The sequence below is a fragment of the Symbiobacterium terraclitae genome (assembly GCF_017874315.1).
GTDB classification, from domain to species: domain Bacteria; phylum Bacillota; class Sulfobacillia; order Symbiobacteriales; family Symbiobacteriaceae; genus Symbiobacterium; species Symbiobacterium terraclitae.
Genome location: NZ_JAGGLG010000001.1, coordinates 112,020 through 167,947, shown reverse-complemented (window position 1 = coordinate 167,947; position 55,928 = coordinate 112,020). Strand labels below are relative to the sequence as shown.

Below are 55,928 nucleotides of genomic sequence, written 5' to 3'. Positions count from 1 at the left end.
TGGCGGGGACCTTGAGCTTGTTCATGTCGGCGATGAGCGCCTCGTATGTGGAGATCAGCTCTCGCAGCGGCTTGCGCAGGAGCACCGGGTTCTGGTTGGGGTTCTGACCGAGGGCCTGCGCCTGCTCGGCCTTCTCCTGGAGCTTGTGCTTGTCGTAGATGCGCTTCAGGTCCATTGCGTACTTCCGAACCTTGAACCACGGGGTCTGGATGAGGATAAAGAAGCCGACGCCGAGGCCGGCCAGCACGATGAGAAGCCATTGCCACCAGGTAAACACTGCGATTGTTCACTCCTCCAGGGAATATCCCCACCGTCACATTGTGGCATGACTCGCACGCGGAGGCAAGCGTTTCCGTTGACGGATTTCTGCGGGTGTGAGCGCCCCCAGGCCCTGGCCGTGCGGGGCGCCAGGGGAGGATGATGCACCGGTGGGGGCGAATCTGCCGGGGAGTCACTGCACTTGAGGAGGGTTTGCGATCGCGACGTTCATACTCGTCAGGCACGGCACCGCCCGCTACGACCTCGCGGAGGCGCGCCGGCTCCGGGGCGGCATGCGCGACTGGGTTCCCCTTTCGCCGCGGGGCGTCACCGAGGCCGGGGCAGCCGCCGACCGCCTGCGCCACGCTCCGGCCCGCCTGGTGCTCTCCTCGCCCCTGACGCGGGCGCTGCAGACCGCCGCCGTCATCAGCCGGGCCCTCGACCTGCCCCTCGCCGTGGAGTTCGACCTGCACGAGTGGCTTCCGGACCTGACTCAGGCCTACGATTCCAGTGCCGTCGCGCTGGCCGCCGCGGCGGAAATGGCCCGCTGCGGCGGCGAGTGGCCGGAGGGTCAGCCGCGCGGCTGGGAGCCGCTGTCGCAGGTGCGCCGGCGGGTTCTGGACGTGCTGCACCGGTACTCGGACCAGGATCACACCATCGTCGTCTGCCACGGCACCGTCATCGAGGCGCTGACGGGGCGGTCCGTGGCCTGCGGGGAGCACACCGTTTACCAATTGCCTTCGTCAGACCTGTAGTCGGATTCAACAACACGGCAAGGAAGCGACGGCCCCGCCCTGCCGCTTACAGGATGTCTCTCTGTTCGGTGTGCGACGTGCGCGGCCCGGACCAGGCGTCTGCGCCACCGTGCTACCGGATGATCGCCACCATGAAGTACAGGTACACCAGAATGGCAAAACCTAGGGCAGACAGAACCGACCGACCAAGCGAAGCCCTCATCCGGCCCCGTCAAGGAGAAGACGCCATGACAGATTCGCCCGTGCACCTGCCCACCCAGGCCGCCGAGTTCAGCGGCCCGGCCCGGCAGGCCGTCGCCATCTACTGCCCCGGCTGGACGGAGTCCCTGCTCGCGCTCCTGGCCGACCGGCCCACCGCCTACGAGGCCGCCTGGCGCTTCGCACCCGAGCAGCGGGCGCACGTGCTCGAGGTGGTCTACGAGGGCGCAGCCCCCCTGCGGATCGCCCTCGTGGACGGCGTGCACAACCAGCTCATCGCCGCCCTGGTGCGGGGCCGGACCCTGGTGCTCTCCCCCTTTCCCCTCTACCGGGAGCCGGGGTGGGAGGGCGAGCTCTTCGCGCCCGAGACCTCGCTGGTGCTGCCGACCCTCCCGAGCCTGCTGGATGCGGGGGACCGGGGCTGACCTCAGCCCCGGTCCCTGCATGATGGTTAGTCTCCGCTCACGCTGCCGCCGTCTGCGGCGGCCCCTCCCCCTTCGGCCGCCGCACCGGACGTCTCCGCCGGCAGGTTCAGGACGATTGCGCTGACCAGCACGAGCACGATGCCCGCGACCTGGGCGAGGCTCAGGGACTCGTGCAACACCCAGAACCCGAGCAGGGCGGCGATGACGGGTTCGATGGTCGAGATGATGCTCGCCCGGCTGGCCTCCACCCGCTGCAGCCCGGCCAGGTAGAGGCCGTAGGCACCCAGCGTCGTCACGAGGGCCAGGTAGAGCAGCCCGGGAATCCCCTGCGGGGAGCGGACCACGGTGACGGCGGCCTCCCGCCCGTACAGCAGGAGCAGGGGCAGGGCGCCGGCCGCCAGCGCGTAGACCTGCACGGTCCAGGTCTTGTACCGCTTCAGAGCGTGCTTGCCGAAGACCGAGTACATCCCGTAGGTGAACCCGGACCCCAGCCCGGTGAGCAGGCCCAGGGCCTGGCCCCTGAAGGTGTCGGGCTCGTACGCCCGGGCCACCAGGGCGCAGCCGACCAGGGTGAGCACCAGCGCCGTCACCTTGGTCCGGGTGAGCGGCTCACCCAGCGTCAGATAGGACGCGACGGCGACGAAGGCGGGCGCCGTGTACATCAGCACCGCCGCGGCAGCCACCGAGAGGCGCTGGATCGTGGCAAAGTACAGCAGGTTGAACGCGGCCACACTCACCAGCCCGTAGAGGGCGAACAGGGGCACATCCCTGAGGTGAACGCGCAGCAGCGCCGGCCGGATCGTGCCCAGCAGCGCGAGAAGCAGCACCGTGGCCAGCGTCGCCCGCACCGTGACGATGACCTCGGTGGAGAGTCCGCTCTCGTACAGCGACTTCACGACGATTCCGAGGGTCCCCCACAGTGAGGCGCCGGCGATGACCAGCAGATCGCCCAGCAGCCTCCGACCATGAACCGGGCTCATCCCATCCCCCGTCCCCTGTTGCCCCGCTCTCCTGGCCCCACTCCCGGTCGCCGGGCGCAACGCACTTATCGGATGTATTGGACGTTTCAGGGCTGGCGGGTGTTCCGGCGGGTTTTGCTCCGGGAAAGGAAAAGGACCGGGGGCGATGCCGGCCCCGGTCCCTCATCAGTGCACCGTGTCGATGTTGAGCTTGCGCCCGTCCCGCCCCGCGTCGGGGTTCCGCTTCGGCGCCCGGACCTCCAGCAGGCCGTGGCGGAAGGTGGCCGTCGCCTGGTCGCTGTCCACCGGCACCGGGAAGCCGACCGTGCGGCTGAAGGTGCCGTAGAAGCGCTCGGTGCGGTAGGTGCCGCCCTGCCGCCCCGTCTCCTCGGCCTTCCGCTCGCCCCGGATCGTCACGCCCTGGTCGGTGATCCGCACGTCCACCTCTTCCGGATCGATGCCGGCCAGCTCGCAGCGCACCACCACGTCGCCGCCCTGCTCCACGACCTCGACAGGGAAGGCGTTCAGCGCACCCCCGAAGGTCATCCCCGTTCCGAACACGGGGTCCGTGAAGAGGCGGTCCAGGGGCGACCGCACGCGCTCCAGCTCGCGAAAGGGATTCCACGGAATGAGGTCCACCTTACTCCCTCCTCTGCGCCTTGCTCGTGGGCGCCGCCCCGGCAACCGCGGCGCCTCGCAGAGTCTCAGTATGTCCAACCGCCCGGCCGTCGATGACGTGCCGGCCCACCGCGGGTGCCCGGGCGCAAGCAGTGCGCCCTGCCCGGCGCGCCCGTCTGCGGTGGAAGTCCGCGCCTGCGGGTGCACGTGGGCGACAGACCAGCGGAGGAAATCGGCGGAACCCGCCGAATCCTCTGCAATATCAAAGGAGGTTGACGACATGATCGCCGAGGCACAAGCCTGTTCCGACCAGCTTGCTTTCGCGCTCCGGTCCGTGAAGAACGCCATCCGCGGGCTCACTCCCCAGCAGCTGGAGTTCGTCCCGCCCGGCCTGGCCAACAGCGCGGCGACCCTGGTGCTGCACATGGCGGCCACGGAGGTCACCATCGGGGAACTGCTGTCCGGCCGCCGTGCCCCCGAGGACCTGCGCAAGGCCGTCCTGCTGGACCGGTACACCCCTGCCCCCGGCGGCCGGCCGATCGCCGCCGCCGACCCGGGCGAGAGCGCCGACGCCCTGACGGAGAAGCTCGACCGGGCCAGGGCCTTCCTGACGGAGGTGCTGGAGGGGCTCACGGCGGCTGACCTTGAGCGCACCCTGACCATCGGGGACCGCCCGACCTCCGTGCCCTTCTTCCTGAAGCTGCTGCCCTTCCACATGGCATCGCACTGCGGCCAGATCATGATCATCAAGCGTTTTCTCAAGCCGGAGTCGTAGCCCGCGCTGCCTGCGGCCTTTGCCCTTCCGCAGGCCTGCGGGTGCGGGGCACGGGGGAGCGGTGAACCGCCGCAGGGTCTCAGGCCGGCCGATTGGGAACGTTCGGCTTCTTCCCGGCCGCCTTCGTCCACGAACTCGGCCACGCCCTCGCGGGCTTCGCGCGCAGCAACCGCGGGGCGACGATCCGGTACGGAAACCCTTCCAGCCGGTGGAGGGCGGTCCTGCCCCTGGGCCCACTGCGGATCGAGGTGAACGGGGGGCTCGGCCTCTTCGGCGGCCCCTGGCCTCGGCCCTGCCCCTGCTGGCCCTGTGGCCCGGGAACCCGGCGGATTGTGGACGATGGTGATGCCCCTCGTTCCCACGCGCTGTCAAAGGGGATCTCCCAGCGACGGCCTGCAGATCATCATGCACACCCGGGACCTGCTGCGCCCGAAACACCCTCGCAATGCGAAGCCCCCGGCGCTCGTCCGGGGGCTTCTGCGCGCGATTCGGCCAGGATCTCGGGCGGGAACGGGATCGGCTGCGCCCACGGCTCGAAGTGCAGCGACCCGTGCAGCCGGAACACCGTGCCCAGCGGGTCCTCCGCCCGCAGGGCCAGGTCGGCCCGCTTCAGCAGGCCGGTTCCCCGCTCCGCCCAGAAGGTCGCCGAAAATCCCGCATCTGCGAGCGTGGCGGCCGCCTCTCCCAGCCATGCCCTCACCGCCGCCTCGTCCAGGGAGACGGTGGTCACGTCGTACACGACGCCGTCCACGACCTCCTCGCCCCGGCTTACCTGCGCGCTCGCGAGGGCCTCGGCGCCAAAGGGCAGCAGCCCGACGCGCAGCGATGCACCGAGTCCGTCCTCCGGGAGCATCGGCACCTGGACCGGCGCCTCCGGGGGCTGCGGTTCCCAGGACCCGTCCCGTCCGAGGACCCAGGTCCGGCCCCGGACGGTCGCCACGCCCGTCTGCGCCCCAAGCCCGAGGCCATCGGCACGCATGCGGACGAGGACCAGGAAGTCCTCGCCGTCCCGGAAGGCGTCGAACTGGGCCGAGCCGCTCAACTCGGCCCCCAGGACCTCCATCGTCACGGTGAAGTCGCCGAAGGCGCGGCCGCCCACCAGCCAGGCCGGCTCACCCAGCGCGGCCAGGACGGCCGGGTTCACCACAGCCTCCGCAGGCAGCCACGGCGCAGACACCGCCACGGTCCGGCTCTCGCCGTCCCAGCCCACCTCGGCGCCCAGCTGCTCGGCGACGAACCGCAGAGGGATCAGCACCCGCCCGCCCACGTTCACCGCCGGCGCGTCCAGCACCACCGCGGCGCCGTCCACCACGGCCTCATCCCTGCCCACCGTCAGCTGGATGACCTTCGGCCCGCTGAGCGTGACGGTGCCGGTATCGCCGTCCCAGGCGACCGCGAAGCCCAAGGGTTCGGCCAGGAATCGGATGGGCACCAGCGTCCGCCCGTCCTGGATCATGGGCGGCACGTCCGGGCGGATCTCGACGCCGTTGATGACGAGCCGCACGGGCGCATCGGCCAGCGCCGGGAGCGGCAGGGAAAGAAGCCACAGGAGGAGCAGCGGAAGCGCGAAACGACGCATGCAGATACCCCTCTCCAGCCGGAGTACTGTGCCCGGGGCACACAGATAAGGAATATTCGCCGCATGCGCCGCATTCCCCCGGGTTGATGCAGGGGTTTTCTGCCGTCGCCGGTTGGTGCTCAGGGGAGAAGACCCGGCGGACGACTGACGCCCCGGGGCATCGCCCCGGGGCGTGATCGTGTCAGTCCTGGATGGATGGCGCGGGCTCACCGGGGAAGGGCAGCGGCTCCTTCCAGGGTTCGATCTCAAGCGTCCCGTACAGGGTGTGCGTCCGCCCCTGCTCGTCCACCACCCACACGAACATGTCCTGCTGGATGGGCAGGCCGCTCTCCTTATCCAGGAGCAGGGTGATGCTCACCTCGTTCTCGGGATGCTCGGGAAGGCTCGCGCCGGACAGGTAGGTGACGGCGGCATGTCCGCCTTCCATCTCGAGCACGTAGACCGCCCTGCCGTCCAGGACGTCCTCGTACATCCGCATGCGTTCCATCCGGAAGGTCCATCCGGGCAGGTTGAGGAAGGCGGCGGGGAGGTCAAACGGTCCGACGCCGCCCAGCGCCCCGTCGGACTGCTCCCACGACCCGTCGGCCCCCAGGATCCGGACGGATCCGCTGCGAACGGCCACTCCGCTCTGCACAGGCGTACCGAGCAGATTCCCCTGCGTGCGGGCTACCCGCTCGCCATCCTTGGTGTACAGTTCTGCGTCCAGCAGGGCTCCGCCCCAGGTCGTCTCGCTGTCGATCGAGGCGTAGACCTGCCCGGTGGCCTTGAAGCTGCTCCCCCTGAACTTCTCAAGCAGTTCGTGCGGGAACGGAAGGGGTTTCGCGTCCGCGTGGGGCGGCGCGGGGACCACCGGAGTCGGAGCAGCGGCGGTGATCTCATCCGGGAAGGGGATCGGCCCCTCCAGGGGGTGGAAGTAGAGATCGCCTTCAGCGGTGACGGCCATCGCCGGTTCGCTCGTCTTCAGCGAGACTTCGGTGGCGACCCGGCGCAGGGTCTGTGTCTCCCGTTCAACCCAGTAGTGACCGGTCGCAGCGACCTCATCGAACCCGCCCCCGGCGGCGGCACCAGGGGCCATCAGGGAAGCGGAGCCCATCGTGTCCAGGAGGCTTCCGAACAGCGCTCCCAGGGCGCCTTGGTGCAGCGTGATGTGCAGGACGTCGTACGCCACGCCGTCCACGGTCTCCTGCGACACGCTGATCTGCGCCTGCCTCAGCAGTTCCGCGGCCGCGGGGTCGAGGGCGCCGGCGGTGGCCAGCACGTCCAGCGCTTCGAGCACGTCACCGGAACCCCCTTGCGGGCCCAGGGGCAGCCAGGTCCCGTTCGCGTTGAACCAGGCCTCGTTCTCGTACCGTGCGATTCCCGCGTTGATCGGCTGGCCGAGGAGATTGGCCCGGTAATGGAGAAGCGCGTTCTCTCCCTGGGCATACGCCTCCATCTCGATGCGAACCCAGACGCCGAAGCCGCCGGCATCGGCCGCGATCCGCATCTCGCCCACGAACTTCCCTTCCTGGATCTCGTTGATCTTCCGGAGCAAGGCGAGGGCGGCCTCGTCCACCTGTGTTCCGGCAGTCTCTGCGGACCCGGCCTCGCTCGCCTCCGCGGGGGCGGCTTCGGCGGGGCCCGCACCGACGGGTTCGACCTCAACCGCCAGGGAGGGGATCGGGATCAGCAGCAACAGAATGGATAAGAGCCCTGCTAGGAACCTTCGCATACACACACCCTCCTTCGGTTACTGCTGTGCGAGTGCACATCAATTCCAGGGGTTTGCCATTCATGCGATAAACCCTTCAAGAAGTACACCAATTAAGCGGGATGGGGTGCTCGCACGATCCGAAACAGGGCCCCCGCTGCCTCGGGGTCGGCGGCCAAAAGGAAAGCCGTGGTCCGGCATGTGTACATCCCGGACCACGGCTTCGGCGCACCGCCAGGCTACCTGCTCTCCTTCGCCTTCGCCTGCAGCTGGTACAGCACGTTCAGCGCCTCGATGGGGGTGAGCGCCATCACGTTCAGGCCCAGCAGCTCCTCCACAACCGGGTCCTTCTTCGGCTCGAAGAAGGTGAGCTGCACGGGCGGCTGCCGCCGGAGCTTCTGCGCCGCGGCCTCCCGCCTGGACTTGCGCTCCCCCTCCTGCTGCTCCAGCGTGGCCAGGATCTCCCGGGCCCGCTCCACCACAGTGGACGGCAGGCCGGCCAGGCGGCCCACCTGGATGCCGTAGGAGCGGTCTGCCCCGCCCCGCACCAGCTTGCGGAGGAAGATGATCTCCTCGCCCTTCTCCATCACCGCCACCGAGTAATTCTTCACGCCCGGCAGCAGGCCCTCGAGCTCGCAGAGCTCGTGGTAGTGGGTGGCGAAGAGCGTCCGGCAGCCGATGTGCTGGTGGATGTGCTCGGTGATCGCCCAGGCGATCGAGAGGCCGTCAAAGGTGGCCGTGCCGCGGCCCACCTCGTCCAGCACCACCAGCGAGCGCTCCGTGGCGGCGTGCAGGATGTTGGCCACCTCGGTCATCTCCACCATGAAGGTGGACTGCCCCGTGGCCAGGTCGTCCGAGGCGCCGACGCGGGTGAAGACCCGGTCCACCAGCCCGATGTGCGCCGCCTCGGCCGGGACGAAGGAGCCCGCCTGGGCCAGGATCACCGCCAGCGCCGCCTGCCGCATCACCGTCGACTTGCCGCCCATGTTCGGCCCGGTGATCAGGAGCAGCCGGTTCTCGGCCGTGTCCACCAGCAGGTCGTTGGGCACGAAGGTGCCCTCGGGCATCACCCGCTCCAGCACCGGGTGGCGGGCACCCCGCAGCTCCAGCACGGTGGACCTGTCCATCAGCGGCTGGCAGTAGCCGTAGAGCGAGGCCACCTCGGCGAAGGACGCCAGGGCGTCCAGCTCGGCCACGGCCCGGGCTGAGCGCTGGATCCGGGTGATCTCGGCGGCCACCTGCTGCCGGATCTCCAGGAAGAGCTCGTACTCGAGGCTCATCAGCCGCTCGCCGGCGTGGAGCACCTTCTCCTCCAGCTCCTTCAGCTCGGGCGTGATGAACCGCTCCTCGTTGGCCAGGGTCTGCTTGCGGATGTAGTCGGCCGGCACCAGGGCGAGGTTGGCCCGGGTCACCGAGAGGTAGTAGCCGAAGACCTTGTTGTAGCCGATCTTGAGCGACTTGATCCCCGTCCGTTCCCGCTCCCGCGCCTCCACCTGGGCGATCCAGGCCTTGCCGTCCCGGGCGATGCGCCGCAGCTCGTCGACCTCGGGGTGGAAGCCGTCCTTCAGCAGGCCGCCCTCCGTCAGCGCCACCGGCGGCTCGTCGGCGATGGCCTGCTCGATCAGGTCGCGCACGTCGTCCAGCATGTCCAACCGGTCCCGCAGCTCCACGAGGCGAGGCGCCGTGACCTCCTCCATCACCACCCGGATAGAGGGAAGGGCGACCAGCGAGGCCTTGAGCGCCACCAGGTCGCGGGCGTTGGCGGTACCCACGGCCACGCGGCCGGCCAGCCGCTCCAGGTCGTGGACGTCCTGCAGCATTGCCCGCAGGTCGGCGCGCAGCACGGGTTTGTTGACCAGCTCCGCCACCGCCGCGTGGCGCGCCTGAATCTGCGCGAGGTCCAGGAGGGGCCGCTCCAGCCAGCCCTTCAGCATGCGGGCGCCCATGGCGGTCACGGTCCGGTCCACGACCCAGAGCAGGGTGCCGCGGCGCCCGCCGTCCCGGAGCGAGCGGGTCAGCTCCAGGTTCCGCCGGGTGGCGGGATCCAGTACCATGTAGTCGCCCGGGTAGTAGACGGCGAGCCCGCTCACGTGGCTCAGGCTCGACCGGTGCATCTCCGCGAGGTAGGCCAGTGCCGCTCCGGCCGCCCGGGTAGCCAGCTCCAGGTGCTCGCAGCCGAACCCCGCCAGGCTGCTGGTGCCGAAGTGCTGGGTCAGCCGCCGGTAGGCGGCCTGGTGGTTGAAGTGGCGCCCGTCGAACGGGGAGACGGCGATGCCGGCGTTCTTCAGGGGCCCGGTCACCGACGGCTCGGAGGCCAGCCCCGGCTCCAGGATGACCTCCCGGGGCTCCAGCCGGCCGATCTCCTCCAGCAGCTGCCGGAGGCTGTCCGCCCCGTTCAGCTGGGCTGCCGCGAACTCGCCGGTGGAGAGGTCCACCACCGCCAGGCCGAAGCCGGCCTTGGACCAGGCCACCGCGGCCAGGAAGTTGTTGGCCTTCTCGGGCAGGAGCCGCGGCTCCACCAGCGTGCCGGGCGTGACCACACGGGTGACGTCCCGCTTCACCAGGCCCCGGGCCAGCTTCGGGTCCTCCAGCTGGTCGCAGATGGCCACCTTGTAGCCCTTGTCGATCAGCCGGGCGATGTAGCCCTCGGCCGCGTGGTACGGGATGCCGGCCATGGGAACCCGGCCCAGCCCCTTGCCGGCGTCGCGTCCGGTGAGGACCAGCTCCAGCTCCCGGGCCACCAGTTCGGCGTCTTCCATGAACGTTTCGTAGAAGTCGCCCAGCCGGTAGAACAGGATGCAGTCCGGGTACTGCTCCTTGATCTGCAGGTACTGGGCGAACATGGGTGTTGCCTGCGCTGCGTCCACTTCGCCGCACATCCTCCTCGTCCGCACGGGTTGACCCCGTCCGGGTCGCACAATCGTTCCGGCTAGTTTTCGGCAGCCGGGGTGCCTGTACCTGCCTTTGCAAGTCGGGAGGGGGGCGAGTGCCCCCCTCCCGACATCCTCTATCCACTAGCCCCCGCAGCCGCAGCCGCCGCCTCCCGAGCCGCAGGCGCCGCCCTTCACCTTCGGCGCCTCCCGGCCGGTGATCGGGAACGTGACCACGGCGTTCACCCGGTCCATGAAGGCGTCGAGGGCCACCCGGGCGTTCCAGTAGGCCTGGATCGCCTCGTGGGCGTTGAACCGCTCCTCGACGGCCAGGAACCGCTCGATCAGCCGCTGCTGCTCCTCGGGCGGGGCATTCCGGGAGAACTTCACCGCCCGCTTGGCTTCCTCGTACTCGCGTATCAGGGCCACGGCCTCCGGGTCAGCGAGGACGGCATCCTCCGTGCGCCGGAACTCCTGGACCTCCGGCGTCCCGGCGATGGCCTCGGCCAGCTCCCGGGCCAGCACCCACACGTTCTGGCGTGTCGCAACCGACACGGCGATCCCTCCGGTTATGCAGTTTAACCCAGGGTGACCGGGCTGGCCACCCGCTCGCCCTCCAGGGTCCAGGTACCGGCGCTGGTGATGCGCACGGGCACGATCTGGCCCCGGAGCGACTCGTCACCCGGGAAGGTGACCAGGATGTTGCCCCGGGTCCGGCCGAAGACCACGTCGGGCTTGCCCTTGTCGGGCCCCTCGACCAGGACGTCGTAGACCCGGCCGACCCGGGCCTCGTTCTTGGCGCGGCCGATGCGGTTCTGCAGGTCGATCAGCCGCTGCAGCCGCTCCTTCTTCTCGGGCACGCTGAGCCGGTCCTCCATCTCGGCGGCCGGGGTGCCGGCCCGCTCCGAGTACATGAACATGAAGGCCGCGTCGAACTGGACCTCCTCCACGAGGCTGAGGGTCTCCTGGAACTCTTCCTCGGTCTCGCCGGGGAAGCCCACGATGATATCGGTGGTGATGACCGCATCGGGGATCAGCTCCCGCACCCACTGGACCAGGCGCAGGTACTGCTTCCGGTTGTACGACCGCTTCATCCGCCGCAGCACCGAGTCGGAGCCCGACTGCACCGGCAGGTGGAACCACTCGCAGACCTTCTCGGCGCGGGCGATCTGCTCCACCATCTTGCGGGTGAAGTCCTTGGGGTGGTTCGTGGTGAAGCGGATGCGCTCAATGCCGGGGCTGTTCTTGTCGATCAGCTCGACCAGGTCGCCGAAGTCGAAGGCGTCCTCGCCGTGGCGGCCGTAGAGGTCCTTGCCGTAGGCGTTGACGTTCTGCCCCAGCAGGGTGATCTCCTTGAAGCCCTGCCGGGCCAGCTCCTGTACCTCGGCCAGGATCACCTCGCGCGGCCGGCTCCGCTCGGCACCGCGGGTGGTGGGCACAATGCAGTACGTGCAGTGCTTGTCGCAGCCGTACATGATGGTGACCCAGGCCTTCAGGTCGCCCTCCCGTGCGGCAGGCAGAATGTCGGGGAAGTCGTCGCCCATCGACTCCCACACGTCCACCACGGTCTCCCGTTCCGCTCGGGCCCGCTCCACCAGCTCGGGCAGCCGGTGGATGTTGTGGGTGCCGAAGATCAGGTCGAGGTACGGGAAGATCCGCTTGATGCGCTCCACCTGCCCCTCCACCTGCGGCACGCACCCGCAGACGCCGATGATCATGCCCGGGTTGGTGTACTTCAGCGGCTTCAACTGGCCGATGCGGCCGAAGGCGTGCTCCACCGCCGACTCGCGCACGGCGCAGGTGTTGAACAGCAGCAGGTCGGCGTCGTTCGGCCCCTGCGCCCGCACGTAGCCCATCTGGCCGAGGATGCCGTACATGATCTCGGTGTCGTGCTCGTTCATCTGGCAGCCGAAGGTCTCGATGTGGACCCGCGGCTCGGGCTTGCCGTGGATGCGCCGGGCGGCGTCGGGGTCGATGGCCATGCGGCCGACGCCCCCGGGCTCCAGGTGGTCGAAGCCGCCCGGCGTCAGGTCCTCCTCGGCGCCGATGCCGGGGGTCACCATCGGCAGCTCCTCCAGCGTGCCGTCCTTCATCATCTGTTCGACGCGGTCGAGAATATGGTTAAGGTCGTCTGCCCTATGGTCCTTCTGCGCCATGTATGGTCTCCCCCTTTGGGGCGGTGATCGACGGAATGTGCATCTAGTGTAGTGTACCACAAGTCTGCTCCCGCTCAAAAGGGAAACCCCCGCGCAGGTTAACGGGCCCGCGACCGAAGGCCTGCCCTACTCGAGATGCGTCGCCAGCAACCGCAGGGAAGTGATCCGCCCGTCAGAGACCGTGGCCGAGAGTTCCACCAGGCACTCCCCGTACGACCACACCAGCTCGCCATCGGGCCGTTCGGCGGGTCTGCCGTGGTCAGACCCCGTTCCGGGTACTGCCAGTCGGTCCTGTGGCCGTCGACGGCCTGGTCGGCCGGCGTCCCGAGGCGGCCGAGCGCCCAATCGAGGTTCCCGCTCCAGAGACCCGCCTCGCCGGCGAGGGTCAGCTGTGCACACTCCACGGGGCGCACGGCCGTGCCCCAGGACTCCTTCGACTCCAACTCGAAGCGGCTGCCCGTCCACAGCGCCTTGTTGCAGTCGCTGGTGTGACCGAGATCGTTCAGCGCGCAAAGGACGAAGTGCGGACGGGTCAGGGACGCATGGAATCCCACATAGGGCGGCGGACTCGCCGGCAAGTCTGAGACCTGGCTGGCTCTCAGCCCGCCACCGGCTTCCTCCGCCACGAACAGCCCCGGAAGCACCTCCCGGTCCCCCGTGCCCGCGAAGGCGCCGGCGAGCGGGCGCCACTCATCCCCATCCAGCTCCCACACCCAGACGCTGACGGAGTTGCGGGCGACGACGCTCTCCAACAAGGCCACCAGAAGTCGGCGGCCGTCATCGGTTGCGAAGACGCGGTGGCCCCTGTAGAGGCCCGAATCCATGGGATCCAGCGACTGGCTCCGCACCGCGCCATGCTCGTCCTGCCACTGTATCCAGTAATGGCTCGGGCGAATTATCCCCGCGGCCCTGCGGACGGGCACCGAACCCCTGTCGATGAGGGGTTCGGACCAGTGCCGGCCCGCGCTCCATCGTATCCCCCTCGACCTTCACTCGCATCGTCAACCCGGCATGCCCGGCTTTTCCGCAAATTCCTTCACTTCGACCATCAGGCCGGGTTTCCTGCACAGGGGGAAACGCGCCTGGGCGACTGAGCGAGGGTCTCCTCCTCTTTTGGGGAAGGCTGTCACCTGGAGTACCGCGCAGGCGGCACGTATCGTCCAGAAGAGCAGGGAGGGAATCCACCATGGGAGAGGAAAGGTACCAGTTGGCCACCTTTGCAGGCGGCTGCTTTTGGTGCATGGTCAGCCCCTTCGAGGAGCAGCCCGGGATCCACAAGGTGGTTTCAGGATATACCGGGGGCCACAAGGCAAACCCCACCTACGAGGAGGTCTGCGCCGGTACCACCGGCCACTTCGAGGCGGTGCAGATCACCTTCGACCCCGCCGTGTTCCCCTACGAGCGGCTGCTCGACATCTTCTGGCAACAGATCGACCCCACCGACCCCGGGGGCCAGTTCCACGACCGGGGCGACTCCTACCGTACGGCCATCTTCTACCACAACGAGGAGCAGCGCCGCCTGGCGGAGGCCTCCAAAGCCGCGCTTGAGGCCAGCGGGCGGTTCGACAGGCCGATTGCGACCCTGATCCTGCCCGCCGGCCCCTTCTACCCGGCCGAGGAGTATCACCAGAACTACCACAAGAAGAACCCGGTCCACTACCAGCGCTACCGCATCGCCTCGGGCCGCGACGCGTTCATCCGGAAGCACTGGCGCGACCGAGACCGGGATGCGGAGTTGCGCCGGCGGCTGACGCCCATCCAGTACGAGGTCACGCAGAACGGCGCCACCGAGCCCCCCTTCACCGGGGAGTACTGGAACCACACGGCGGAGGGCATCTACGTGGACGTGGTCTCGGGCGAACCGCTCTTCAGCTCCAAGGACAAGTTCGACGCCGGCTGCGGCTGGCCCAGCTTCACCCGGCCGCTGTTGCCCGAGAACATTAGGGAGCTGCCGGACTTCAGCCACGGCATGATCCGCACCGAGGTGCGCAGCCGGGGTGCGGACTCGCACCTGGGCCACGTCTTCCCCGACGGCCCGGCGCCGACCGGACTGCGCTACTGCATCAACTCCGCCGCCCTCCGCTTCATCCCCAAGGAGGACCTGGAGAAGGAGGGCTACGGCGAACTCCGGAAGCTGTTCGACTAGCGGGAGGCCGGAGCGGCCGCCTGAAGCTCGGGCACCGGCAGCGCCTCGCCCCGCGCCCTGAGGTTCAGGGCCACGTGGGCGGCAAACTCGTGCACCAGCGTGGCGGCCAAGAGGGCCGTGATTTGCGCCGGGTCGTGGCTGGGCAGCACCTCCACCACGTCGAAGCCGACGTAGTTCAGCCCGGTGAGGCTGCGCACCAGCTCCAGCGTCTCGTGCGACGTGTAGCCGCCCACCTCCGGCGTGCCGGTGCCGGGGGCGAAGGCGGGATCGACGAAGTCGATGTCGAAGGAGAGGAAGCAGGGGCTCTGCCCGATGCGCTCCTTCACCTCGGCCACGACCGCCGCCATGCCCCGCTGGCGCAGCTCCCGCATGGTGATCACGTTGTAGCCCAGGTCCAAGCTGGCGGAGATGTCGCCCGGGTGGTTCAGGGTGCCGCGGATCCCGATCTGGAAGACCTTCGCGGGATCCACCAGCCCTTCCTCCGCTGCGCGGATGAAGGGCGAGCCGTGCCAGTACTTCTCACCGTAGTAGGTGTCCCAGGTGTCGGTGTGGCTGTCCATGTGGATGAGGGCCAGCGGGCCGTGCACCCGGTGCGCGGCGCGCAGCGTGGCCAGGGTGACCGAGTGGTCGCCGCCGAGCCCGATGGGGACGATGCCGCGCCGGAGCAGGTCCTCCACGGCCGCGGCGATGATCGCGTAGCTGCGGTGGATGGAGTGCGGGATCACCGACAGATCGCCGATGTCGATGCCGTGGGTCTCCTCGAAGGGGAACACGCCCTGCACGGGGTTGTAGGGGAAGAGCAGCATCGAGGCCTGCCGGATCGCCTGCGGCCCGAACCGGGCGCCTACCCGGAACGAGGCGGCGGTGTCGAAGGGCATGCCCAGGATGGCGAGGCGCGCGCCCTCCCGCGACGAAGGGAGGCGCATGAAGCTGCCCGTGGTGCAGAACTCGGGCTTCACGTCCGGCGAAAGCGGATACTGCACGGCGATCTACTCCTCTTATTGCGCGCGTGGATGCAGGGGATCCATCACGCGTAATCTGCCCCGCCGCAGCGCGGCGCGGCGGCTTCCGCAGCCGCCAAGTCCGGGCAGCGCACCCGGGGCGGCGCACCTGCTCTGGAAGCGGCTCTAAGCATACTCCTGCAGCGTGGAATATACAATACTGCATTTGACGGAGGGGGGCGTCGACGGTGACAGCAACCGGTCGCTGGGACGTGGTCGTCGTCGGGGCAGGGATGGCCGGCCTCGCCACCGCCCTCTGGGCCCGCCGCCTGGGCCTCGAACCGGTCGTCCTGGAGCGGGAGAACCGGGCCGGCGGCCAGCTGAACGCCATCGGCGGGCGGGTCTTCGATTACCCGGGGCTCGACCTGCCCAACGGCGACGCCCTCACGGCGCGGCTCCTGCGCCAGGCGGAGGAGGCGGGCGTGGCGCTCCACCTGGACCGGCCGGTCAGCGCCGTCTCCGCCTCCGACCGCACGTGCGAGACCCCGGCCGGCCCCGTCTCCGGCCGCGCCCTGGTCCTGGCCACCGGGCTCCGGGCCCGGAGGCTGAACGTGGCGGGCGAGGAGGCGCTGCACCGGGGCGGCTGGGTCCGCCGCCCGTCCCACGACCTGCCCTGGTTCCGCGGGCGGCGGGTGGCGGTGATCGGTGGCGGCGACCGGGCGCTCGAGAACGCCGGGATGCTGCTGCCGGTGGCGGACCGGGTCTACCTGCTGACCCGGGGGGCGGTCCGAGCCCGACCGGATCTGGCGGCCCCGGTCCTGGCGCACCCGAAGCTGGTCCACCGGGCGGGGGCGACGGTGGTGCGCTTCCGGGTCGGCCCCGGGTCCGTGCTGGTGGACGTGGCCGAGGCGGGCGGCCAGCGGGAGCTGGAGGTCGACGCCGTCTGCATCTACATCGGCAACGCGCCGAACAGCGAGCTGGTCGCGGGGCAGGTGGAGCTGGACGCCGAGGGCCACATCGTCACCGACCGCTACGGGGAGACCTCGGTGCCCGGGGTCTTCGCCGTGGGCGACGTCTGCACGCCGCCGCCCTACCAGAGCCTTGCGACCGCCGGCGGGCAGGCGATGGTGGTGGCGAAGCGCATCGCCCTGAGCTTGAGCTGAGCGCATACAGGCTGCACCCCCGTCTCGAATGCGAGGCGGGGGTCTTCGCCTATCGGCTGCGCTGCGCGGCCGCCGATCGATCGGCCGCCGTCGTCGGCCCACCGCGCACGCCAGGCCGCTCGGATGACGGTCGTCGGCCCGCCGCCGTGCACGTCAGACCGGTCCAACCCCGCTCGTCTGCCCGCTCCCGCGCACGTCAGGCCGGTCGGACGCCGCTTGTCGGCCCGCCGCGCATCACACTGGCACCAGCCGCCGCCCCAGCGCTCGGTTCTCAGACCTAGACAGCGAGAAACCCGAGCAGCACTTCGGTGAACCGTAGAGTAGCGACGGCGGCGCATGTGCGCTTGCGGGGTGTATGCTATACTTGCGCCAAGCCCCCGTAGAACACCGAAGGAGGTATCCTTCTTGAAGCGCCGCACAGCCGGCCTCCTCGCCGCCTGCCTCGCAGTTCTGCTCACGGCCTGCAGTGCGAAGCCTGCGCCGGACCCGGTCAAGACGGAGCCGCCACCTGGACGGCCGGTTGAGATCATCGTCTCCGTCGCGGCTTCCCTCACCCATGCCATGAACGAGATCCAGCCCGCGTTCGAGGCCGAACACCCGTCTGTCAAGCTGCGCTTCAACTTCGGCTCCTCCGGCGCCCTGCAGCAGCAGATCGAGCAGGGCGCGCCGGCGGACCTGTTCATCTCGGCCTCCCCCGGCCCGATGGAGAGCCTGGTCGAAAAGGGCTTCGTCGAAGAGTCCGCTGTTACCAACCTCGGGACGAACAGGGTGGTCCTCATTCGCGGCAAGACGGCCGACGAGACGGTGAAGACCTGGGAGGATCTCCGTTCGGATCGGGCGGCGCGGATCGCCGTCGGCGACCCGGCCCACGTGCCGGCCGGCCAGTACGGCAGGGCCGTGCTGGAGAACCTGGGGCTCTGGGGCGCGGTCCAGCCGCGGCTCGTGCTCGGCGAGGACGTGCGCCAGGTCCTCAGCTTCGTCGAGTCGGGCGAAGTCCAGGCGGGAATCGTCTACAGCACCGACGCGGCCGCGTCCCGGGACGTCGTCGTCCTCGCTGAGGCTCCCGAGGGGAGCCATGAGCCGGTGGTCTACCCGATGGCCGTGCTGAAGGAGTCGCAGCACAGCGCCGAGGCCCGGGCGTTCGCCGACTTCCTCCTCTCCCCGGCGGGAATGGCGATCCTGAAGAAGCACGGCTTCGGGCCGGCTGGCTGACATGCTGCCGATGTGGACGAACATCCTGATCTCGCTGCGCATCTCGCTCATGGCCACGGGCCTGGTCATGGCGGCGGGACTGCCGCTGGCGTGGGCGCTGTCCCGACCCCATTGGCGGGGCAGGCGCGCCCTGGACATCGCCGTCAACCTGCCCCTGGCGCTGCCGCCGACGGTGCTGGGGTACTACCTGCTCCTCCTCATCGGCCGCACCGGGCCGGTGGGCCGCCTGACGCGGGCGCTGTGGGGCTCGACGCTGATCTTCACGCAGACCGCCGCCGTGCTCGCCTCCGCCGTCGTCTGCCTGCCGCTCTTCGTCCAGGCGGCGCGCAACGCGCTCGAGGACGTGCCGGAGGAGGTCGCCGAGGCGGCGCAGGTCGACGGCGCCGGCCGGTGGGAGCTGTTCCGCCACATCTACGCACCCATGGCCTGGCCCGGCATCTGGACGGGCGTCCTGCTGGCCTACGCCCGCTCGCTGGGCGAGTTCGGCGCCACGCTCATGGTGGCAGGCAACATCCCGGGCAAGACCCAGACCATGGCCCTCGCCATCTACTCGGCTGTGCAGTCGGGCCAGCAGTCCACCGCCCATCTCCTGGCCCTGCTGCTCACGGGGGTGGCCGGCCTCTCGATGTGGCTCGGCCTTCGGTTCCGGAAGCCGGGATCCGGCGGGTCGGCCATTCACGCGCACAGGGGGAGACCGCAGTGAAGACCGAGAGCCGCCTTCGCAACAACCTCAGAGAGGTCCGCACCCGCCTCGGCATGAGCCAGCAGGACGTGGCCGCGCTGGCGGGTGTGACCCGCCAGACCATCAGCGGCGTGGAGTCCGACCTGTATACCCCCTCCGCCGCCGTGGCCATGAAGATCGCCCGGGCCCTCGGGTGCCGGGTGGAAGACCTGTTCTGGTTCGAGGAGGACGCCCCGGAGATCGAGGCCGCGCCAGCCCGGGGCGCCCCGGCGGGTAGCAGCCTGCGGGTCGCCCTGGGGCGGGTGGGGGGCCGGTGGGTGGCGCACCCCCTGATCGGGGATCAGGCCTTCCGGACGGAGATGATCCCGGCGGACGGCGTCGGGACGCTGGCTCCCGGTGCCTCCTCCATGCGGGTGAGGCTGCTCGACGACCTGGAGACGGTGACCGGCACGGTCATCCTCGCCGGGTGTTCCCCTGCCACTTCCCTCTGGGTCCGGGCGGCCCAGCGGTGGAACCCCGGGCTGCGCGTCCACTGGGTGTTCGCCAACAGCACGGCCGGCCTGGAGGCGCTCCGGCGCGGCGAGGTGCACGCGGCCGGCGTCCACCTGCATGACCCCGATACCGGCGAGCACAACGTTCCCTTCGTCCGCCGCGCCCTGCCGGACGGCACCGTCGTGCTGGTCAACCTGGGCACCTGGGAGGAAGGGCTGCTGGTGCAGGCCGGGAACCCCCTGTCCATCCGCTCGGCCGCGGACCTGGCTGCACGGGGCGTGCGCATCGTGAACCGCGAGCCGGGGGCGGGCTCCCGCGGCGTGCTGGAGCACGCCCTCCGCAGGGAAGGGGTCCCGACCGCGGCCGTCTCCGGGTTCGACGACGTCGTCACCGGGCATCTTGAGGTCGCGCAGGCGGTCGCAAGCGGCAGGGCCCATGCGGGCGTCAGCACCGCCGCAGTCGCCGCCGCCTACGGGCTGGGGTTCGTGCCCCTGCTGCAGGTGCGCTACGACATCGCCATCCCCAAGGAGTACCTCGACGAGGCGCCCGTGCGGCAACTGCTCAGCATGCTCAACCACCGCCGGTTCCGGGCGCAGCTGGAGGCCCTCGGCGGCTACGACATACGGCGGACCGGCGACATCGTGGCCACGGTGGAGCCCGCCGCGCAGGGGTGATACCCAGACGCCGGGCCCCTGTCCCGAACCCGGGACAGGGGCCCTTGCACACCAGGAGAAGGCCCTATCGTGCGAGCTGGTCGCGCAGCCTGAAGGCGGATCCATCGAACGGGAAGCGCCGTTCCTCCACCAGGCGCATCAGCTCCGCCAGCCCCTCCCGGGCCAGCGCCACCACCTCCTCGGGGTAGCCCAGGGCCTGCCGGTGCTCCTCGAACTCGTCTTCGTCGTCCACCCGGTAGGTGAGGTCGGGCGCTACGATCAGGTCGAGGTCCAGGTCGACGCTGGAGAGCACGCCGTCCTTCAGCGTGGCCGGCAGCGACACGTTGCAGTAGTAGTGCCGGAAGGAGCCGTCGCCGTTCCAGCCCGCGCTCACGCTGTAAGGCCTGGCCGTGAAGTGAAACTCGATCGACTCGTTGGGCACGGGCCAGTCCACCAGGGACCGCCCGGGGTGGGTCAGGGGCCGCCCGTAGGGGCCGTGGACGATCACGCAGTCGGGCCGCTGCTCGATCAGCCGGACGGGGTAGCTGTAGTGCTTGATGCCGCCGTACTTGTACTGCTGAACCTGCAGTTGAACCATGCGTGCTCTCCCTTCGCAGATCGGTGTACCGCAGCCGGGCAACGGCCTACCCGGAGCCGCCGCGCGCCCAGGTCGCCCGCCAGAAGCGCCACAGGGCGTATCCGGCAGTAGCCCAGGTGAGCAGGCGGCCGGCGACGATGACAAAGAACGACACCAGGTTCGCCCAGTGGAGCGCCTCGCCGGGCGATCGGATGAGCAGGTGGACCAGCCCGGTCCAGACGCCGGTGAGGACCCAGAACGCCCCCCAGGCGACGACGAGCTTCAGCCCGGGGTCCCTGTTCAGCCGCATCAGGGGAAACCCCAGCACCACCAGCGCCAGTCCGATCAGCGGGTCGATGAGCGCCATCGCGCCGGTCACCTGCGACATGTGCACCTGCGCACCTCCCGGAGCGCGCCGATCGCCGCGCCCTTTTCCGTATCGTCTTGATTATGCCGCAACGCCAGGCGGCGGGCAACGCCTCCAGCGGCCCCGGCGTTCCGTACTCGCCAGTCACGCTGACAGGGCTCCAGCCTTCGCCTACCCGGTGCGGCCTCTCCCCGAAATCGCATTCCAGTACCACCACAGGACGTACGCGGCGACGGCCCAGACCAGGAGCCGGCCCCCGATCACCGATAAGACCGACACGGTGAACGCCAGCTGAACCAAGGGGAGCGAGAGCGACCGCACCACCAGCTGGGTGAGGACGTTCAGCAATCCTGAGAGCACCCAGAGCCCACCCCAGGCGATGACGAGCATGAGGCCCGGATCCCTCCGGCGTCGGTAGAGGGCGAGCCCGAACCAGACCAGCGCCAGTCCGACCAGCGGCTCGATGAACAGGGCCGCGCTGGTAATGGCGCTGTACACCGGGAACACCTGCACGCGCTTACCTCCCCGGCCGCAGGCAACCATGCCCGGCCTAATTTGTGCCTTGTCTAGATTATGGAGCAACTCCAGATGCCTGGCAACGCACCCGACCGGGTCAGGCAGACGCAAAGCGCCCGGTGCATCTGCACCGGGCGCCAGAAGTCTTCCGCTGCTTAGCGGCGGGGGCCGCGCTCCGGACGAGGCTGGGCCTCGTTGACGGTCAGCGCACGGCCGGCCCACTCCGCACCGTTCAGGGCGTCGATGACGGCCTGGGCCTGGTCGGCCGGGACCTCGACGAAGCCGAAGCCGCGGCTGCGACCGGTCTCCCGATCGGTGGCGATACGGGCGCCGAGCACCTCAGCGTGCTGCGAAACCGCGTTCTGGAGGTCCTCAGGCGTGACGGCCCAGGGAAGGTTGCCGAAGTACAGGGTCTTGGTCATTCGCATTCTCTCTCCCATCATCTCAGGATATTTGGATTCGCGTTCGGGAGGGAGACGCGAGGAATTCGCCCGTAACCCGGCAAACCAGCGCACCGCTCACCAAGCCGCTAACCAATGACAGGGTACGCTTTTTTCGAGCGGAATGCAACCCCCGATTTCCATTACCGGTGCGGGTCGCCCCAGCGGCCCTTGCGGCTCGGGTTGCCAGGGCTCCCCGCCCTGGGGTCCAGCTCGCTCCCAACCTCATAGTTGGCCATGGCGTCAGCGTCGCGCCAGCTGCCGCGCCGCTGGGCGAGAATTCGCCGCAACCCCTGCCCCGCTTTTAGTTTGCCGATCTTGTTGCCCGGCATACGCACACCTCCCGGTAGCCTAGTCTTCCCGGCCGAAGCGCCGCATAGGTGCGCATGCCGCCGCGAAATCTACCCGGAGCATGTGGAGCAGGAGGTCGGAGCAGGCGATGCAGATCACCCTCAGGGCGAAATCGGCGTACACGGGGGATTTCCTCTTCGCGATCGCGGTGTCAGGCGACGGCAGGTGGCGCTACGAGAGCCGGGTCATTGAAGGTGCGCACGGGCGGCTCTCCGACGCCGACCGTGCGCAGCTCAAGGCGCTATACGACAAGGTGGACTGGGGCAAGGAGGTCCTGAACGGCCCGCTCTCCCGGGACGCGCACGTCCATTTCGAGCTGGAGGTCACCCACGACGGCGGCGACCAGCGGCTCTACCAGTTCGACGACGACATGCACAACCGGTCCTGGCAGTTCCGGGACCTGGTGCACTTCCTCCGGCACAACGTGGCCACCGCAGGCGCCCCCGTGGGGGAGCCCGCCGAGTTCGCCGCGCCCTCCGGCCCGGAGGAGCACCCGCCGCTGCCGATGTAGGTCAGGGGGCCGGGTTGATCGCCACCGCGTAGCGCCGCTCCAGCAGCGCCAGGAAGGCGTTGACGGCGGCGCTGCGCCGTTCGCCGCGCCTGAGGATCAGCGAGGTGGTCCGGCTCGAGCGCGGCAGGCCGGGCACGTTGAGCCGCACCAGCTGCCCGCCGTCCAGCTCCCGCTGCACGGCGGAGACCGGCTCCAGCGCCACGCCGAAGCCCAGCCCCACCATCGTCTTGATCGCCTCGTGGTTGTCGAACTCCATGACGAACTTGGGCTGGATGCCCATCTCCTCGAGGATCTGGTCGATGGTGTTGCGGAACCGGGCGCCCCGCACGTAGCCGATGAAGGGCAGGCGGGCGAGGTCGGCGTTGCCCAGGACTGGGGGCAGGTCGGCCGCGAAGGACGGGCTCGCCACCGCCACCAGCGGGTCCTCGAAGAGCGGGATCACGTCGATGCGCTCGTGCACCTGGGGCGTGGTGATCAGGCCGAGGTCGACCTCGCCGTGGAGCAGCATCGCCACCGTCTCCCGGTTGTTGCCGGTCCTGACGTTGATCTTCACCCGGGGGTGCTCCCGGACGAAGGCCGCCAGCAGATCGGGCAGGGTGAAGAGGCCGATGGTGTGCACGCAGCCCACGGTCACGCTGCCGCTGCCCGGCGACCGCAGCTCCTGCACGGCCGCCTCGCACTGGGCGACCAGGTGAATCACCTGGCGGGCGTAGTCGTAGACCAGCTCGCCGGCCGGCGTCAGGTGCACCTGCTTCCCCTGGCGGGTGAAGAGCTGCACCTGCAGGTGATCCTCCAGGGCGCCCACCTGCTTGGTCACCGAGGGCTGTGTCAGGTTCTGGACCTGGGCCGCCCGGGTGAAGGAGCCCTCCTCCACCACGCGGCAGAACGTGATCAGGTGCTGCAGCAGCATCGTACTCCCTCCTGTGCCGCGGACGGTGGTAACCAAATGCCCAATGGGAATGGGAAGGCAGCAGATCTCTTCCCATTCATTATAGATTCGCCCGGTCACCCCGTGAAGTCCTCACCGCAGTATTCCCGCAGCAGCCGGTCCGCCTCCGCCACCGCATCGGGATCCGGAGGCCGGGGGCCGTAGCGCGCCTGGTTGTAGACGGCGGTCACGGCAGCGCTGGCCCGCTGCGCAGAAGGCTCCAGCGCGGCCAGGGCGCCGGCGTAAGCGGTGGGCGTCTCCGCCGGCCGCCGGGGCCGGCCGTGCCGGGCGCCCCAGCGCTGGAGCGCGCGGAAGAGCGCCCTGGGGCTCCCCGGCGGCACGGGCTCCTCCCAGGGCAGGCCGTCGCCTCCGGGGCCCTTTCGCCGCCTGCGCACCAGCGACCGCAGGTCCTGCCAGAGGGAAGCCCAGAAGCCCAGGCTGGTCCGCTCCTCCTCCACATCCACGTCCCGCCGCCGCACGGCGGTCAGGCGGAAGAGCCAGGCGGCCAGCAGGGCCACGGTCAGCAGCACCAGCAAGGCCCGGATGACGGGACCGTAGTCGAGGTCGGTCAGCACCTCTGCGGGCGGGTCCGGCCGCCCCAGCTCGATATCCTCGCCCCCGCCCTGCTGGGAGGGCTCCTGCATGGCGGCGCGCCGCCGGAGGTACTCGAACAGCGGGGCGATCAGCATCGCCCAGCGAACCACGATCAGCATCGCCGCCTCGACCACGAGGCGGTAGACCGGCGCGACCACCCCGCCGGCGGCGGACAGGGCCGCGGCGACCCGGTCGACGGTGAGCACCGCCGAGGCCGCCAGCGTCAGGACCACCAGCGCGACCACGAATCCCGTCACTGCCGGCGAGACGGTGCCGCCAGACTGCTCTCCCGCCTCGTCATCGCCCAGCAGCGCCCGCTCGCGCGTCACCACCAGCAGCGCCAGCCCGGCCGCAAAGAGCAGCACCACGCACCACATCAGCAGCAGCTGGACGGGCTCCTCCTGGCCCCTGCCGAGCAGCAGCAGCAGGACGATGCCCGTCACCTGCAGGGCGACGGGCAGCCAGGCCCGCTCGAACAGCCGTCCGTACTCGAGCCCCTCCAGGGCGTGGCGGGCGCCGCGGTACCAGAGCCAGGCCGCCACGGGGATGAAGGCGAGGGCCGGGTTGGCCGACAGCGGCCCGGCCTGCAGCCGCGCGGGCAGGAGGGCGTGGGCGGTGAGGTATGCCAGGGCCGTGCCCGCGGCGAGCGCCACCACCCGCATCCAGGGCGCCCCGTCGCGGCTGCCCGACTCCCAGATGCCGGCCGCGAGGAAGACCGCCAGTGGCAGCCAGGCGCCCGGAACGGCCTCGAACCAGGCCGGGTCGGTGCCCGCCGCGTAGAGGATCAGGAGCCAGGGGGTGGCCACCGCCACCTCGGCCAGACCGGCCAGGAGCCAGCGGAGCCAGGTCGTCCTACCGCGCCAGAACCGCGCCATGCAGACCCTCCTCTCCGCCGACCCGGTAGACGGTGACGCCGGGCAGCTCCGGGAGCGCCACATCCGCCGCGGCGGTCACCACCAGCGTCACGGGCCGGCCGGATCGCTGCGCCCGCAGCACGGCACCCGCCAGCTCGGCACCCACCTGGCGGGTGATCACCACCAGCGATGTGCCGTAGGGCAGTGCGGGCACCTCCAGCGCCATCAGCTCCCAGAGCGGCTGCGGCGAGCCGGTCTGCAGCCGCGCCAGCCCCTCAAGCCCCTGGGCCAGCACGCCCTCGCCCCTGGCGGGCGGCAGGCGCAGGCTGAAGCCCCACTCGTAGACGAGGCCATTGGCGTAGAGGCCCGCAGGCAGCCCCTCCTCGTGGGCCCAGTGCAGGATCGAGGCGGCCAGCGTCGCCCCCGCCTCCAGGGCATCCGTGTCGTCGCCTTCCCAGAAGCGGTCGAACGACCAGGTGTTCAGAAAGATGGCGATCCCGAGGCTGGCCGACGGGTCCAGCAGCTTTACCTGCAGCCGGCCCGCCGCCGCGGTGGCCTTCCAGTGCACCTGGTTCAGCGGGTCGCCGGGCCGGTACTCCCGCACCCCGGCAACGCGGAGCGGATCGGCGAAGAGCCGGTCCCGGGAGGCGAGATCGCCGAAGGGACGGCGCGCCGGCAGGCCCACCTCCTCCAGCGGGAGCACGCGCGGGTAGACCAGCAGGGCGTCAGACGGCGGAACCTCCATCGACCGCTCGGCCCAGCCGAATGGGTCCCCCGTGGTGACGGCCGCCGGCCCCAACCGGTAGACGCCCCGTCGGGTCGCCTGCAGGGTGAAGCGGCGCTCCACCCGCTGGTACCAGCCCATGCTGAAGCGGAGCCGGAGCCGCTCCCGCGCCCGGCTCTGAAAACGCATCTTCTGCGACGCCAGCCGCAGCGCCACCGGCACCGACTCGTCCACCACCACCTGGGTGAGCGGCAGGAGCTTGCGGTTGGTCAGCGAGACCGTCAGGGTCACCGTCTCGCCGGCAAAGCAGCGCCCCTGCTCGAACCGGCGGTCGTACGTCAGCCGGCTGAGGCCGTAGCGGTCCCAGAGGGCCACCAGGGCAGCCACCAGCGCGACCAGCGCCGCAACGAGGAGCAGCAGGCCGCTGCGCAGCCAGAGCGCCAGCAGCAAAAGGCCGGCCACCCCCAGCCATACCAGGCCGGACCGGCCGCCCGGGCGCACCTAGTCCACCCCCCTGGGCACGGCCTCGGCCGGCACCGCCGTGGCCGACAGCACGGCGTCGATCACGCCGGCTGCGTCCTGCCCCCTGAGGCGGGTCTGCGCCGAGCAGATGACCCGGTGGGTCAGCACCGGGCGCGCCAGGTGCTGCACGTCGTCGGGGAGCACGTAGTCGCGCCCCCGCAGGGCGGCCAGGGCCTGGCAGGCCCGCATGAGGGCCAGGGCGCCGCGGGGGCTCACGCCCAGTTCCACCCCGGCGGCGGTGCGGGTCGCCCGGACCAGGTCGACGATGTACTGCTGCACCGGCCGCGAGACGTGCACCTCCGGCACCGCTTGCTGCAGCGCCACGACCTCGTCGACGGACGCGACGGGTTCCAGCTCCCGGTACGGGTCGGCGCTGCGGAAGCGCTCCAGCATCGCCAGCTCCTCCTCCGCCGTCGGGTACCCGGCGGGCAGCTTCAGCAGGAACCGGTCGAGCTGGGCCTCGGGCAGGGGGAAGGTGCCCTCCTGCTCCACCGGATTCTGCGTGGCCAGCACGATGAACGGGCGGGCCAGCGGCCGCGTCACCCCCTCGACGGTCACCTGCCGCTCCTCCATGCACTCCAGGAGGGCCGACTGCGTCCGGGGCGTCGCCCGGTTGATCTCGTCGGCGAGCAGCACCTGGGCGAAGACCGGGCCGGGCCGGAACTCGAACTCGCCGCGCTGCTGGTTGTAGTAAGAGAGCCCCGTCACGTCCGAGGGGAGCAGGTCGGGGGTGAACTGGATGCGGCGGAACGAGGCGTCCAGCGAGCGGGCCAGCGACTTGGCCAGCATCGTCTTGCCGGTGCCGGGCACGTCCTCGATCAGCACGTGGCCGCCCGCGGCCAGGGCCACCAGCAGCAGCTCGATCACCTCGCCCTTGCCCACCATCACCCGCTCGACGTTGGCCCGAATCCGGGCGGCCAGCCCCGCACCTGCCATCTGATCCACGACACGGCCTCCCTGTTCAGCTAAACTGCCAGTTCCTACACCAATTGACGTGATAGCGGAATGGATCGTTCAGCGGAAGTGCAGACTAGCCGCGGAAGCTGGCTCTCGCTCACACCTTCACTTGGTGCGCAGTGCTTGGTACAATGGGGCCAGAAGGACCGAACGGGAGGTGGAGCTCGTGACCGAGAAGCGTAAGTCATTCCGGAACGGCGGCTCCGTCCTGAGCCTCAGGCAGACGGTCCCGTCGGGCTGGCGGGAGGAACGTCCGGCCCTGGCCGGCGACCCGGTGTTCGATTGGGAATCCCAGCCAGAGCCCCCTCGACCCGACCGCATAATCCGCTTTGGCGTGCTGAAACCGAAACGGCAGTCCACATAATGTGCGAGCGCCCCTGGGAGATCTCTCCCGGGGGCGCTCTGCCGCCCATGGGACCGGCGCTGCGGCCGGCTCCTAGCCCAGCGAGGTGCCGTTCTGCTGCCGCAGCGACTCCTCGAGGCGCACGATCCGGATGTTCCGCTCGAGCACCGCCCGGGCGAAGCGCGCCGTCTGCCGCTGCAGCCGGCCGTTCTCCGCCTCCAGCCGCGCGATGAGTGCGCGCCGCTCCCGCTCCTGTGCGGCCAGAAGGTTCATCAGGATCCGGCGGCTGGTCCGGAGCCCCCGCACCCGCTCCTCCAAGAGGCGAATGCGGTCGCGCAAGGCCTGCGTCTCGTCGTAACTCACGTTCGCCCTCCCCTGGCGCGGTTTGCTCCAGGGTAGTTTACCGCCTCGGGAGTGAGATTATGCCAGCGTGCCGCCCGTGCGCTGGTACCAGGCCGAGAGCTCCTTGAGCCTGGCCACCACCTCGAGGCCGACGTTGACGCTCCCCGGCAGCACGGTGCGCGTACCCCGCGGTCCGTGGCTGTCGCTGCCGCCGGTCACCACCAGGCCCGCGTCGCAACCCCAGCGGGCGTAGAACTGCCGCTGCAGGTCGTTGTGGTCGGTGTGGTAGGCCTCGATGCCCATGATGCCCGCGGCGATGGCCTCCCGCACCCAGCGGTCGTCGCCGATCAGCCCCGGGTGCGCCAGCACGGGAACCCCGCCGGCTCGCCGCACAGCCGCGATGGCCTCGTCCGGCTTCAGCTTTGGCCGCGGCACGTAAGCCGGGCGGCCGTGGGCGAGAAACCGCTCGAAGGCCTCCGCCAGGGTGCGCACGACGCCGATCTCCACCAGCTCCGCGGCGATGTGCGGCCTTCCCACCGACTCGCCGCCCCGGGCGAGGATCCGCTCCAGCGAGACCTCACGGTAGCCAAGCTCGTGCAGCTTTGCCACCGCCTGCTCCACGCGGCGCCTCCGCCCGCCCCGCATGCGGGCCAGCAGCTCCGCCATCTGCGGCTCCCCGGGGTCGAAGTAGTAGGCGAGGATGTGCACCTCGGTGCTCCCGACCTCCGTGGAGAGCTCGCAGCCCGGCACCACCTCGATGCCGGCCTCCCGGGCGGCCGCCCGGGCCTCGGCCCAGCCCGCGATGGTGTCGTGGTCGGTGATGCCCACGGCGGCCAGCCCCTGGCTGGCCGCCCAGCGCACCTGCTCCGCCGGGCTCAGGGTCCCGTCGGAGGCCGTCGTGTGGTTGTGCAGGTCCGCCCGGCCCGCGGGCGGCGGCATCGGGATCCGCACCATCTACCGTCCGCCCTCCGCGAAGCGGCGCGCGGCCTCGACGAACGTACGGGTGCCGGCGCCCGTGGCGCCCTCGTCCTCGTACTTGTCGCCGCTGTTTTTCCAGGCCACCGCTGCGATGTCCATGTGTACGCACGGGGTGCCGCCCACGTGGCGCATCAGGAAGAGCCCGCCCGCCACGGTGCCGGCTGCCCGGTTCCTGGTGCTGTTGGTCATGTCGGCGACGGGCGACTTGAGCAGCTCGTAGTACTCCTCGTCGTGGGGCAGCTTCCAGCCCCGCTCCCCTGCCGCCTCAGCCGCCTGGTAGACCTCCTCCTCCCAGGCGTCGTCGTTCGCCACCAGGCCGAAGCGGTACGGCCCGAGGGCGATGTTGGCGGCGCCGGTGAGCGTCGAGGCGGTGACGATCTTCTGGCAGCCCTGGCTCACGGCGTAGGCCAGCCCGTCGGCCAGGATCAGCCGGCCCTCGGCGTCGGTGGAGTGGATCTCCACCGTCTTGCCCGAGAGGCCCGCGATCACGTCGCCGGGCTTGTACGAGCCGCCGTCCGGCATGTTGTCGGTGGAGGGGATGACGGCGATCACGTCGGCCTTCACCTTCAGCCGGGCGACAGCCTGCATCGCGCCGATGACGGCCGCGGCGCCGCCCATGTCCATCTTCATGTTCCACATGCCCTCGGTGGGCTTGATGGAGATGCCGCCGGAGTCGAAGGTGAGCCCCTTGCCGACGAGGCCGAGCCAGGGACCCTGGCCGCCGTTGCCCCGGTAGCGCATCACGATGAGGCGCGGCTCCTCCTTCGAGCCCTGGTTCACCGCCAGCAGCAGGCCCAGGCCCAGCTTTTCGCAGCCCGCCTTGTCGAAGATCTCCACGTCGATGCCATTGGCGCGGCACATCTCGGCCGCCCGCTCCGCCAGCTTCGCGGCGGTGAGGTGGTTGCCCGGGGTCCAGGCGAGGCTGCGGGCGAGGTTGACGCCCTCGGCCACGGCGCGGCCGTGCTCCACCCCGGGGGCGATCTCGTCGCCGCCGAGGATCTGGACGACCTCAACCTCGGGCTGCGGCTTCTTCTCCGACTTCCAGTCGGGCAGCCGGAAGAGCCCGTGCAGGGCGCCCTCGGTGACGAAGCGGGCCGCCTCGGCGGGGTTCATCTCCACGGCGCTGGGGAGTGCGAAGGCGATCGAGCGGGCGCCGCTGGACCGCGCGGCGCGCGCCCCGATTCCGGCCGCCCTGCGCAGCGACCGGTTGCTCACCTTGGCGGCCTTGCCCAGGCCGAGCAGCAGCACCTTCCGGGCCGGCAGCCGCCCCGCCGTGTAGAGCAGGGTGGTCTCCCCGGCCTCCCCCTTGAAGTCCGCGCCCACGACCTGGGCGCAGAGCCCGCCCAGCGCCTCGTTGACGTCGGCCGGAGCCGGGGTGCCCTCGGTCAGGGGCAGGATGAGCACGTCCACCGCAACCTGGGTCGGAGCCTGATTCGTAACCTCAACCATCACGATGCGCTGCCTCCTCGTTGCGAGATCTCGTGCGGGATCGCGGGAACGCTACCTGAGTACCTGCCGGAAGACCCGCAGGTAGTTGCCGCCCAACAACTTGGCCAGATCGGCCTCGCGGTACCCCCGGCGGAGCAGCTCCGCCGTCAGGTGCGGCAGGCGGGTCACATCCTCCAGCCCGGGCGGCATGTCGGCGCCGTCGAAGTCGGAGCCCAGACCCACGTGGTCGGCGCTGCCCAGCAGCTGGCAGACGTGGTCGATGTGGTCCGCCACAGTCGAGAGGGTGGCGGTCTCCTTCCCCATGAAACTGGCGACGAAGGAGATGCCGAACACGCCGCCGTGCGCCGCCAGGGCCCTGATCTGCTCGTCGGTGAGGTTCCGCGGATGATCGTGCAGGGCGCGGCAGTTGCCGTGGGTGAAGAGGACGGGATCCTCCGAGAGCTCGAGGACCTCGAAGAAGCCCTTCGGCGTGATGTGCGCCAGGTCGATGAGCATGCCCAGCCGGTTCATCTCCCGCACCACGTCGCGCCCGAACCGGGTGAGGCCCCCGCCCGCCTCGGACTCGCCCACGCCGTCGGCCACCTCGTTCCGATGGTTCCAGACCAGGCCCATCATGCGCACGCCGAGCCGGTAGTAGTTGCGCAGGAGTGCGAGCGACCCCTGCAGGCCCTCGGCGCCCTCAATGTTGAGCAGTACGGCCAGCTCCCCGGACGCGTGGGCGGCGGTGATGTCATCGGCCCGCAGGGCGAGCCGCACGCCCTCCGCCGCGGCGATCTGGTTCAGCAGTCCGTCGATGGCCTCGCCCACCCGCCGGGCTGCCACGGGGTAGTATACCGGGGCCGGGAAAGCCGCCTGCACGGTGCAGGCCAGCCCGCCCTCCCGGGCGCGTGGCCAGTCGATGTGCCCCATCTCCGACCTTTCGGTCAGCGTGCGCTGGCCGTCCAGCACCGTCAGCACCGAGTCCGCGTGCCCGTCCACGACCGGGTAGCGCCTGTGCAGCGCCACCGCCTGGTCCAGGTGTTCCATTGCGTTCCCTCCTGTGTGGGGTACCAGTAGGAGTGTTTCCACCCGGCCCTGCCAATCCCTTCCCTGCAGACACAAAACCGGCGGGACGCACCCCCCGGGCACAGGAATCCGCCCGACCCAGTCGGGCCGGGCGGTTTATGTTCGCAATCCGTTCCGCTCCACCCTCCGCTATGGACCTCCGGAACCTGCGGATCCTACCGGTTCCCACCGACCGGCTTTACCGGGGCTCCACAATCAGCTTGATGGCCGTACGCTCCTCGCCGTCGATCTTCAGATCGGTGAACGCCGGGATGCAGATCAGATCGACGCCGCTGGGAGCGACGAACCCCCGAGCAATCGCCACCGCCTTGACCGCCTGGTTGAGCGCTCCTGCCCCAATTGCCTGGATCTCGGCGGCCCCACGCTCCCGCAGGCACCCCGCGAGAGCCCCCGCCACTGCGTTCGGGCTCGACTTCGCCGATACCTTCAGCACTTCCATAACCAATGTCCCCTCCACTGGTATTTGGTGGTTGATGAGTTGCTAATATCCTACCATCTTCCAAAGAGACTAGCAAGTGGTTCTGTCGCCACTTCTCGCTCAAGTATGCGCTGGATGCCCGTGGCCCGACCGGTCTCGTCATCCACCTCGATCAGCACCGCCGAGAGGATCGCCGGCCCCGTCGCCGCCTCGAGCCGAACGGGCAGCTGCGTCATGAAACGCTCCACCGCCAGCTCGCGCTCGGCGCCGATCACCGACACCCACGGCCCGCACATGCCCACATCCGTGATGTAGGCCGTGCCACCGGGCAGGATCACCTCGTCCGCGGTCTGAACGTGCGTGTGCGTACCGACGACCGCGCTCACCTGGCCGTCCAGGAACCACCCCAATGCCTGCTTCTCGGACGTGGCGTCGGCATGACAGTCGACAATGATGATCGACGTGCTCTGCCTGAGCCGCTCCACCTCCTCCTCGACGGCCCGAAAAGGATCCTCAAGCAGCTGCGGAGAGAACACCCGCCCCTGAACCTGTACCACCGCCAGGCCTGGACGACCGTCCTTCCGGACGACGCACGAGCCGCCGCCCGGGGTCCCGGGGGGGTAGTTGAGCGGGCGGATGACCCTTGGCTCCTCATCAATATATGTGGCGATCTCCCGCTTATCCCAGGCGTGGTTGCCCAGCGTGATCACATCAACACCCAGGGCGAAGATCTCCCTGCACATCTGGGCGGTGATGCCCTTGCCGCCGGCGGCGTTCTCGCCGTTGACGATCACCGCGTGGGCACCCGTCTCCTTCACAAGCGGGCCCAAGCGCCGCGCCAACACCTCCCGTCCGGTTCGCCCGTACACGTCGCCAAAGAACAGAATTCGCAAGGCGCAGCGCCTCCAGTCCTCATTCCGCCCGGTCAGCCGGTCTGATGTAAATTGCGGTATGCACTATTATAACCCGACGTCCTGGACCTGGGCAGAACTCGAACCCTTTCGTGCGCTCACCTATCAATACGTACAGAAGGGCACAAAAGTTCGCAAACGGAGCGCGAAAAGTTGCCCGGGCGCGCCGGAGGCCGTGAGCCCCGTCTGCGGGGCTCACGGCCTCCCGTCGCTGACCTGCGGTCACTTCTGGAATATCATCAGCCTGCCGTTCTCGCGGATCGCGATGAGGTTCGGCTGCTGGCGCCGGCCGCTGACCGAGGCCATGACCTCCTCGATGAGGTCGTCCTGCGCCATCAGTTCCTCCTCGCCGAAGTACTCCAGGGGCTCGGCCACCACCCGGCTGGGGAACAGGCTGCGCACCGTCTCCACGATGGTGAACAACTCTTCGGGCGTGAGGCTCTGCACGTCCCGCTCGATGGCAACCGCGCTCAGCTCGCCGAACGCGGAGCGGGTGACCTCCACCACCTCGGCCTGCCGCTGGTTCATCAGGTGGTAGACCTCCAGCGTCTCCCGGATGCGGGCCGCGGCCGCGGCGAACTCGTCGTCCTCCATGTACCCTTTCACGAGGAAGGAGAGCCGCAGGGCCTGCTGCACCGGGTCGTACCGCACGGTGGCGATCTCGGGGTAGCGAATGGCATAGCTGACAAGCAGTTGGATAGTGCGAGCCGTAGGCTCACCGCCCCTGCGCATGTTCAACCCGTCATGCCTCCTTCGTGCGGCCAGCATCGCGAATCTTGGACAGCACCGCCAGCGGAAGGGGCGCCCGACCGCTCAGGCCAGCGTCGGCGCCCCAGTCGCTCTGCTTATGAGACGTTACGAAGAGACGAAAAGTTCGCCGGCCCGTTCAGCGGGCGTACTCCACCGCGCGGGTCTCCCGCACGACGACAACCCTGATCTGCCCGGGGTACTCCAGCTCGTCCTCGATCTTCCTGGCGATCTCCTTGGTGAGCTTCATGGCCGCGTAGTCGTCGATCTTCTCCGGCTTCACCATGACCCGGATCTCGCGGCCGGCCTGGATGGCGTAGGACTTCTCCACGCCGTCGAAGCTGTCGGCCAGGGCCTCGAGCTTCTCCAGCCGCTTGATGTAGGTCTCGAGCGTCTCACGCCGGGCGCCGGGACGGGCCGCGGAGATCGCGTCTGCCGCGGTGACCAGGTGCGCCTCGACGGAGCGGGGCTCCACGTCGCCGTGGTGGCACTCCATCGCGTGGATGACGTCAGGATGCTCCTTGTAGCGGCGCAGCAGGCTGACGCCGATGGCCACGTGCGAACCCTCGAGCTCGTGGTCGACCGCCTTGCCGATGTCGTGCAGCAGGCCGGCCCGCTTGGCCACCTCGACGTTGACGCCCAGCTCGGCCGCCATGACGCCCGCCAGGTGGGCCACCTCGACGGAGTGCTTGAGCACGTTCTGGCCGTACGAGGTGCGGAACTTGAGCCGTCCCAGCAGCTTCACCAGCTCGGGGTGCAGGTTGTGGATGCCCAGCTCGAAGCAGGCGGCGTCGCCCTCCTCGCGGATGCGCGCCTCGACCTCCTTCTGCGCCTTCTCCACCATCTCCTCGATGCGGGCCGGGTGGATGCGCCCGTCCTGGATCAGCTTCTGCAGGGCGATGCGCGCCACCTCGCGCCGCACCGGGTCGAAGCCGGAGAGCACAACGGCCTCGGGCGTGTCGTCGATGATCAGATCGACGCCGGTCAGGGTCTCGAGCGTGCGGATGTTCCGCCCCTCGCGGCCGATGATCCGCCCCTTCATCTCGTCGTTCGGCAGGTTGACCACCGAGACGGTCAGCTCGGAGGAGTGGTCGGCGGCCACGCGCTGGACGGCGATGCCCACAAGCTCGCGGGCCCGCTTCTCGGCGTTCTCCCGCGCCTCCTGGTCGATCTCCCGCATCAGGCGGGCGGCGTCGGCCCGGGCCTCCTGCTCCACCTGCTGCAGGAACAGGCGGCGGGCCTCCTCCATCGTGAGCTGGGAGACGCGCTCCAGCTCGGCCATCTGCTTCTCGACGAGCTCCTGGGCCAGCTGGTTCTTCCGGTCGAGCTCCCGCTCCTTGCGGTTCAGGGTCTCTTCCTTCCGCTCCAGCTGCTCCACCTTGCGGTCGAGGGCCTCTTCCTTCTGCAGGACCCGCCGCTCCAGGCGCTGGATCTCGGCACGCCGCTCCTTGATCTCCCGCTCGGCGTCGGTGCGGAGCCGGTGCACCTCTTCCTTGGCTTCGAGGATCGCTTCCTTCTTCTTAGCTTCCGCCTCGCGCAGGGCCTCGTCCAGGATGTGGCGGGCCCTGGCCTCGGCGGAGTTCAGCTTCAACCGGGCCTCGCGCTGGTACCACTGGTACCCGCCGTACACGCCGGCGGCACCACCGATGAGCAGCGCGACGATCGCGATGATAACTTCGGTAATCACGTTCACCTCCTATCGCCTTCGGTGTCAAAGGGTCGCAGTCACCTGGACATTGAAAAACGGACCATCTGCAGGTCCGTACTCCGTGCTCGCCATATACTTGCACACGCCGACGGACTTGGTCGGCGCGCGGGTTGTCGACCAGGTCGGTTTTTGCTTGTAATGACAAACCCTAAGGAGCAGAGCATGCCTTAGGAGACATTTCTTATGAGCAAAACACGGGTGGAAGCCCGTGACGACCTTTCTGGCCTGGGGTGGTAACACCCATCCAATTTCACAACCAATGGCTGGCACAAGGAGGTTGGACCTCCCTTCTATGATAAGGCCGTCCTCACTTTCTGTCAAGGTTAAGAGAATTACGCATTCAGGGGTGAGCTAGTCCGCCTCCCGCAAGGCCAAGAGCAGCCAAGATGGCAGCCCGATGGCGCTCACGCCGTCCGGGCGGGCCTGTCCGGGCCCCAAGACGTAAGGCCCCAGGTCGAAATGCCAGCTGGTGTTGATCTGAAGAAGCAGGCGGACCGTGGCGCCGTACCGGGGCGATGCCTCCCGTCCGAGGCCAGCCAGCAGGCGGAACGTGACGAGGCACTCCTCGTACAGGCGGGCCAGGGTGCGCGCGAGCGCCCGGCCCGTCTGCTCCTCGATGCCCATCGATGACAGCTTGAGGTCCAGCCGCTCGTACAGCAGGTGCCAGTGGCGGTACCGGCCATCGAGCTTGGCCTGCTCCGCGGGCAGCGGATCGTGCCCCGCCTGCAGCGCCTCCGCCGCCTCCTCACGCTCGGCCAGCTCCGAGGGCTCGAGGTCGAGGCTGTCCAGCAGGCGGTTCATGGCGGGCGCCGTGGCCTGCGCCCACCCCTCCGCGCGCCGGGACCAGCGCAGGAGCACCAGGGCGTGGCGGCGCCAGGCGGCGCGGTCGCCGTCCGCAGCCTCCAGGAGCCCGTCCACCAGCTTCACCAGGTCGGCGCAGAGCGCCTGAAGCGCGGCCAGGTCGTAGGCAGGCAGGTACGAGAGGTCCGGGTCGAGCCCGGCCTGGCAGAGCCGCTGCCACAGGTTCTGCGCCCCGTTGGCGGCGGTGGCGGTGCGGTGGATTCGCGCCGCGGTCTCCTCCCACCAGTGCACGGTGATCCCCCCATGGCAGTTCTTCGCATGAGGCCCCTGCCGGAGGGCTACCCTAGCCCAGAGTCCGGAATGAGGGAGGCCTGAACACATGAAGCTGAATCCAGGCGAGCGTTCCATCCTCGCCGGCTTCGTCGATGAGCGGGCGGCGCAGGCGGCGAAGCAGGAACTGCAGTCCGCAGGATTCAACACGGTGCAGATCGACCGCGTCAGCGAGCAGCCCGATCCGACGGACATCGACAGCCGCCGCCCGGCGCTGGGCGGTGCGGGCAGCAACGCCGCCGCGGTCCTCTTCGACGGCGAGGGCAGCCTGTCGGAGGACCGGCGCCCGCTGCTGGCCGCCATGCCGGAGGTATCGGGCATGGCCGGGGAGGCGCAGCGGGAGGCGCCCTTCCTGCTGACCGCCGTGGTGTCGGCGGAACGGCTGGACGAGGCGCTGCAGATCATCCGCGCCCGGGGCGGCGACGCCTGAACGGGCTCAGACCTGCCTGAGGCGAGTGGCCACCTCTTCCAGCAGGAAATCGATGGCCTCCTGCAGTTCGTCCGGGTCGGCCTCGCGCGCGCTGATCTCGGCCACCGTGCCCCTGTGCAGGTAGACGGTGATGAGCGAGCCCTTGGGCAGCTGGAAGCACCACATGGCGTGCCCCTGCTCCCCCATGTGGGCGCTGGGCACGCCCAGCATCGCCCGCACGATCAGCCGCACCGTGCGCTCGCGGCCGCGGGTCATCTGGAGCCAGTCGGCCCGCCGGTACTCCAGCGGCCGGCACTGCCCCAGGTGATTGCCAAAGACCTTCTGGTGGAGGAAAGTCTGCAGGGTGTACGCCAAGCCGGAACCTCCTCATCTGACCCGAAAGCTCGGGGAAGTGGCGCGAAACCGAGGGGGCGTTCGCCCCCTCGGATCGCGCGAACGTACTTAGCGAACCGCCATCTCGGTCTCCGCGTCGAAGAGGTGGACCTTGTCGGAGTCGACCGCGAGGTTGATATTCTCGCCGGAGTGGAAGCGCAGGTGCGGCTCGACCCGGGCGGTGATCTGGTTCTCGCCCGAGCTGAGGTAGAGGTAGATCTCGGAGCCCAGCGGCTCGACGACCTCGATGCGGGCCGGGATGCGCGTGCCGTTGTGGGCCGCGACGAACTCGGGGTTGGCGTGGATGTTCTCGGGCCGGATGCCGAGCACCATCTCCTTGCCGCCGTAGTTGCGGGCGGCCGCCGCCAGCTTCTCGGGCAGGGGGAGCGTGAACGTGCCGCCGTCGAAGACCTTGGCGTCGGCGGAGAGGCGGCCGCGCAGGAAGTTCATGGTCGGGGAGCCGATGAAGCCGGCCACGAACAGGTTCGCGGGATGGTCGTAGAGCTCCTGGGGCGGCGCGACCTGCTGGATGACGCCGTCCTTCATGACGACGATGCGGTCGCCCATCGTCATCGCCTCGACCTGGTCGTGGGTGACGTAGATCGTCGTGGTCTGCAGCCGCTCCTGCAGCTTGGAGAGCTCGGTGCGCATCGAGGCGCGCAGCTTGGCGTCGAGGTTGGAGAGCGGCTCGTCCATCAGGAAGACGGCGGGGTTGCGCACGATCGCGCGGCCGAGGGCCACGCGCTGGCGCTGACCGCCGGAGAGCTCCTTCGGCTTGCGACCGAGGAGGTTGGACAGGCCGAGGATGTTCGCCGCCTCCTTGACCCGCTTGTCGATCTCGGCCTTGGAGAACTTCCGCAGCTTCAGGCCGAAGGCCATGTTCTCGTACACGTTCATGTGCGGGTAAAGCGCGTAGTTCTGGAAGACCATTGCGATGTCGCGATCCTTGGGGGCCACGTGGTTCACCAGGCGGTCACCGATGTAGATCTCGCCCTCGGTGATCTCCTCGAGCCCGGCGATCATGCGGAGGGTCGTGGACTTGCCGCAGCCGGACGGCCCGACGAAGACGATGAACTCGCGGTCCTCGATCTCGAGATTGAAATCCTTCACAACCCTGACGTCACCGAAGCTCTTGTACACGTGGCGGAGACTGACCTTGGCCATGCCGGAACTTCACTCCTTTGGCCCCTTGAGCCCTGGCGTATTGGAGACGGGGCGGTCCCGTCTCACTAGCAACGCCCGAAGGCGCTGTAGCTAGATTTAGCGGGGAACATTGAACCTAATATACCGTGAACGGAAGCATAGTGAAAGCCGCAAAACCTTAAGCAGTAGAGACCCGTCTCGGCGCGCCGCCCCTGTGGGGCGCGGCGCGGGGACGAGCCGGCCGGAGCCGCGGTGAAGAGTCTCACCATAGGACACTTCGGGGCGCGGTGCGCAATTCCTCCATCAGTTGACAAGCAATGTTGAAACAGGCGGTCCCGGTCAGGACCGCCTGCGGGCCGCGCGCTGCGCCCGCGGCTTGCCGCCAAGCCGCAGGCCCGCGGCCTTGTAGAGCGCGGCCACCTCCTCGCTGGTCAGCGGGCGCCACTGGCCCACCGGCAGGTCGCCCAAGTTGAGCGGCCCCAGCGTCGTGCGCTTCAGGTGGATCACCTCGTGGCCGATGGCCGCGAACATGCGGCGTACCTGCCGGTTGCGCCCCTCGTGAATGCGCAGGGAGATCGTGGCGCTGTTCGGGGCCCGCACCTCCAGGACCTTCACCTCAGCCGGGGCCGTCGGCCCGTCCTCCAGTTCGATGCCCTCCTGCAGCTTCTTCAGCTTGGCGGGTCCCGGGACGCCCCGCACCTTGGCGATGTACGTCTTCTTCACCTTGCGCGCCGGGTGCATCAGGCCGTTGGCCAGGTCGCCGTCGTTGGTCAGCAGCAGGAGCCCCTCCGTGTCGTAGTCGAGGCGCCCGACGGGATAGACCCGCTCCGCCACCTGACCCTCCAGCAGGTCGGTCACCTTCGGTCTGCCCTGCGGGTCGAACAGCGTCGTCACGTAGCCCTTGGGCTTGTTGAGCATCACGTAGACCTTTTCCTCCGGCTGACCCAGCGGTCGGCCGTCCACCTCGATGATGTCGCGGCCCGCGACCACCTTGGTGCCCAGCTCGGTCACCACCCGGCCGTTGACGGTCACCCGCCCGGCCTGGATCAGCTCCTCGCTGTGCCGGCGGGAGGCCACGCCCGCGCGGGCCATCACCTTCTGCAGGCGCTCGGCCACCTCCATCTCGGCCGGCGACAGGCGCTGCGGCTGCCGGGCCCGCTTCTCCGGCTTCGCGGCCTTGGGCACGCCAACTCCGGCGCCTGCGTGACGGCGCGCGCGGCGCCTGCGCAGCGCGCCCCGCTCGAGGCTCATGCGCAGCTGCTCGTCCACCGAGGCAAAGCCGCCGCCGCCAGTGGAGAACCGGGGCGCACCCTGCCCCCTCCCGGCGGCCGGCCGTCCCCGGCGCGCACCTCCGGGCCCTTCACCCTGTGGCCGCCCGGGCTTTCGGGGCTTGTCTGCCATCTGTTACACCTCACCATCATGTCCTGCGGTTCATAGGATGGGGTACTGCGCCAGGCGGGCGGCCCCCGCCCCGCTGCTTGGGGGTGAAGCACCCGGTGAAACTGGGCCTGGAACTGATCGCGCACCGGCCGGTGCAACTGCGGCTCGGCACGTTCTTTGAGACCTGGATCGCCACCGCCGGCGGCAGCGCCCGCCGCTCCCTGGGGAGGGACGAGTACCACCTGCGGCTGACGATCGGTCCGGGGGGCCGCCTGGCCGCCACCGGCCGCACGCACATCTGCCAGGTCGACCTCGAGGCGGCCGACCTGGGGCCGAACGGCGCGCGCCAAGCCCTGCTCGCACCCGTCGCACGGCCCGAGGGGAGCCCGGTCCTCTGGGGGATCCGGACCAACCGCTTCCTCAGGGCCGAGGACCTGCGGCAGCTCACGCGGGCCCGCCTCCTGCAGGAGGGCGGGCGGGTCATGGAGTTCACCTTCGCCGACGACGGCATCGACCTCCAGGTCCTCTCCCCCGGCCGGTACCTGGTCGACGTCACGGCGCTCGTGGCCGACTGAGCAAAGAACAGGCTGCGCCCCGGCAGCCTGCCCTTAGCCTCTCCGCACGCTTACTCGGCGATGCGGGCGATGACCTCGACCTCGACCGCGGTGCCCATGGGCAGCTCGGAGGCGCCCACGGCCGACCGCGCGTGCAGGCCCTTCTCGCCGAACACCTGCTGGTAGAGCTCGGAGGCGCCGTTGGCGACGGCGGGCTGCCCCGTGAACCCTTCGGCGCTGTTGACGAACACGACCACCTTGACGATCTGGGCGATCCGATCCAGCGAGCCCACGGCCGCCTTCAGCACCGCCAGCGTGTTGATCGCGCACAGGCGGGCCGCCTGGTACCCCTCCTCGGGGGTCAGGTCCTTGCCCACCTTGCCCTTGTACTTCAGCTGACCGGCCTCCACCGCGATCTGGCCGCTCGTGAAGACGAGGTCACCGCTGCGGACGAAGGGTACGTAGGCGGCGACGGGCTTGGGGGCTTCGGGAACAGTGATGCCGAGTTCTTGCAGCTTGGCTTCAACGCTCATGGATGGTAACTGCCTCCTCCGCTAGATGGATCGTCTCTACTATTACCACAAGGCTAGCCAAAAAACCAGTTGCACACGTAGAGCGCCGCCAGAAAGCCGACCAGGTCCGCAGCCAGACCCACTGCGGCGCTGTAGCGCACCCGGCGGACGCCCACCGAGCCGAAGTAGACCGTCAGTACATAGAACGTCGTGTCGGTGGAGCCCTGCATGATGGAAGCCAGCCGCCCGATGAACGAGTCGGGCCCGTGCGTCTTCAGCAGGTCGGCCGTCACCGCCAGCGACCCGGCGCCGGAGAGCGGCCGGACGATCATCAGCGGCAGCACCTCGGGGGGGAAGCCCATCCGCCCCGTGACGCCGCTCAGCGCCTCGGCCAGCAGTTCCATCGCACCCGAGGCCCGGAAGATCGAGAGCGCCATCAGCATCCCGATCAGGAAGGGGATGATCTTCACGGCGATCTGCAGCCCCTCCTCCGCACCCTCGATGAAGGCGTCATAGACGGGCACCCGCCGGATGGCGCCCCACAGCGGGATGAGGGCGAGCATCCCCGGCACCGCCCAGAGCGAGAGCGCATTCAGCACCGACATCGGCCCTACCTCCCCCGTGCGCGGAGAAAGCTTCGGACCAGCGCGTCCAGCGAGACGGAGAAGACCCCCGACACCAGCGAGGCGACCAGCGTGGCCACGACGATCTCGGCCGGGTTCACCGAGCCGTAGGTGGCCCTGAGGGCGATGATCGTCCCGGGAACGAGGGTCACCGAGGCGGTGTTGAGCGCCAGGAAGGTGCACATCGCCTCAGACGCCGTCTCCTTGTCGGCGTTCAGCTCCTGGAGCTCCTGCATGGCCTTCAGCCCGAAGGGTGTCGCCGCCGACCCCAACCCCAGCATGTTGGCCGAGATGTTCATGAGCATCGCCCCGACAGCCGGGTGGCCCTTCGGCACGCTGGGGAACAGCCAGCTGACGACGGGGCGCAGCAGCGCCGCCAGCCCCTCCATCAGGCCGCTGCGCTCGGCGATCTTCATGATGCCCATCCAGAGCGCCATCAGCCCGGCCAGGCCCATGACGGTCTCGATGGCCAGCTTGCCTCCGGCAAACGCCGCGTCGGTCACCTCCGCCGCCCGGCCCGTGGCGGCGGCCACCGCGACGCCGCTCAGGATGAGGCCCAGCCAGACGAGGTTCAACACGCTCCCGCCACCCCCTCGCGGGAGATGGATATGCCGTGTGGGACAAATTCAGCCCTTGTCCGCGGACAAGGGCACGCGACAGCGGGGCGCCCCCCCGAGGAGGGCGCCCCGCGCACGCGCGGCCGCCTACGCCTTGAGCATGCGCTCGACGTCGAGGACGAAGACGGTGGCCCCGTGCTCCTCCGCCGCGCGGGGCGCCTTCGCCTCGCCCTGGGCCGGCTGCACCGCAGGGCAGGCGCCGCGGATGGTCGCCAGCGCATCGTCCAGCTGCGCGGAGCCGACACCGACGAGGAACGTCGTGTTGCCGCGCTTCATGAAACCGCCGGTGGAGGCGAGCTTCGTGGCGCCGAACCCCTTGCGGGTAAGCGCGTCGGTCACGGCTGCGGCGTACTCATCGCGCACCACGGCGACGATCATCTTCACGTCCCGATCCCTCCCGCGAAGCTGGTCTGGGCATCATTGCCTTTCGGCGGGTCCTCCCCGATTCCCTCCACCCGTGCTGCCCGTCTGCCCCCCATTGTAACATCAGCCGCATAGGGCGTACACGCGGGACATACGGTGGTCGCGAATGAGACAAGGGGTGATGGCGATGCTTGGGACGACCCGCGCCCGTTTCCACGTGGTGCGCATCAACCGCTGGTGGGCGGCGGCGGTGGCGGCCGTCCTCCTGGCCGCCGTGGCCATTCCCTGGGGCGCAGCGGACCGTGCGGTGCGCGTGGAGCCTGGCGTCACCCTGCTGGGCTTCGACTTCTCGGGGCTGACGGAGCGGGAGGCCCGGGCCCGGCTGGAGGAGCTGGCCTCTGCCTACCGGGTGCTGCCTGTGAGCGCCAGCCGCTTCACGGATGCGGACGGCACGCCGTATGCGGTGCCCGAACTGAACGGCTACGAGCTGGACGTGGACCGCACCTGGCTGCGCCTGGCCGCCGCCCCGCCCAACACGGCGGTGGAGCCGGCCGTGCGGGTGCAGCCGGCCGCGACCCGCCTCGCCGACCTGCCGCTCAGCGCGATCCGCCAGGGCAACAGCGAGAAGCAGGCCGTGGTGCTGCTGATCAACGTGGACTGGGGCACCGACGAGCTCCGCCGCATGCTGCCGATCCTGAAGCGGAAGAACGCCCGCGCGACCTTCTTCCTCTCGGGCCGGTGGGCCGCGGACCACCCCAACCTGACCCGGCTCATCGTCGCCGAGGGGCATGAGGTGGCCACCCACGGCCACGACCTGACCCACGGTCCGAAGGCCCTGGCTGCGGCCGGGCGGCTGAAGGAGGACATTCAGACCTCCGTGGCCATCATCGAGGAGCTCACCGGGCAGAAGGTGAAGTACTACGCACCGCACAAGAGCGAGGTCGACCAGCGGATCCTGCAGACCGCCGCCGAGCTCAACCTGCAGACGGTGCTCTACAGCCTGGATACGGTGGACTGGAACGTGCAGTACGCCACGCCGGAGCGCATCCTCGCCACGTTCCAGAAGGCCAAGTCTGGCGACCTGATCCTGATGCACCCCAAGGAGAACACCGTGCAGGTGCTGGAGCAGGCGATCGACCTCCTGCGGAGCCGGGGCTATCAGGTGGTCACGCTGAGCGAGATGCTCTCCCCCGAGCCCCTGCTGCCGGGCCAGAGCGACGGTCAGGTCGACGGGGAGTGAGCGGTACCACCTGGGGTAGTGGAATGGGCCCAATGCCTTATTGGGGGAAGAACGTCTTTTCTTGTACAATTAACACATCTGCATTTCGTGGCAGCTCGACGCAGGGTAGCGAGTGTTCAGAGCGAATAAGATAAGTGTTTGCAGTATTCCTCATCACTGGAGGCAGCCTATGCGATTCACCGTACGTCAGAAACTCATGGCAGGATTCGGCTCGGTTGTCGTACTGCTGGGCGTGGTGGCCTGGGCCGGCGTCACCAGTCTGAACGAGACCACAGCCCTCTACGGCGACGTGGTCCACCGGGTCGACGCCGCCGCGATGAGGGCCCGCGACATCGAGGCGGGCGTGCAGGACGAGGGGCGCGCCCTCGCCAGCTACCTCCTGACCGGCGAGTCAGCGTACGCCGACGAGTTCGAGACGGCCTCGGCGGAGGTGGCCGCGGCGCTCAGCGAGCTCTCCGGCCTCGCCACCGGTGAAACCGCCGACCTGGTAGAGGAACTGCGCGGGCGGGTGCAGGCCTATGAGGCGGTCTCCCGCAACCTGCTGAAGCGGGCGCACTACGGCCAGGCCGAGGCCAGCTGGATCCTGTCGGAGCAGCTCCGCCCCCTGCGCGCGGACGTCGAGTCCGCAGTGAACGCCCTGAAGGCCCATACCGACCTCATGGTGGGCAATCAGACCCGGCTGGCCCATGAGCGGGCGGACCAGTCGGTGTACATCGTCGTCGGCGTCAGCGCAGCGGCTGCGCTGCTGGGCATCTTCGCCTCGCTCCGCGTCTCCGGAGCAGTCGCCCGCACGGTGCGTGACGTGGCCGCTGTGGCCGAGCGGATCGCCCGGGGCGACCTCAGCCAGGGCCAGATCCGCGCCGGCAACGACGAGCTGGGCGACATGGCCCGGGCGATGCAGCGGATGGTGGAGCGGTTCCGCGAGCTGATCGGCAGCATCCAGCATGTGGCGGGCTCGCTCATGGAGTCGGCGCAGCGGCTCGCCGCCACGTCGGCGCAGTCGGCCAGCGGGGCGCAGGATGCGGCCGGCATGGCGGCGCAGATCTCCGCAGGCGCCGCGGCGCTCACCGCGGCCGCGGGCGACGTGCGCCAGATCATGGAGGGGTTCCAGCAGACCAGCCACCAGATCGCCCAGGGTGCGCAGACGACCGCCGGGGAGATGGCGCGCGCCACCGAGCTGCTGACCAACTCGGCCCGGGCAGCCGCCGCGGTCGCCGCCAGGACCGACGAGGTCTCGGCCCAGACGGCGCGGACCGAACAGGTGGCCCGGGAGGGCGCCCAGGTCGTGCACGAGTCGCTGGCCGCCATGCACCGGATTCAGGCGGCGGTGGCGGACTCGGCCGCCCGCATGCGCAACCTCGAGGCGCTCTCGGCGCAGATCGGCGAGATCACCGAGGTCATCAGCGCCATCGCGGACCAGACGAACCTCCTGGCGCTCAACGCTGCGATCGAGGCGGCCCGGGCCGGCGAACAGGGACGCGGCTTCGCCGTCGTGGCGGAGGAGATCCGCCGCCTCGCCGAGCGCTCCGCAAGCGCCACGCGCGAGATCGCCGAGCGGATCGCCAGCATCCAGTCGGGAACCGCCGACGCCGTGGCGGCGATGGAGACGGGCATCCAGCAGGTGGAGGAAGGCAGCGCCAAGGCCACCGCCGCGGGGGACGCCCTCGACGAGATCCTCGCCGGCGTGCGGTCCGCGGCCGAGGACGTCGTGGAGATCGCCAGGAGCGTGCGGGCCATGCAGTCCGACATCGACCGGCTGGTCGAGTCGTTCCAGACCGTGGCGGCGCTCGCCGAGGAGTACACGGCCGCAACCGAGGAGATGGACGCCTCCACCGCCCAGGTGTCGAGCGCGATGGAGCAGGTGGACGAGACGGCCCGCGCCAACGAACGGGCCGCCCAGGATGTCTCCAGCTTCGTTGGGCAGCTTACGGCCGCGGTCGGGGAGGTCGCCTCCGCCGCGGACGGGCTGAAGGGGATGGCGGCGGAGCTGCAGGCCTCCGTCGCAGCGCTGAAGCTCTAGCCCGGCTGACGCCAGCCTCCGCTGCGCCGGGGTTGTTAGACAAACAGCTGCGGCGCCTGTCGCCGCAGCTGTTTCCTTTCTGCCCGCGTCCTGCCGCGGTTCCAGGGCGTCCGTGTCGCACAGTTGTCCGGAGGCGCCCGTGTCCCATCGTTGTCCGCAGGCCCCCGTGTCGCATCGCTACTCGAAGGCGGCCGAGACGGCCTCCCAGATCGCCTGCTCGTTCAGGCCCAGCCGCCAGATGGCGATACCGCCGAGTCCGTACCTCGTCACCACGCCCAGCTTGGCTGCCGTGGACTGCCCGTTCTCGAAGTAGACGGTGTGCGCCACGCCGCCCTCGGTGTAGGTGAAGTAGGGCACCTGCGCCACGTCGTCCCAGAGGACCCCGGCGCCGTGCCGGGCCGCCAGCTGGTACGCGCCCGCGGTGGACAGGCCCCTCACCACCCGGTTGGTGCCGGAGACCCAGGCGTAGCCGTAGGCTGGGATGCCCAGCAGGATCTTCTCCTTCGGGATCTGCTGCGTGGCGTAGGCGACCACGCGCTCCACCCAGGGCAGGGACGCGACGGGACCCTCCGGCAGCCCGTAGGTGTGCTCGTCGTAGGCCATGACCGCGACCTGGTCAGCCACAGCCCCCAGCGCCGCGTAGTCGAACGCGCCGCCCCAGTTGGACATCCTGTCGTCCCACACCTTGGCCGGGACGGAGACCGTGATGCCGATCCCGCGGGGCCTCAGGGCGGCCGCCGCCTCGGTCACCAGCGCGGTGTAGTACGGCCGCAGGTCGCCCGGAACGTTTTCGATGTCGATGTCGATACCGTCCAGGCCGTGGGCCTGTGCGACCGCCACCATGTCCGAGACCGCCCTGCTGCGCTTCGCCGGATCGGCCAGCACGCTGCGGGCGACCTCCGCGCTGAAGTTGCCGTCCTTCATGTTGTGGACCAGCCCGTAGACGGGCAGTCCCAGCCCGCGGGCCTCTGCCTGCAGCGCGGGGTAGGCCCGCGTGGTGATGGAGCCGTCTGCGTTCAGCTGCAGCGCGAAGTTGACGACCCGGTCGACGTGCCCGGCCGCCGTGCGCAGCGCCTCCAGGGCGCGCCCGTCGCCTTCCCAGTCCTCGGCGTAGTAGCCGACGACGAGGGGTCCCGCCTCCTTCACCGCCACCCAGCCGTCCCCGGCCAGGTCGGGGAGGACCCACGCGTCCCGGGCCTGCAGCGGCGCAGGCGCAGGCAGGGCGCCGGCCGGGATCCCCGGCGCGGCACCCACCGCGGCGCCGGCCAGCATGAGCGCCACGGACAGGAACAGCGCAACCGCCGCCTTCGGCCAAGCGCGCACGCGTACACCTCCAGATAATCGAACACCATTTATACTTGTGTTCGATTATACGGGAGGAAACTTTTCGGCGGCATCCGTGGATTGCTGGGAGACTGGCGATCCGCGGACTGCTGGGCACGCTGCTCTGCCGCTCAGCCGGACTCCCGGGCGCGGCTGTCGACCACATGCCTGTGCTCCCGGGATTTTCGGACGCCGCACATCGATGCTGCCTGCAGCGTGGGCGACCGCAACCGGTGGACTCCAGGATGCGGGTCTTGCCGCATACCGGGGTTCCGCGGGGCGGCTTTCGGCGGCCACGTGCACGCCTGTCGACACCAGGGCTCTGTGAAGGAGGGACTCGCCGTTGCGCATCAGCGGATCGTTCGGCTTCGACGCGCCGCCCGACATGGTGTACCGGCTGTTCACCGATCCCGACGCCCTCATGAACGCGACCGTCGGCCTCCGCGCCCTGCGCCCCCTCGGGCCGGACAAGTGGGAGGCGGAGATGCAGGTCCGCCTCGGCGGGTTCGCGCTCGCCTACCGCGGCACGATCGCGGTCACCGACCGCACGCCGGACGGATACCGCCTGCGGATTGCGGCCGAGACCGACGGCGGGGCCATCGACGCCGACGTCGCGCTCTGGTTCCGCCCCTTCGGGAGTGGCACCCGGGTGGAGTACGCCGCCGAGTTCGCCATCCGCGGCGCGCAGCGGCTCCAGCCCGCCCTCGCCCGCGCCCTGGTGGATTTCTTCATGCACGGGATGAAGGAGTACGCCGCGCGGTGCCGGAAGGCGTCCGGACAGTGCGCGGCGCAACAGGTCCGGCCCGACGCGCACGAGCACACCCCGGAGTGACGAACCCCGGGGTGTGCCCCAAAGCCACGCTCACACAATCCGCTTCAGCCGTTCGATCGCGCCCCGCAGGTCCTGCGGGGCGTTCACCATGGGTGCGAACAGGTCGCCCACCGCCGCCAGCCGGTCCGGGAGGGTCCGGATGGTGAACCGGGGCGGCTCGCCCGCCACCTCCGCCCAGGTGACGGGCGCCGACACCGGCGCCCCGGGCAGGGGCCGCACGCCGTAGACGCTGGTGATCGTCTGCCCCCGCCGGTTCTGCAGGTAGTCGACGTACACCTTGCCGGCCCTTTTCGCCACCGCGCGCTCCAGCGTCACCTTCTCCGGGTAGGCCCGCAGCAGAAGGCGGCCGATCAGTTCGCAGAAGGTCGCCGTCTCGGCGTAGGTGGTCCCGGGCTCCGCCCGGCAGAAGATATGGATCCCCGTCGCCCCGGAGAGCTTGGGGTAGCCCGTGAGGCCCAGTTCCCCGAGGATCTGCCCCACCAGCCGGGCGACCACCAGCACGTCCTGGAAGGTGGCGCCCTCCGCCGGATCCAGGTCGATGACCGCCCAGTCGGGCTGGTCGGGCGCGTTGCAGGAGGAGAGCCACGGGTGCAGCTCGATGGCCCCCAGGTTGGCCACGTACGCCAGCGCCGCGGGCTCCTCGATGCGCATGTACCGGATGACCCGACCGTCCTCGGCCTGGTCGGGCCAGGTGGGGATCCAGTCCGGCAGTCCCTCCGGCGCGTCCTTCTGGTAGAACCACTTGTCCCCGTAGCCGTGCGGGTAGCGGGTCAGCACCACGGGACGCCCCCGCAGGTACGGCAGGAGGTACTGCGCCACCGACACGTAGTAGGCGATCAGGTCGCCCTTGGTCAGCCCGTCCTCGGGCCAGAACGGCTTGTCCAGGTTGGTGACCACCAGCTCCCGGCCGGCCACCGACACCCGCTGCCTGCTGCCGCCGGCCACTACTCGACCCGCAGCTCCCCGGGCTTCCACGGCGCGATCAGGTCCATCACCTCGTCCACCTCGGCGCGGTCGACCGTGGCGGAGAGCCGCCAGGCACCCGCTCCCGGCCCCGTGCCGCTCCGGGCAGCCCCGGAGGCGGATCCCTCTGCGCCGGTGGCCCCCATCCTGCCCGCAGGCCTCACATCCCTGTCCACCATGCTGCCGACGAAGCTGCCCAGCCCCGCCCCCGCGAGCGTGGTGACCATCGTACCGGTCGCGGTGGCGGCCCCTGGCGGGACCAGGTAGGTTCCGGCCAGGAAGCCGACGGTCGCGCCCACCGTCGCCCCCAGGACCACCCCCCGCCCCATGGCCCGCTCGCGGAGGTGCGCCTCGACCGGCGTTTCCTCCCAGGCGGCGTCCGCCGCCTCGAGGGCGACCTGCACCTCCCGGGCCTGGAGGTTCCGGAAGCAGGCCCGGGCGGCCTCAGCGTCCGCGAACACGGCCACGATGGTGGCCCGGTCGGCATCCAGGACCGGCCCCAGCCCGAACGCCGGCGCCTGGGCGGTCGGGTCGAGGCCCTCGCCCGGCTGGTGCAGCCACTCCTGTTCGCTCATGCTGCGTTCCTCCTCGCTGCGTCTCTTACGGCATCACGGCGGCCTCCGGCGGCTCCGTGCTGAAGCCCACCACTACGGGGTCCCGCAGCCGCTGCTCCTCCGTCCACTCGGTGAACGCCACCCTCACCGTCAGGCGGGGCTCCACCCAGGTGACCGGTCCGACGTCGCCGCTGAAGCGGTCCCGCAGGGCGGGCAGCCGGTCGAAGGGGCACGGGCCGGGCGGCAGGTGCGCCCTGATCGCCGCCAGGTCGCCGGCGGTGAGGCCGGAGCCGACCCGGCCGATGTACCGGAGCCTGCCCTCCCGGTACGCCCCCAGCAGGAGGCCGCCGGGGCGTCCGACGGGGTTCGTGTAGCCGACCACCACGGCGAGCATCTCGGACCGGCGCTTGACCTTCAGCCAGTCCCGGCTCCGGGTGCCCGGGACGTAGAGGCTGCCCCTCCGCTTGGCCACCACCCCCTCGAGGCCCCGGGCGACCGCGGCCTCGAACAGTGCGGGACCCTGGTCGCCCGGGAAGGAGGCGACCACCTGCCACGCCTCCGACGGCGCCACGACCCGCTCCAGCAGTTGCAGCCGCTCGGTCAGGGGCAGCCCGTACAGCTCCCGGCCGTCCAGTTCCAGCAGGTCGAAGAGCATGAGCGTGGCGGGCAGTCCCCGGGCCGGGGCCGTGGACCGTGCGGCGAGGTCCCGCTCCAGGACGGCCGGGAAGCTGGGCCTGCCGTCCCTGAGCACGATGATCTCGCCGTCCAGCACCGCCCTGCGGCCGGCCAGCGCCCGGGCCAGGCCGTCGAACTCGGGGAAGAGGGCCGTCCGCTCCCGCAGGCGGCGGCTCCAGTGACGGACCCGGCCTCCCTCCACCAGCGTCAGGTTGCGCACCCCGTCCCATTTCACCTGGTAGATCCACCCCAGGTCGGCGAAGGGGGCCTCGGCGCGCTCCAGGAGCATCGGGGGAAAGGGAAGCCGCAACCGCTACGGTCCCCCGGGGATCGCCTCGTCCGCCTGCGGCGCTGCCGGCACGGGCTGTCCGGACGGGCCGGCGGGCGCGGAGGGCACGCCCGGTGGCGGTGCGATGCTGGCGTGCCAGCGGGCCGAGCCGGGAGCGGGCTCCGCAGGGCCCTGGCGTGCGGGACCGGAGGCCCCGGGCACAGGGACCGTGGAGGCCGGAGCCACGCGGCCGGGGACCCCCGGGATGGTCTCCCCTGCGGGGCCGCCGGGCGGCGGCGCTGCCCCGGGCTCGGACCGGGCGGGTGCGCCCGCGGGGGACGGCGCCCCCGGCACGGCGCCGCGCCGCCCTTCCGCAGCCTGGATCGAGGCCCTCAGCGCCTCCATCAGATCGACGACCCGGCCCTGATCGGGCGCCGGAGCCGCCACCTCGGGCGGCGTTCCCGCCACCTTGGCCTGGATGAGCTCCATCAGCGCGTCGCGGTACTGGTTCGCAAACTGCTCCGGTTGGAACGCGGTGGCCAGCGACTCGATGAGCCCGGTGGCCATCTCGATCTCCTGCGGCCGCAGTTCGGGCGTCACGATGCCTGTGAGCCCGGCCACGCTGCGCACCTCGTCCGGGAAGTGCATGGTCTCCAGCGCGATCACGCCGCCCTGGAAGACCCGGAGCGCGGCCAGCGACTCCCGGGAGCGGATCACCACCCGGGCGATGGCGACCCGGCCGGTCAGCTCCATCGCGTGCCGGAGCAGCGCGTAGGCCTTGGCGCCCCCCTCCGCGGGCTCCAGGTAATAGGTCCTGTCGTAGTAGACCGGGTCGATCTCAGCCAGGCGGACGAACCCCACGATCTCGATGCTCTTTTTGGCGGCCAGCGGGATCGACTCGAAGTCCTCTTCGGTCAGGGTCACGTACCGGCCGCGCTCGAACTCGTACCCCTTGACGATCTCGGCACTCTCCACCTCGCGCTCGCAGTTCGGGCAGAACTTGCGGTACTGAATGGGCGTCCGGCACGGCTCGTGGAGCAGGTTGAAGCGGATGTCCCGGGACTCCGTCGCGGCGTATAGCTTCACGGGGATCGTCACCAGCCCGAAGCTGATGGCGCCCTTCCACATGCTGCGCAGCGCATCCACCCCCTTGCCTAGCGTAAGCCGCCTGCTGGCAGGCTATTCCCCCGGGTGATATGCCCCGGGCCGGGCGAACATACGCCCGGCCCGGGTGGTGCCCGATTCAGTTGACGGGTGTGTCGGGGGTCCCGGTGGGGTCTGTCGCGGCCGGGCGGTCGTCCCTGCCGTCGTCGCGGCCGCACGGCTCCGCCGCTCTCCCGCTCAGGGCGGACTTCAGCTTGTCGAGCAGCTGGGGCGCCATGTCGATGAGGCGGTTGACCGGCTGGCCGCCGTCCACCGGGAGCATCCGGATCTGGTCCCGCGCCACCACCAGGAAGCCCACCGGGTGGACCGAGACCCCGGCACCGCTGCCGCCACCGAAGGGATGATCCTGCCCGGGCTCACGGGCACCCGCCGGCGCGAACTCCGAACCGCCGGCCGCAAAGCCGAAGGCCACCCGGGAGACGGGGACGATCACCGTGCCGTCCGGCGTCTCCACCGGGTCGCCGATTACCGTATTCACGTCGACCATATCTCTAAGGCTTTCCATCGCCGTCTTCATCAGGCCCTGAATCGGGTGTTCGCTCACCGCTCCTGTCCCCTTTCCGCCGGCGGGTATCCCGCAGCCAGGCCCGCGCCTCCCGGCTGCGCATCACGCCGCGCAGCATCATGGCAACTGCTAGCGTAGCCTGCCCGAGCCGAACGGACAGTATGCAGTCGAGGTCGGTGCGCAGGAGCTGCCGCTGGAAGTTGGGCACCACGGCCACGGCAACGCCCCCGGGCTCCAGCCGCAGCCACCGGCCCAGCTGCGCCAGGAGGATGTAGGCGCCGCTCCAGCCCAGGCCGGCCAGCAGGGCGGAGTCGCAGGCGTCGGCTCCGCCCACCTCCAGGCGCAGCCGGAACCGGGGGCAGCGGGTCGCGCGGGCCAGGTAGCGGAGGCCCGGACCCAACATCGCCGCCAGTCTGGCGCCGTCCATGGGGGCGATGCTCTCCCGGACTCCCCCGGGCAGCGGCTCCCCCCTCTCCCGCCACCGGTGCCAGACCTGCTCCAGGGCGTCTGCGGCCTTCTCGGAGAGGCCGATCTCCCGGACCAGCCGCAGAAAGGCCGCGCGCACGTCCACCCGCAGCGACGCCTGCAGGTTGGCCTGGGCGAGCGTGAGGTGAACCCGGACGGGCAGGAGGGCCAGCGCGGCCAGAGCGAGCAGCACCGCCCCCGCACCGATCAGCCAGCCCATCTTCACCCACCCCCGCCAGTCATCCCCATCCTGACGAGGAGAGTCTTGCCAAAGGGTGCAGCGGGCATGCAGCCGGGGGAGGCGGTTGACTGGGAAGGAAGTTTCGAGCCGAAGTATGAACTCCGTAATAAGTCACATATTGCGGCGGCCTTGTGCGTACTGCCTTGGGGCCTGCCCGAACGCCTTCTCCACCTCGAAGACGGGGCATCCTCCAACGTCCCCCCTTCTGCAACCGAGGAGGGATCATGCGATATGTGGAGATTCTGGTCCGGCCGGCGAGACCGGCTCAGTCTGGCGCTGATCGGCGTGGCTGTCCTCAGCGCCGGGCTGTCCGTCATGTCCCTGCTGACCGATTCGATCCGCGGCACCGTCGTACGGGCCTACGAGCAGACGTGGCGGTCGCCCTACGACATCCTGGTGCACATGCCCCTGGACGGCACGCCGCAGGGCGACCTGACGGAGCCCAACATCCTGACCACCCTGCCGCCCGGGATCACGCAGGCCCAGCTTGAGGAGGTCCGAAGGGTCCCCGGGGTTGAGGTGGCGGCCCCGGTGGCCGTCGTCGGCCATGTGCAGGCCGGGCCCTCCTACCTGTTCCCCTCCGCCGACCTGCCCCATCCCGGCGGCGGCATCTACCGCATCACCAGCCAGGTGACATCCACCGACACCCTGGTGCCGGAGGCGATGCGGGAGGAGTACGTGGTCGCCCTCCCGGATCCGCGGACGGGACAGCTCCCGGACCAGGTGCCGGACGGCGCCCTGCTGTTGGACGCGGGGCAGCGGGTGTCCCTCGTCATCTCGGCCCAGATTCCCACCCTGCTGGTGGGCGTCGATCCCGAGGCGGAGGACAAGCTCGTGGGGCTCAACAAGGCCCTGACGGAGGGCCGCTACCTGCGGTCCGCCGACGGCGTTGACACAAGGCAAGTCGGGTCGCGGCCCGTTCCGGTGATCCCGGTGCTGGTCAACACCTTCGGGCTCCGTGGCATGACCTATTCCCTGACCGTCGAGGAACTGGATGCAGGGGGCAGGGTGAAGCGAAAGGTCGCGGAGCGGACCCTGGCAGGCGACGAGCTGCTCACGGCCATTGAAGAGGGCGAGGTGGCCCTCCACCGGGTGTATGGCCAGAGCGGCACCCTCACGTACACGCCCGTCCGGAGCCCGCATCCCGACCGGTGGCCTGATGCCTTTGCGATGCGTCCCGCCTCCGTCGACCTCCAGTCCCTCCTGGCGTACAGCGGCCCGGTGAGCCCGCAGACCAGCGTGACGGCAGGGACGCCCGTCCGCCCGTGGACGCCGGGTGCCGACGACCAGATCTTCTACTACACCATCCGGGGCTACTTCGACTCGTCCCGGCTCGACGTCGCCAAAGACCCCGATTCCCAGCTGCCGCTGATGACCTACCGCCCGGCTGAGGCCCTCCTGGTCCTGGACGGGGACCTGCGCCCCGTCAACCCGCCCCGCCGCATCGCCGGCAGCCTCTCACCCACCGGGTTCCTCTCCTCGCCGCCGGCCCTGCTGACCACCCTGGAGGCCGCCCGGGGCCTGGCCGGGGAGAACGCCGTCAACGCCATTCAGGTTAAGGTTGCGGGTGCGGACCACTTCACCCCCGAGGTGGTGGCGCGCGTCCACGACATCGCCGCCGAAATCGAGCGCCGGACCGGCCTGGTGGCCGAGGTCACCATGGGCTCCTCGCCGATGAAGGTCCTGGTCCAGGTGCCGGGCCCCGGCCCCGGCGAGTCAGCCGGGTGGATCGAGGTGCCGTGGATCCACAAGGACGCGGCGATGACCGTGGTCCAGCAGGTGGAGTTCGGCTACAGCGGGTACATCGCCGTGGTCCTCATCGTCGGGGCGCTGTATGCCCTGACCACGGCCCTCACCGGGGTGACGGCCAGGCGGCGGGAGGTGGGCGTCGCCCTCGCCGTCGGGTGGCCGGGGCGGTACCTGGGGCGGATCGCTGCCGGCGAGCAGATGCTCTTCGCCGTCGTCGCCGGCGTGCTGGCCGCCTTCTCGGCCGCGGTGGGCGGCGCCGGCCCCCGGATGGTCGGGGGCGTGTTCGCCGTGAGCCTCCTGCTCTACCTGCCCGCCTGCATCGCCGCCGGCTGGGCCGCTGCGGCTACCCCGCCCGGCGCCGCCCTGCGGTGGGGCGACACCGCCCCGGGACGGCGGGTGCTGCCGGGCACCGGCATCCTGCCGCTGGCCATCTCAAGCCTTTTGGGGCGGCCGCTGCGGACCTGTCTGACCGGAATCGCCATCGCCCTCCCCACGGGACTGATCACCGTGCTCGCCTTCACCGCCGGACACCTGGACGGGGTCCTCTACACCACCCTGACCGGCCAGTATGCCGCACTCAAGGTGGGGCCCCTCCAGTTTGCCGCCGGGGCCGTCGCCCTGCTCGTCGCCGCGACGGCGGCCTTCGACCTGATCCGGCAGAACGCCGTCGACCATCGGGATGAACGGGCGCTGCTGCACGCGCTGGGATGGCCGCACCGGTGGATCGCGGGCACGATGGTCGCCGAGGGCGTCCTTCTCGGCGTCCTGTCCGGCGCGCTGGGCCTGCTGCTGGCGGCGGGAAGCCTCCAGGTGCTCTACGGTTCTGCCGCCGCCGCCTTCCAGGGCGTCTCGCTGCTGGCCGGCCTCCTGCCGGCAGGGCTGGGACTGGTCACCGGCCTGCTGGGAAGCCGCGTCGAACTGCGGTCCTGGGACCGATACGCCCTGGCGGGCGCAGGGACCGGGCAGGTGGCGCGCTTCGATGCCCGAGCGCTTTCGGCTGCCGCAGCCGTTCTCCTGGCGGCGGTCAGCGTGACGGTCGCGCTGGTCGCCCCCCGGGTCATCCGGGAGCGGGAGGTCGCCACCGCCGGGGCCGAGCACGAGGAGGCCATCGAGGCGCAGGCTGCCATCGAGGCCGCCGTGGCCAGGCAATCCGAGGCGCTGGAGCAGATGGACCTCGACGGGTACCTCGCGACGTTGAACCCCACTTCCCAGGCCTATCTCATGGAACACCGCCACTGGTTCGAGGACGTCCTGCGCTGGCGCAGCGAAAACCCCAACCGCAGGGTGACAAGATCTGTCGACCGGGTCGCGCTCCTCGGCACCAACACCGCGCACGTCGACATCCTGCTGCGGCTGGAGGACACGGAGACGACTTCGGTAGCGCTCGAGACGGTCTGGGTGCAGACACGCGAGGGTCGCTGGGTCGAGCACGGGTGGCAGAAGGAAGTCCTGCAGTCCGGGGACGTTGTGGTCTGGTATCCGGAGGAAGCCGCCGCCCTGGCCCGGGAGATGCTGACCAACGCCGTGGAGGCCGTCGCCCTCGCGCAGGAGGCTGGATGGTGGAGCGGCGGACCCGTGGTCATCGACATCATGTCCGATGAGCAGAAGTTCCGTGCCTCGCAGGGGCCGTGGCTCGGTCAGTTCGGGCTGGACCCCTGGACCGACTACGGTGAACCGATCCGCCTGTCCGCGCGGCGGGTGGCGCCTGGCCCCCTCAGCCTGTACCAGATCATCACCGCGCAGGAAGCCAGGCGGATGAGCCACAACAACGCCCCGCGCTGGCTCGTCCTGCCGGTGGGCGAGCTGGCCGCATCCCGGGCGGCGCAACTGTCGCGGGAGGCGCTCGTCGAGTCGCTGTCAGCGGCCACCCCCATGCCGCTCGCCGAGCTGGCCACGGTGCCGCCCACGTTCATGCTTCCTGAGGACAAGG

General features: G+C 70.1%; 56 protein-coding genes (2 of these 56 cut by a window edge). 15 read left to right on the top strand and 41 right to left on the bottom strand.

The features are described 5' to 3' along the window. Positions 1-277: the 5' portion of a hypothetical protein gene (locus J2Z79_RS00835; RefSeq protein WP_209464943.1), read on the bottom strand. The gene continues 194 nt to the left of window position 1, outside the view; the window shows 277 of its 471 coding nt (coding positions 1-277); the start codon lies at positions 275-277; the stop codon falls past the left edge of the window. A gap of 199 nt (positions 278-476) precedes the next feature. Between J2Z79_RS00835 and J2Z79_RS00830 the strand changes: the two genes are divergently transcribed. Next, positions 477-1,013 carry a histidine phosphatase family protein gene (locus J2Z79_RS00830; protein ID WP_209465052.1) on the top strand — a complete coding sequence of 179 codons (537 nt, stop codon included), beginning with the start codon at positions 477-479 and terminating at the stop codon, positions 1,011-1,013. Between the two features lie 227 nt (positions 1,014-1,240). Further along, complete coding sequence (locus J2Z79_RS00825) at positions 1,241-1,636, top strand: hypothetical protein (RefSeq protein ID WP_209464942.1); 396 nt, start codon at positions 1,241-1,243, stop codon at positions 1,634-1,636. Positions 1,637-1,662: 26 nt separating this feature from the next. Here J2Z79_RS00825 and J2Z79_RS00820 read toward each other — a convergent pair whose 3' ends face one another. Then, entirely contained in the window at positions 1,663-2,616 is a 954-nt protein-coding gene (locus J2Z79_RS00820) for a DMT family transporter (protein ID WP_209464941.1), read from the bottom strand. 165 nt (positions 2,617-2,781) lie between these two features. After that, on the bottom strand, positions 2,782-3,234 hold the full coding sequence (locus J2Z79_RS00815; protein ID WP_209464940.1) for an Hsp20/alpha crystallin family protein: 453 nt from the start codon (positions 3,232-3,234) through the stop codon (positions 2,782-2,784). A 259-nt stretch (positions 3,235-3,493) separates the two neighbouring features. On the opposite strand from J2Z79_RS00815, the gene J2Z79_RS00810 reads away from it, so the two are divergent. Then, the gene (locus J2Z79_RS00810) at positions 3,494-3,988 is read left to right on the top strand and encodes a DinB family protein (protein WP_209464939.1); all 495 of its coding nucleotides are present in this window, start codon (positions 3,494-3,496) and stop codon (positions 3,986-3,988) included. A gap of 403 nt (positions 3,989-4,391) precedes the next feature. Here the strand turns inward: J2Z79_RS00810 and J2Z79_RS18730 are convergent, their stop codons facing one another. From J2Z79_RS18730 to miaB, 5 genes are all read right to left on the bottom strand, one after another. Next, positions 4,392-5,567 (bottom strand): stalk domain-containing protein, encoded by a 1,176-nt coding sequence (locus J2Z79_RS18730; RefSeq protein ID WP_209464938.1) that lies wholly within the window; start codon positions 5,565-5,567, stop codon positions 4,392-4,394. Positions 5,568-5,748: 181 nt separating this feature from the next. Next, on the bottom strand, positions 5,749-7,278 hold the full coding sequence (locus J2Z79_RS00800) for a hypothetical protein (RefSeq protein ID WP_209464937.1): 1,530 nt from the start codon (positions 7,276-7,278) through the stop codon (positions 5,749-5,751). A 218-nt stretch (positions 7,279-7,496) separates the two neighbouring features. Beyond that, positions 7,497-10,136 carry a DNA mismatch repair protein MutS gene (gene mutS / locus J2Z79_RS00795; RefSeq protein ID WP_209464936.1) on the bottom strand — a complete coding sequence of 880 codons (2,640 nt, stop codon included), beginning with the start codon at positions 10,134-10,136 and terminating at the stop codon, positions 7,497-7,499. Between the two features lie 135 nt (positions 10,137-10,271). Next, a complete protein-coding gene (locus J2Z79_RS00790; RefSeq protein ID WP_209464935.1) occupies positions 10,272-10,682 on the bottom strand; it encodes a YlbF/YmcA family competence regulator in 411 nt (136 codons plus the stop codon). Positions 10,683-10,705: 23 nt separating this feature from the next. Continuing rightward, on the bottom strand, positions 10,706-12,109 hold the full coding sequence (miaB, locus tag J2Z79_RS00785) for a tRNA (N6-isopentenyl adenosine(37)-C2)-methylthiotransferase MiaB (RefSeq protein WP_209465051.1): 1,404 nt from the start codon (positions 12,107-12,109) through the stop codon (positions 10,706-10,708). A gap of 1,360 nt (positions 12,110-13,469) precedes the next feature. Between miaB and msrA the strand changes: the two genes are divergently transcribed. After that, positions 13,470-14,429 carry a peptide-methionine (S)-S-oxide reductase MsrA gene (gene msrA, locus J2Z79_RS00780; RefSeq protein WP_209464934.1) on the top strand — a complete coding sequence of 320 codons (960 nt, stop codon included), beginning with the start codon at positions 13,470-13,472 and terminating at the stop codon, positions 14,427-14,429. Here the strand turns inward: msrA and speB are convergent. Beyond that, entirely contained in the window at positions 14,426-15,412 is a 987-nt protein-coding gene (gene speB, locus J2Z79_RS00775; protein WP_342589387.1) for an agmatinase, read from the bottom strand. The two genes, msrA and speB, sit on opposite strands and share 4 nt — an antisense overlap. A 206-nt stretch (positions 15,413-15,618) precedes the next feature. Between speB and J2Z79_RS00770 the strand changes: the two genes are divergently transcribed. From J2Z79_RS00770 to J2Z79_RS00755, 4 genes are all read left to right on the top strand, one after another. Further along, positions 15,619-16,533 (top strand): NAD(P)/FAD-dependent oxidoreductase, encoded by a 915-nt coding sequence (locus J2Z79_RS00770; RefSeq protein ID WP_209464933.1) that lies wholly within the window; start codon positions 15,619-15,621, stop codon positions 16,531-16,533. Between the two features lie 405 nt (positions 16,534-16,938). Continuing rightward, positions 16,939-17,745, top strand: coding sequence for a molybdate ABC transporter substrate-binding protein (gene modA / locus J2Z79_RS00765; protein ID WP_209464932.1), 807 nt, complete (start codon positions 16,939-16,941; stop codon positions 17,743-17,745). Between the two features lies 1 nt (position 17,746). Then, a complete protein-coding gene (gene modB / locus J2Z79_RS00760) occupies positions 17,747-18,448 on the top strand; it encodes a molybdate ABC transporter permease subunit (protein WP_209464931.1) in 702 nt (233 codons plus the stop codon). Next, a complete protein-coding gene (locus J2Z79_RS00755; RefSeq protein ID WP_209464930.1) occupies positions 18,445-19,593 on the top strand; it encodes a substrate-binding domain-containing protein in 1,149 nt (382 codons plus the stop codon). Before modB ends, J2Z79_RS00755 begins: the two co-directional genes overlap by 4 nt. A 64-nt stretch (positions 19,594-19,657) precedes the next feature. On the opposite strand, the gene J2Z79_RS00750 is transcribed toward J2Z79_RS00755, so the two are convergent. The 5 genes from J2Z79_RS00750 to J2Z79_RS00730 form a co-directional block, all read right to left on the bottom strand. Further along, a complete protein-coding gene (locus J2Z79_RS00750) occupies positions 19,658-20,170 on the bottom strand; it encodes a DUF402 domain-containing protein (protein WP_209464929.1) in 513 nt (170 codons plus the stop codon). A gap of 46 nt (positions 20,171-20,216) precedes the next feature. After that, positions 20,217-20,543, bottom strand: coding sequence for a hypothetical protein (locus J2Z79_RS00745; RefSeq protein ID WP_209464928.1), 327 nt, complete (start codon positions 20,541-20,543; stop codon positions 20,217-20,219). 144 nt (positions 20,544-20,687) lie between these two features. Further along, positions 20,688-21,029, bottom strand: coding sequence for a hypothetical protein (locus J2Z79_RS00740; protein WP_209464927.1), 342 nt, complete (start codon positions 21,027-21,029; stop codon positions 20,688-20,690). A gap of 158 nt (positions 21,030-21,187) precedes the next feature. Continuing rightward, positions 21,188-21,454: an RNA recognition motif domain-containing protein gene (locus J2Z79_RS00735; protein ID WP_209464926.1), complete on the bottom strand. Its 267-nt coding sequence runs from the start codon at positions 21,452-21,454 to the stop codon at positions 21,188-21,190. Positions 21,455-21,615: 161 nt separating this feature from the next. Next, positions 21,616-21,804 (bottom strand): hypothetical protein, encoded by a 189-nt coding sequence (locus J2Z79_RS00730; RefSeq protein WP_209464925.1) that lies wholly within the window; start codon positions 21,802-21,804, stop codon positions 21,616-21,618. A 107-nt stretch (positions 21,805-21,911) separates the two neighbouring features. On the opposite strand from J2Z79_RS00730, the gene J2Z79_RS00725 reads away from it, so the two are divergent. Next, on the top strand, positions 21,912-22,334 hold the full coding sequence (locus tag J2Z79_RS00725; RefSeq protein WP_209464924.1) for a hypothetical protein: 423 nt from the start codon (positions 21,912-21,914) through the stop codon (positions 22,332-22,334). A gap of 1 nt (position 22,335) precedes the next feature. Here the strand turns inward: J2Z79_RS00725 and J2Z79_RS00720 are convergent, their stop codons facing one another. The 13 genes from J2Z79_RS00720 to J2Z79_RS00660 all read right to left on the bottom strand — a co-directional run bounded on the left by J2Z79_RS00720 (position 22,336) and on the right by J2Z79_RS00660 (position 35,966). Then, positions 22,336-23,244 (bottom strand): LysR family transcriptional regulator, encoded by a 909-nt coding sequence (locus tag J2Z79_RS00720; protein WP_209464923.1) that lies wholly within the window; start codon positions 23,242-23,244, stop codon positions 22,336-22,338. Between the two features lie 95 nt (positions 23,245-23,339). After that, positions 23,340-24,731 (bottom strand): DUF4129 domain-containing protein, encoded by a 1,392-nt coding sequence (locus J2Z79_RS00715; protein WP_209464922.1) that lies wholly within the window; start codon positions 24,729-24,731, stop codon positions 23,340-23,342. Further along, on the bottom strand, positions 24,709-25,935 hold the full coding sequence (locus J2Z79_RS19060) for a DUF58 domain-containing protein (RefSeq protein WP_209464921.1): 1,227 nt from the start codon (positions 25,933-25,935) through the stop codon (positions 24,709-24,711). Before J2Z79_RS19060 ends, J2Z79_RS00715 begins: the two co-directional genes overlap by 23 nt. Further along, entirely contained in the window at positions 25,936-26,892 is a 957-nt protein-coding gene (locus J2Z79_RS00705) for an AAA family ATPase (protein WP_209465049.1), read from the bottom strand. It abuts the gene before it with no gap. A gap of 457 nt (positions 26,893-27,349) precedes the next feature. Beyond that, entirely contained in the window at positions 27,350-27,619 is a 270-nt protein-coding gene (locus tag J2Z79_RS00700) for a translation initiation factor 2 (protein WP_209464920.1), read from the bottom strand. Between the two features lie 57 nt (positions 27,620-27,676). Further along, the gene (locus tag J2Z79_RS00695) at positions 27,677-28,552 is read right to left on the bottom strand and encodes a PHP domain-containing protein (RefSeq protein WP_245301787.1); all 876 of its coding nucleotides are present in this window, start codon (positions 28,550-28,552) and stop codon (positions 27,677-27,679) included. Further along, a complete protein-coding gene (locus J2Z79_RS00690; protein ID WP_245301849.1) occupies positions 28,553-30,025 on the bottom strand; it encodes a leucyl aminopeptidase in 1,473 nt (490 codons plus the stop codon). Between the two features lie 51 nt (positions 30,026-30,076). Beyond that, complete coding sequence (locus J2Z79_RS00685; RefSeq protein WP_209464918.1) at positions 30,077-31,051, bottom strand: dipeptidase; 975 nt, start codon at positions 31,049-31,051, stop codon at positions 30,077-30,079. A gap of 217 nt (positions 31,052-31,268) precedes the next feature. After that, complete coding sequence (gene spoVS / locus J2Z79_RS00680; protein WP_209464917.1) at positions 31,269-31,529, bottom strand: stage V sporulation protein SpoVS; 261 nt, start codon at positions 31,527-31,529, stop codon at positions 31,269-31,271. Between the two features lie 50 nt (positions 31,530-31,579). Next, positions 31,580-32,401, bottom strand: a complete 822-nt coding sequence (locus J2Z79_RS00675; protein ID WP_209464916.1) for a TIGR00282 family metallophosphoesterase — start codon at positions 32,399-32,401, stop codon at positions 31,580-31,582. Positions 32,402-32,641: 240 nt separating this feature from the next. Then, positions 32,642-33,157, bottom strand: coding sequence for a hypothetical protein (locus J2Z79_RS00670; RefSeq protein ID WP_209464915.1), 516 nt, complete (start codon positions 33,155-33,157; stop codon positions 32,642-32,644). A 148-nt stretch (positions 33,158-33,305) separates the two neighbouring features. Then, complete coding sequence (rny, locus tag J2Z79_RS00665) at positions 33,306-34,853, bottom strand: ribonuclease Y (protein ID WP_209464914.1); 1,548 nt, start codon at positions 34,851-34,853, stop codon at positions 33,306-33,308. Positions 34,854-35,225: 372 nt separating this feature from the next. Next, positions 35,226-35,966, bottom strand: a complete 741-nt coding sequence (locus tag J2Z79_RS00660) for a hypothetical protein (protein WP_209464913.1) — start codon at positions 35,964-35,966, stop codon at positions 35,226-35,228. An 88-nt stretch (positions 35,967-36,054) separates the two neighbouring features. Here J2Z79_RS00660 and J2Z79_RS00655 point away from each other — a divergent pair, with 88 nt between their 5' ends. Continuing rightward, positions 36,055-36,435 (top strand): hypothetical protein, encoded by a 381-nt coding sequence (locus J2Z79_RS00655; RefSeq protein ID WP_209464912.1) that lies wholly within the window; start codon positions 36,055-36,057, stop codon positions 36,433-36,435. Positions 36,436-36,441: 6 nt separating this feature from the next. Here J2Z79_RS00655 and J2Z79_RS00650 read toward each other — a convergent pair whose 3' ends face one another. The 3 genes from J2Z79_RS00650 to J2Z79_RS00640 all read right to left on the bottom strand — a co-directional run bounded on the left by J2Z79_RS00650 (position 36,442) and on the right by J2Z79_RS00640 (position 39,351). Next, positions 36,442-36,789, bottom strand: coding sequence for a hypothetical protein (locus tag J2Z79_RS00650; protein ID WP_209464911.1), 348 nt, complete (start codon positions 36,787-36,789; stop codon positions 36,442-36,444). 87 nt (positions 36,790-36,876) lie between these two features. Continuing rightward, complete coding sequence (locus J2Z79_RS00645) at positions 36,877-37,971, bottom strand: ABC transporter ATP-binding protein (protein ID WP_209464910.1); 1,095 nt, start codon at positions 37,969-37,971, stop codon at positions 36,877-36,879. A gap of 318 nt (positions 37,972-38,289) precedes the next feature. Further along, on the bottom strand, positions 38,290-39,351 hold the full coding sequence (locus tag J2Z79_RS00640; protein ID WP_342589386.1) for a pseudouridine synthase: 1,062 nt from the start codon (positions 39,349-39,351) through the stop codon (positions 38,290-38,292). A 95-nt stretch (positions 39,352-39,446) separates the two neighbouring features. Here J2Z79_RS00640 and J2Z79_RS00635 point away from each other — a divergent pair, with 95 nt between their 5' ends. After that, the gene (locus J2Z79_RS00635) at positions 39,447-39,905 is read left to right on the top strand and encodes a hypothetical protein (protein WP_209464909.1); all 459 of its coding nucleotides are present in this window, start codon (positions 39,447-39,449) and stop codon (positions 39,903-39,905) included. Positions 39,906-39,955: 50 nt separating this feature from the next. Here J2Z79_RS00635 and J2Z79_RS00630 read toward each other — a convergent pair whose 3' ends face one another. The 4 genes from J2Z79_RS00630 to J2Z79_RS00615 all read right to left on the bottom strand — a co-directional run bounded on the left by J2Z79_RS00630 (position 39,956) and on the right by J2Z79_RS00615 (position 42,014). Continuing rightward, positions 39,956-40,417: a RidA family protein gene (locus tag J2Z79_RS00630; protein ID WP_209464908.1), complete on the bottom strand. Its 462-nt coding sequence runs from the start codon at positions 40,415-40,417 to the stop codon at positions 39,956-39,958. 53 nt (positions 40,418-40,470) lie between these two features. Next, positions 40,471-41,001, bottom strand: coding sequence for a spore maturation protein (locus tag J2Z79_RS00625; RefSeq protein WP_209464907.1), 531 nt, complete (start codon positions 40,999-41,001; stop codon positions 40,471-40,473). A gap of 5 nt (positions 41,002-41,006) precedes the next feature. Next, complete coding sequence (locus tag J2Z79_RS00620) at positions 41,007-41,597, bottom strand: nucleoside recognition domain-containing protein (RefSeq protein WP_209464906.1); 591 nt, start codon at positions 41,595-41,597, stop codon at positions 41,007-41,009. A gap of 126 nt (positions 41,598-41,723) precedes the next feature. Then, a complete protein-coding gene (locus J2Z79_RS00615; RefSeq protein ID WP_245301842.1) occupies positions 41,724-42,014 on the bottom strand; it encodes a cyclic-di-AMP receptor in 291 nt (96 codons plus the stop codon). A gap of 172 nt (positions 42,015-42,186) precedes the next feature. On the opposite strand from J2Z79_RS00615, the gene J2Z79_RS00610 reads away from it, so the two are divergent. Continuing rightward, entirely contained in the window at positions 42,187-43,239 is a 1,053-nt protein-coding gene (locus tag J2Z79_RS00610) for a polysaccharide deacetylase family protein (protein WP_209464904.1), read from the top strand. Between the two features lie 169 nt (positions 43,240-43,408). Beyond that, positions 43,409-45,259 (top strand): methyl-accepting chemotaxis protein, encoded by a 1,851-nt coding sequence (locus J2Z79_RS00605; protein WP_209464903.1) that lies wholly within the window; start codon positions 43,409-43,411, stop codon positions 45,257-45,259. Positions 45,260-45,436: 177 nt separating this feature from the next. On the opposite strand, the gene J2Z79_RS18195 is transcribed toward J2Z79_RS00605, so the two are convergent. Further along, positions 45,437-46,582, bottom strand: coding sequence for a glycosyl hydrolase family 18 protein (locus J2Z79_RS18195; RefSeq protein WP_209464902.1), 1,146 nt, complete (start codon positions 46,580-46,582; stop codon positions 45,437-45,439). Between the two features lie 343 nt (positions 46,583-46,925). Between J2Z79_RS18195 and J2Z79_RS00595 the strand changes: the two genes are divergently transcribed. After that, positions 46,926-47,414, top strand: a complete 489-nt coding sequence (locus tag J2Z79_RS00595) for an SRPBCC family protein (RefSeq protein WP_209464901.1) — start codon at positions 46,926-46,928, stop codon at positions 47,412-47,414. A 30-nt stretch (positions 47,415-47,444) separates the two neighbouring features. On the opposite strand, the gene ligD (J2Z79_RS00590) is transcribed toward J2Z79_RS00595, so the two are convergent. The 6 genes from ligD (J2Z79_RS00590) to J2Z79_RS00565 all read right to left on the bottom strand — a co-directional run bounded on the left by ligD (J2Z79_RS00590) (position 47,445) and on the right by J2Z79_RS00565 (position 52,228). Beyond that, entirely contained in the window at positions 47,445-48,359 is a 915-nt protein-coding gene (gene ligD, locus J2Z79_RS00590) for a non-homologous end-joining DNA ligase (protein ID WP_209464900.1), read from the bottom strand. Beyond that, on the bottom strand, positions 48,359-48,952 hold the full coding sequence (locus J2Z79_RS00585; protein ID WP_209464899.1) for a hypothetical protein: 594 nt from the start codon (positions 48,950-48,952) through the stop codon (positions 48,359-48,361). The genes ligD (J2Z79_RS00590) and J2Z79_RS00585 overlap by 1 nt, the downstream gene beginning before the upstream one ends. Before the next feature lie 25 nt (positions 48,953-48,977). Next, positions 48,978-49,916: a non-homologous end-joining DNA ligase gene (gene ligD / locus J2Z79_RS00580; protein WP_209464898.1), complete on the bottom strand. Its 939-nt coding sequence runs from the start codon at positions 49,914-49,916 to the stop codon at positions 48,978-48,980. 3 nt (positions 49,917-49,919) lie between these two features. After that, positions 49,920-51,002, bottom strand: a complete 1,083-nt coding sequence (ku, locus tag J2Z79_RS00575; RefSeq protein ID WP_245301786.1) for a non-homologous end joining protein Ku — start codon at positions 51,000-51,002, stop codon at positions 49,920-49,922. Between the two features lie 115 nt (positions 51,003-51,117). Beyond that, positions 51,118-51,525 (bottom strand): GerW family sporulation protein, encoded by a 408-nt coding sequence (gene ytfJ, locus J2Z79_RS00570; RefSeq protein ID WP_245301784.1) that lies wholly within the window; start codon positions 51,523-51,525, stop codon positions 51,118-51,120. A 4-nt stretch (positions 51,526-51,529) separates the two neighbouring features. Next, on the bottom strand, positions 51,530-52,228 hold the full coding sequence (locus J2Z79_RS00565) for a DUF2953 domain-containing protein (protein WP_209464896.1): 699 nt from the start codon (positions 52,226-52,228) through the stop codon (positions 51,530-51,532). A gap of 252 nt (positions 52,229-52,480) precedes the next feature. On the opposite strand from J2Z79_RS00565, the gene J2Z79_RS00560 reads away from it, so the two are divergent. Continuing rightward, positions 52,481-55,928, top strand: partial view of a hypothetical protein gene (locus tag J2Z79_RS00560; RefSeq protein WP_209464895.1) — the 5' portion only. 251 nt of this gene lie beyond the right edge of the window; the window shows 3,448 of its 3,699 coding nt (coding positions 1-3,448); it begins with the start codon at positions 52,481-52,483; the stop codon falls past the right edge of the window.

What these genes read in the sequence shown, in the direction of transcription:
- J2Z79_RS00825 (WP_209464942.1), top strand. Translation starts at nt 1,241, where the DNA reads ATGACAGATTCGCCCGTGCACCTGCCCACCCAGGCCGCCGAGTTCAGC.
- J2Z79_RS00820 (WP_209464941.1), bottom strand. Translation starts at nt 2,616, where the DNA reads ATGAGCCCGGTTCATGGTCGGAGGCTGCTGGGCGATCTGCTGGTCATC.
- J2Z79_RS00810 (WP_209464939.1), top strand. Translation starts at nt 3,494, where the DNA reads ATGATCGCCGAGGCACAAGCCTGTTCCGACCAGCTTGCTTTCGCGCTC.
- J2Z79_RS18730 (WP_209464938.1), bottom strand. Translation starts at nt 5,567, where the DNA reads ATGCGTCGTTTCGCGCTTCCGCTGCTCCTCCTGTGGCTTCTTTCCCTG.
- J2Z79_RS00800 (WP_209464937.1), bottom strand. Translation starts at nt 7,278, where the DNA reads ATGCGAAGGTTCCTAGCAGGGCTCTTATCCATTCTGTTGCTGCTGATC.
- mutS (WP_209464936.1), bottom strand. Translation starts at nt 10,136, where the DNA reads ATGTGCGGCGAAGTGGACGCAGCGCAGGCAACACCCATGTTCGCCCAG.
- miaB (WP_209465051.1), bottom strand. Translation starts at nt 12,109, where the DNA reads ATGGCCATCGACCCCGACGCCGCCCGGCGCATCCACGGCAAGCCCGAG.
- msrA (WP_209464934.1), top strand. Translation starts at nt 13,470, where the DNA reads ATGGGAGAGGAAAGGTACCAGTTGGCCACCTTTGCAGGCGGCTGCTTT.
- modB (WP_209464931.1), top strand. Translation starts at nt 17,747, where the DNA reads ATGCTGCCGATGTGGACGAACATCCTGATCTCGCTGCGCATCTCGCTC.
- J2Z79_RS00750 (WP_209464929.1), bottom strand. Translation starts at nt 20,170, where the DNA reads ATGGTTCAACTGCAGGTTCAGCAGTACAAGTACGGCGGCATCAAGCAC.
- J2Z79_RS00735 (WP_209464926.1), bottom strand. Translation starts at nt 21,454, where the DNA reads ATGACCAAGACCCTGTACTTCGGCAACCTTCCCTGGGCCGTCACGCCT.
- J2Z79_RS00730 (WP_209464925.1), bottom strand. Translation starts at nt 21,804, where the DNA reads ATGCCGGGCAACAAGATCGGCAAACTAAAAGCGGGGCAGGGGTTGCGG.
- J2Z79_RS00725 (WP_209464924.1), top strand. Translation starts at nt 21,912, where the DNA reads ATGCAGATCACCCTCAGGGCGAAATCGGCGTACACGGGGGATTTCCTC.
- J2Z79_RS00720 (WP_209464923.1), bottom strand. Translation starts at nt 23,244, where the DNA reads ATGCTGCTGCAGCACCTGATCACGTTCTGCCGCGTGGTGGAGGAGGGC.
- J2Z79_RS00715 (WP_209464922.1), bottom strand. Translation starts at nt 24,731, where the DNA reads ATGGCGCGGTTCTGGCGCGGTAGGACGACCTGGCTCCGCTGGCTCCTG.
- J2Z79_RS00705 (WP_209465049.1), bottom strand. Translation starts at nt 26,892, where the DNA reads ATGGCAGGTGCGGGGCTGGCCGCCCGGATTCGGGCCAACGTCGAGCGG.
- J2Z79_RS00695 (WP_245301787.1), bottom strand. Translation starts at nt 28,552, where the DNA reads ATGGTGCGGATCCCGATGCCGCCGCCCGCGGGCCGGGCGGACCTGCAC.
- J2Z79_RS00690 (WP_245301849.1), bottom strand. Translation starts at nt 30,025, where the DNA reads ATGGTTGAGGTTACGAATCAGGCTCCGACCCAGGTTGCGGTGGACGTG.
- J2Z79_RS00685 (WP_209464918.1), bottom strand. Translation starts at nt 31,051, where the DNA reads ATGGAACACCTGGACCAGGCGGTGGCGCTGCACAGGCGCTACCCGGTC.
- spoVS (WP_209464917.1), bottom strand. Translation starts at nt 31,529, where the DNA reads ATGGAAGTGCTGAAGGTATCGGCGAAGTCGAGCCCGAACGCAGTGGCG.
- J2Z79_RS00655 (WP_209464912.1), top strand. Translation starts at nt 36,055, where the DNA reads ATGAAGCTGAATCCAGGCGAGCGTTCCATCCTCGCCGGCTTCGTCGAT.
- J2Z79_RS00645 (WP_209464910.1), bottom strand. Translation starts at nt 37,971, where the DNA reads ATGGCCAAGGTCAGTCTCCGCCACGTGTACAAGAGCTTCGGTGACGTC.
- J2Z79_RS00640 (WP_342589386.1), bottom strand. Translation starts at nt 39,351, where the DNA reads ATGGCAGACAAGCCCCGAAAGCCCGGGCGGCCACAGGGTGAAGGGCCC.
- J2Z79_RS00630 (WP_209464908.1), bottom strand. Translation starts at nt 40,417, where the DNA reads ATGAGCGTTGAAGCCAAGCTGCAAGAACTCGGCATCACTGTTCCCGAA.
- J2Z79_RS00625 (WP_209464907.1), bottom strand. Translation starts at nt 41,001, where the DNA reads ATGTCGGTGCTGAATGCGCTCTCGCTCTGGGCGGTGCCGGGGATGCTC.
- J2Z79_RS00615 (WP_245301842.1), bottom strand. Translation starts at nt 42,014, where the DNA reads ATGATCGTCGCCGTGGTGCGCGATGAGTACGCCGCAGCCGTGACCGAC.
- J2Z79_RS00610 (WP_209464904.1), top strand. Translation starts at nt 42,187, where the DNA reads ATGCTTGGGACGACCCGCGCCCGTTTCCACGTGGTGCGCATCAACCGC.
- J2Z79_RS00605 (WP_209464903.1), top strand. Translation starts at nt 43,409, where the DNA reads ATGCGATTCACCGTACGTCAGAAACTCATGGCAGGATTCGGCTCGGTT.
- J2Z79_RS00585 (WP_209464899.1), bottom strand. Translation starts at nt 48,952, where the DNA reads ATGAGCGAACAGGAGTGGCTGCACCAGCCGGGCGAGGGCCTCGACCCG.
- ku (WP_245301786.1), bottom strand. Translation starts at nt 51,002, where the DNA reads ATGTGGAAGGGCGCCATCAGCTTCGGGCTGGTGACGATCCCCGTGAAG.
- ytfJ (WP_245301784.1), bottom strand. Translation starts at nt 51,525, where the DNA reads ATGGTCGACGTGAATACGGTAATCGGCGACCCGGTGGAGACGCCGGAC.
- J2Z79_RS00565 (WP_209464896.1), bottom strand. Translation starts at nt 52,228, where the DNA reads ATGGGCTGGCTGATCGGTGCGGGGGCGGTGCTGCTCGCTCTGGCCGCG.